Genomic DNA, 56607 nt, shown 5'->3' with positions numbered 1-56607 from the left:
TGACGGCTGGTGGGACTGGGATCTGTTGCGGGACGAGGTCGAATATTCGCCGCGCTGGTGGGAGATGCTGGGCGAGCCGGCCGAAACGCGGCGCGGCTCGTCGCTGCTGTGGCGCGACCGGGTCCATCCCGACGACCGCGCCCGGGTCGAGGCCGAACTGGCCGCCGCCTGGGCCGGGGACGCGGCGACGCTGCGGAGCGAATTCCGCCTGCGCCACCTGTCCGGCCGCTCCCTGCCGGTGCTGGCCCGCTCGCTGCTCCAGCGCGACGCGGCCGGGCGGGTGGTGCGGATGTCGGGCACCATCACCGATCTCAGCTCAATCCGCGCGGTCGAGGCCCGGCTGCGGGCGATGTTCGACCTGTCGCCGCTCGGCTGCTGCCTGTGCGACGGCGACGGGCGGATCCGCGACGCCAATCCCGCTTTGCTGGCCCTGCTCGGCGGCGACCGGGCCGGGACGGTCGGGCGGAGGCTGCCCGAACTGGTGCCGCAGCCCGGCGCCGGGGGCGAGGAGGGCGCCCAGGCCGCCCGGCTGGCCGCCGAGGGCCGCTTCGGCCCCTATGAGAGCCTGTTGCCGCTGGCCGACGGGCGGACGGTGCCGGTCCGGCTGCGCGGGGTCCGTCTCGCCGCGACGGACGAGGCGGACGGGGCGGGGGAGGGCGAGACCATCTACACCCTGGTCGAGGATGTCGGCGCCCAGCGGGCGATGCTGCGGGCGCTGGAGGAACGCACCCGCGAACTGGCCCGCTCCAACGCCGATCTCGAACAATTCGCCTATGTCGCCAGCCACGATCTGCGCGAGCCGCTCCGGATGGTGTCGAGCTTCCTCGGCCTGCTCGAACGCCGCCATGGCGAGGGATTCGACGACGAGGCCCGTCAGTTCATTGCCTTCGCCAAGGACGGGGCGCAGCGGATGGACCGGCTGATCCTCGACCTGCTCGATTTTTCCCGCATCGGCCGCGAGGATCTCGCCCTTGCCCCGGTGCGGCTGCGCGCCGCGATTGCGCAGGCGGCGGCCAACCTCGCGGTCGGGCTGGAGGAGAGCGGCGCCCGGCTGGAGATCGAGCCCGGGCTCGACGCGGTGACGGTGCGGGGCGATGCCGGCCAGCTCGCCAGCCTGTTCCAGAACCTGATCGGCAACGCGATCAAATATCGCAGCCCGGAGCGCCCGCCGCTGGTGACGCTGTCGGCGCGGCGGGTCGAGGGCGGCTGGCAGGTGAGCGTGGCCGACAACGGCATCGGCATCGAGCCCGATTATTACGAACGGATCTTCCGCCTGTTCCAGCGTCTGCACAGCCGCGAACGCTATGACGGCACCGGCATCGGCCTCGCCTTGTGCAAGAAGATCGTCGAGCGTCACGGCGGGCGGATCTGGGTCGAATCCCGGCCGGGCGAGGGCAGCCGCTTCCTGTTCATCCTGCCCGCCCCGGGCGGGGGCTGACCCCGCCGCCGGGCGCGGGCGCGGGCGGGGTTGCAAATGAGGCGAAGGCGCCACAACGCCGCTTGCTCCGGGGCGCGGCTGCTTGTATGACATCACCCCATGCATATTCTCGAATTCGAAAAGCCCGTCGCCGAGCTCGAGGGCAAGATCGAGGAGTTGCGCCACCTTTCCGACAGCGGTGAAGTCAACATCGCCGAGGAAGTGGGCAAGCTCCAGGCCAAGGTCGACAAGCTGCTGCGCACGACCTACGCCAAGCTCACGCCCTGGCAGAAGACGCAGGTGGCGCGCCACCCGCAGCGTCCGCACGCGCTCGCCTACATCCAGGGGCTGATCGAGGATTTCACCCCGCTGGCCGGCGACCGCCTGTTCGCCGAGGATCAGGCCATCGTCGGCGGCCTCGGCCGCTTCCGGGGCCGCTCGGTGGTGGTGATGGGCCACGAGAAGGGCCACGACACCGAAGGCCGCATCCGCCACAATTTCGGCATGGCCAAGCCCGAGGGCTACCGCAAGGCCCGCCGCCTGATGGAACTGGCCGACCATTTCCAGCTGCCGGTGATCACCCTGGTCGATACCGCCGGGGCCTATCCCGGGGTCGATGCCGAGGCGCGCGGTCAGGCCGAGGCGATCGCCCGCTCGATCGATGCCGGCCTTAATCTGCGGGTGCCGTTCGTCTCGACCATCATCGGCGAGGGCGGCTCGGGCGGCGCGATCGCGCTGGCCACCGCCAACCGGGTGCTGATGCTCGAACACGCGATCTATTCGGTGATCAGCCCCGAAGGCTGCGCCTCGATCCTGTGGCGCTCGGGCGAGAACGCCAAGGACGCGGCCGAACAGCTCCGTCTGACCGCCCAGGATCTGCTGAAGCTCGGGGTGATCGATGCCGAGGTGCCGGAACCGCTCGGCGGCGCCCACCGCGACGTGCCGCAGATGATCCAGACGCTGGGCAATTACATCGAGAACGCCCTCAACGACCTCTCGACCTTCGAGGGCGGGGTGCTGCGCGCCCGCCGGCGCGAGAAGTTCCTGGAAATGGGGAAAGTGGGGCTGTCGTGAGCGAGACCGAGGCGCCAGAACTGTCGGTTGTGGTGCCGGTCCGCAACGAGGCCGACAACATTCTCCCCCTGCTGCGCGAGATCCACGTCGTCCTCAAGAACCGGATGGCGTTCGAGGTCATCTATGTCGATGACGGCTCGACCGACGCCACCCCGGAACGGCTGAAGGAGGCCCGCCGCCTCTATTCGCGGCTGGTGGTGCTGCGGCACCGCACCGGCTGCGGTCAGAGCCGCGCCGTCGCCACCGGCATCCGCGCCGCCCGCGCCCCGCTGGTCGCCACCCTTGACGGCGACGGCCAGAACGATCCCGCCGACCTGCCGGCCTTGGTCGAGGCCTGGCGCGCCGCCGACGAGGCGGTTCGCCCCGGCCTGATGATCACCGGCTGGCGCGCCGCCCGCCGCGACGATCCGCTGCGCCGGCTGTCCTCGCTGGTGGCCAACCGGGTCCGCTCGGCCCTGCTCGGCGACGGCATCCCGGATTCCGGCAGCGGGGTCAAGCTGCTGCCCCGCGCCTTGTTCCTCGATCTGCCTTACTTCGACCACATGCACCGCTTCATGGCCGCGCTGGTGATCCGCGCCGGTGGCCGGGTCGAGACGGTGCGGGTCAATCACCGCCCGCGCGAGCGCGGCCAGTCCAAATACGGCATGTGGGACCGGCTGTGGGTCGGTCTGGTCGATCTGCTCGGGGTGATGTGGCTGATCCGCCGCTCCAGCCGGCCGGTGATCGAGACCGTCGAGTGACATCCGCCCGCGTGCCGGGGCTGCGTCCCCGGATTCTGCTGCGCGGCCTGACCCTGATCGCCACCCTGGCCGCCGCCGGCTTCCTGATCGAGATGCTCGGCCTGCGTCAGGCGCTCGATGCCGGCTGGATCGACCAGCAGATCCGTGGCCACGGCCTGCGCGGCGATTCCCTGTTCGTGCTGGCCGGCGCCCTGGCGATCGGCATCGGCCTGCCGCGTCAGGCGGTGTGCTTCCTCGCCGGCTATGCCTTCGGTTTCGTCGAGGGGGTGCTGTGGGCGACCCTCGCCTCGCTGCTCGGCTGCCTCGGCGCGTTCTGCTACGCCCGCTGGCTCGGCCGCGCGGTGGTGGTGGCCCATTTCCCCGACCGGATCGCCCGGCTCGATGCGTTCCTGGCCGGCAACACCCTGTCGATGACCCTGCTGCTGCGGCTGCTGCCGGTCGGCAGCAACCTGCTGACCAACCTTGCCGCCGGGGTGTCGGGGGTGGCGCTGCTGCCGTTCCTCGGCGGCTCGCTGCTCGGCTATCTGCCGCAGACGGTGGTGTTCGTGCTGCTCGGCAGCGGCATCCAGGTCGATCCGCCGCTGCGGATCGGCGTCAGCGTGGTGCTGTTCATCGCCTCGGGGGTGCTGGGGATCTGGCTGGTGCGGCGCTATCGCCATGGCCGCCGGCTCGACCCGGCGATCGAGGCGGTGCTCGATGAGGAAGAGGATGCGCGCGGGGATGGTGCGGCGCGGGCTGGCTGAGGCGGTGCTGGTGGCGGTCCTGCTCGGGGCCGCCGGCTGCGCGCCGACCCGTCCGGTCGGGCTGGCGGGATCCGCCGGCACCGCCCGGGTGGCCCCGGACGACCGCGCCCTGGCCAACGCGGTGCTCGACCGCCTGCTCGCCGCCGATCGGACCGGGTTCCAAAGCGTGTCGGTGCTGGCCTGGCGCGGCACCGTGCTGCTGACCGGCGCGGTGGTCCGTCCCGGCCAGCGCCAGCGCGCCGAACGCACCGCCGCCGGGGTGGACGGAGTCCATGGGGTGCTGGTCGATCTCCATCTGATCGAGGCGCCGCTGCTGCCCGAATTCCTGCCGGATTCCACCGGCGAGCAGACCCTGCTCGCCCGCCTCGACGGCCAGCCCGGCCGCTATGCGGTGCGGCTGGTCCACGGCGTCGCCTATCTGCTCGGCACCGCCCCCACCCGCGCCGCCGCCGATCGCGCCGCCGACACCCTGCGCGAGGCCGACGGGGTTAAGTGGGTGGTCGATCATACTCAGGCCGAGGACGGGCGGTAGGGGGATTGCGCGGGCTCTGCCCGCACCCGCCAAGGGCCGCAAGGCCCTTGGAACCCTTTGATGGTCGGGAGAGGGCGGGGATCCGTTGAAGCTCACGCGTGGCGGGATGTACACTGTATATATCCGCGCGGCTGGAGCCTCCCATGACCCGCACGACCTTGTTTCAGAGCAACCGTTCCCAAGCCGTTCGCCTGCCGGAGGAGGTCGCGTTCCCCGATGGCGTGACGGAAGTGACCATCCTGCGCGACGGGGCGCGTCGGGTGATCGTTCCCGCCAATGCGATCTGGGATGATTTCTTCTCCAGGCCCGGGCTCGATTGGCCCGAACGTGAACAGCCGCCGATCCAGGAGCGGGAGAGCCTGTAATACCGGCTGCCCTTTGAACTGACCCGTTGGGTCAGTTCATTGGCCGGGACGGCATAACTCTGGCGAGTTGGGCTCGATCAGTCGATGGTTTTTCGCGGCGGAAACCGGGATCTCGCCTAGCGTCGCGACTTGAACTATCATTGTCTGAATTGGAGTTCATCGCGGCGGAACGATGTAGCATGCAGCTCAGAAAGACGTCCGCCTTCGCCCTCTATCTGGGCTCTTATCTTCCATTGAGCCTCATCCTGTTCGTACAGGATTTGAATTTGGACGCCCTGAAGGTGGGCGTGGAAAATCCATTGGAGTTATTAAAAAGTGGTTTTCAATCGCTTCTGTTGCATCCTGTTTGGTCGCTCACGGCGGTTGGTGTCGGCGCTGCCTGTTTGTTGGCAACCAATTGGTTGTTGAATGCGGTTAAAACACCTCATCGGATACGCATCATAGAGGCAAAACATGTTCCAGCGGACCTGATTAATTACACGATACCGTATATAGTGTCATTTATGGGTCTTGATTTTGGCTTTAACTCGAAAATAATCGGGTTTTTTGTTTTTCTTTTTTGGATGTTCTGGATATCGTACCGATCTGGCCAGATATTCATGAATCCTATCCTTGTTGTTTTTGGCTGGAGGCTTTATGAGATCAAATATAGTCATATGCAGAGTGAAGATCAGTTGATTGGGCGGGTTCTCTCTAAAGTTGAGATAGAGCCGAGATCTATATACTTTCAATGTAGAATACAAGATGTGATGATTATACGCAGCTAATGGTATGGAGGCGCGAGTGGCAGATTTGGCGGGCATTAAGGCATTCGATCTAGATGGATCGGATCTGACCGTGTGGGTTTACAAAAAATCGATGAGGGATGGGCTTCCTATATTTACCGGAAGGTGGGTCGGCATAACGGAGGATCTTGGGGTGGCCTTGCGGCACTCGGTGGCAACGGCGCTAGAAGCCATTACCGAGATCATCGATTACGATATCCTTGCTCAGAATAACGAATCTAGCGCGCTCACACTCGGTGCCGACGAAACGCACATCGGGCTTGTCGAAGGGCAATCGGCGAATCCGACCGAAGGGCGGAAGGTAACGAATCTCAAGCATATCGCTAACGCTGATTTCTATATGTTGCGCTTCGCCAACGAAGATGGCGTCTTGCTGACTTTGAGGAAGACCAACGCAACTTGGAGCACAAAACGTTCGTTAGGCATGATGCGCATAGTGTTAAATGATGAAGAGCTAGACATTGATGAGCGCCCCTCCTTTAGTATTGAGCCATTCTTCGATTTTTTTGTATTTGGTGGCGATGTGTTTGTATCTAATAAACAGCATTTCGAGTCGGTGTTGGCGTATCGCGCGGGACATCTCGAAGCATTTCATGAGCTGACTGCTGACACGGCATTCAGCAATGTTTTCTCCGACGTAAGTGTAATATCTGATTTCGTTGGGGAGAACAAAATACAATTGCGCAGAGCGATCGCGATTAGGGAAAAAGGGCACTATAGGGATCGAGTTTTTATGAAAAATCTTCGTGAAGAATGCGCATCCATGGGCTTTAATATTGTTTTTGATGAGTATGGGAGGATTGTTCCTACGCCAGATAGTTGCCGCGATATATTCCAGGCGCTACTTGATCATAGGCTGTATTCTCGTCTTTCAAGCCGGATTTATGATGTGCAAAGTACAGAGCCAGTAGGTTGATGAATGAGGCGCGGGCATTAAATCAAGGCCGTGCATTCACTGCCGTGAAAATGCACGACCCGTGGATCGCCGGGAGTGGCCGTAATGTGGTCGGCGGCAATTAAAGATCGCCATTTACCCGCCTCCATCCCTCAAACAAGAAGGGGGCTCCGGGGCATCGCCCCGGGCGGGTGTGGGCGGCAGCCCACCGACAGCGTTGCCGCCCGTTTTGCCGTCAGACGTAGGGCGCCGGATCGCTCAGCCCGGCCTCGGCGAAGCCCTTCAGCCGCAGGCGGCAGGAATCGCACTGGCCGCAGGCCCGACCATCCGGGGCCGGATCGTAGCAGGTCGAGGTGATGGCATAATCGACCCCGAGCGCGAGGCCCCGGCGGATGATGTCGGCCTTGGTCAAATCGATCAGCGGGGTATGCAGCCGCATCCGGCGTCCTTCGACCGCCGCCTTGGTGGCGAGGTTGGCCATCGCCTCGAAGGCGTGGATGTAATCGGGGCGGCAATCGGGATAGCCGGAATAATCGACCGCGTTGACGCCGAGGAAGATGTCGGCGGCGCCGACCACTTCGGCGAAGGCCAGGGCGAAGGACAGCATGATGGTGTTGCGGGCCGGGACGTAGGTCACCGGGATGCCGTCATGGTCCATTTCGGCCTGATCGCGGCCCTTGGGCACGGCGATGTCGGCGGTGAGGGCCGAGCCGCCGAACAGGCGGAGGTCGATATCGGCGATGCGGTGGTCGGCGACGCCCTGGGCGGCGGCGACGCGGCGGGCGGCGTCGATCTCGACCGAGTGGCGCTGACCATAACGAAAGGTCAGGGCCGAGGGGGTGAAGCCCTCGGCGCGGGCGATCGCCAGCACGGTGGAGGAATCAAGGCCGCCCGACAGCAGGACGATCGCGGGGCGCGGAGCGGGGGGGATCATCGCGCCGGCTCCGTCACAGCGAAAAGTGGCGGGACAGGAAGGCGTCGATTTCCGTCTCGCTCCAGCCCTTGTCGCTCAGCGACTTGCGCACGCCGGCGATATCGACGTTGGGCCAGGTGTGGCAGCTTTCGATGGTCTGGCGGCCGGCATCGACGATGCGGAAATCGTAGGGGCGGCGGTCGCTCTGGAACACATCGTAATAGAGCACCTGATCGATCTGATTGTCGGGCAGGAAGGTCAGGATGCGCGGCTTGATCTCGTAGAGGCGCTCGGGCTGGTCGATCAGCTCGGCCCCGGCGATGATCAGCTCGTCGCCCTTCTGACAGGTGCGGGCGGCGGCGCCGTTGAGGATGCAGCACCGCGAGCCGGGCTCGCCGAAAATGACGTAGGTCGAGATCCGGGCGGCGGAATTCTTGTTCCAGATCTCGACGAATTCCATCGGATAGAGGCCGGCCAGCTCGCACTGCTCGGGATCAAGGGTGATCGAGCCGTGATAGTTGAGATCGGCATTGGTGACGCGAATGCCATGCAGCTTCGCGCGAATGACCTTCATCATGGGGCACCGGAACGACGGGAAACGACGGGGCCAGACCTAAGCCCTCGGGCCATCTTTTCGCAACACCTTAATGCAGCCCGGGGCCGGATTGATTCGCCGCTTGACGCCCGCGCCGCCCGTGTCGTTTGCTAGCCCCGTTCATCTCTAACGGGAGCCTGCCTTATGTCCGCCCCAGCGGTGCCAAGCGCCGAGCCGGTTACCGGGACGCGCCAACTGGTCGAGGCCCTCGAAGCCGGCTGTAAACCCGCCGAAGACTGGCGGATCGGCACCGAGCACGAAAAGTTCGCCTTCACCACCGACGATCTGCGGCCGCTGCCCTATGACGGCCCGCGCGGCATTCGGGCGCTGCTGGAGGGGCTCTGTCGCCTCGGCTGGCAGCCGGTCGAGGAAAACGGGCAGGTGATCGCCCTGATCGACGGGGCCGGGGCCTCGGTGACGCTGGAGCCGGGCGGCCAGTTCGAGCTGTCGGGCGGCCTGATGGCCGATCTGCACCAGACCGCCGCCGAGGTCACCACCCATCTCGATCAGGTCAAGACGGTGGCCGAGCCGCTCGGCATCGCCTTCCTCGGCACCGGCTTCCAGCCGAAATGGCACCGCGACGAGATCCCGTGGATGCCCAAGGGCCGCTACGACATCATGCGCCGCCACATGCCGACGGTGGGCGGCAAGGGCCTCGACATGATGCTGCGCACCTGTACGGTGCAGGTGAACCTCGATTTCGCCTCCGAGGCCGACATGGTGCGCAAGCTGCGGGTGTCGCTGGCATTGCAGCCGGTCGCCACCGCGCTGTTCGCCAGTTCGCCCTTCATCGACGGCCAGCCCTCGGGCCTGCTGTCGGCCCGCGCCGACGTGTGGACCGACACCGACCCGGCCCGCACCGGCGGCCTGCCCTTCGCCTTCGAGGAGGGGATGGGGTTCGAGCGTTACGTCGAGTGGATGCTCGACGTGCCGATGTATTTCGTCTATCGCGACGGGCGCTACATCGACGCCGCCGGCCAGAGCTTCCGCGACTTCATGGCCGGGCGGCTGCCGGCGCTGCCGGGCGAGCGGCCGACCCTGGGCGACTGGAGCGACCATCTCACCACCGCCTTCCCCGACGTGCGGCTCAAGAAGTTCCTCGAGATGCGCGGCGCCGATGGCGGGCCGTGGCGGCGGCTGGTGGCGCTGCCGGCGCTGTGGACCGGGCTGCTGTATGACGCGGTCGCGCTCGACGGGGCGTGGGAGCTGGCCAAGGACTGGAGCGCCGAACAGCGCGAGGCGCTGCGCCAGGACGTCGCCCGGCTCGGGCTCGACGCCACCATCGCCGGCCGCACCGTGCGCGACGTGGCGATCGACATGATCGAACTGGCGGCCGAGGGGCTGCGGCGGCGCGGCCGTTATAATGAATCCGGGCGGGACGAGAGCATTTTCCTCAGCCCGCTCGACAGCATCGCCCGCAACGGCGTCACCGCCGCCGAGGAGATGCTGGAGGCCTTTGCCGACCGTTGGGGCGGCAAGGTCGATCCGCTGTTTTCCGAATACGCCTACTGACAGGATCCTTTCCATGATTGTTCCCTGCGGCTCGCTCGCCGAGGTGCGCGCCAACATCGACCGCCTTGACCGCATCATCGTTCCGCTGCTGGCCGAGCGGGCCGGCTATGTCCGTCAGGCCGGCCAGCTCAAGCCGAGCCGCGACGCCGTGGTCGATCACCCCCGCATCGAGGACATCATCGTCAAGGTCCGCGCCCTGGCCGGCGAGCAGGAGATCGATCCCGATCTGATCGAGCGGATCTACCGCGCGATGATCGACGCCTACATCGCGTTCGAGGATGGAGTCTGGACCCGCGCCCACGCGGCGCCCTGACCGGGAGGGGGAGGCGGCGGCGATGCAACTGGACGAGATCGTTCCCTGGGGGCGGACCCTCGAGGAATACCGCGAGATGTTCGCCTTGTCCGACGCCGACCTCGATCTGCGTCTGCTCGGCTGCGGCGATGGCCCGGCCAGCGCCAACGCCGAGCTGACCGCCCGGGGCGGGCGGATGGTGTCGGTCGATCCGCTCTACCAGGTCCCGGCCGGGGCGATCCGCGACCGCATCCGCGCCACCGCCGACACCGTGCTGAGCCAGACCGAGGCCAACCGCGACCAGTATGTCTGGACCACCATCCCCGACATCGCCGGGCTGGCCCTGCTGCGGCTGGGGGCGATGGGGCTGTTCCTCAATGATTATGGGGTCGGGCGGGCGGCGGGGCGTTACATCGTCGGCCGTCTGCCGGATCTGCCGTTCGGTGACGACAGTTTCGATCTGGCCCTCTGTTCGCACCTGCTGTTTCTGTACAGCGCCTATCTGGGGTTCGAGGCTCATCTCGCCGCCGTCCGCGCCATGCTGCGTGTCGCCCCCGAGGCGCGGATCTTTCCGCTGCTCGATCTCGACAATAACGTCTCAGGCCATCTTGAGCCATTGCGGCGGGCGCTGGAGGGCGAGGGGCACTACAGCGAGGTCGTTCCGGTGGAGTACGAGTTTCAGAAGGGGGCCAACCAGATGCTGCGCCTGCGGCGGAAGGAAGGCTAAAAACGCGGGCTCTGCCCGCACCCGCCAGGAGCCAGCGGCTCCTGGACCAGCATCAATGGTCGGGAGCCCGATCAGCCTTCAGCTTGGGCGCAAGCGTCTGCCGCGTACTCCCATCGAAGCAGGTCCAGGAGCCGCTGGCTCCTGGCGGGTCCGGGCGGAGCCCGCGATCATCACGCCGTCAGGCGCGCAGTTCCATCTGGATCGGGCCTTCCTCGCGGCCGTGGATGAACTGATCGACGTAGGGGTTGCCGGAGGATTCGATCTCGCTGGCCGGGCCGACCCAGATCAGCCGGCCTTTGTAGAGCATGGCGATGCGGTCGGCGATCTTGCGGGCGCTGGCCATGTCGTGGGTGATCGACAGGGCGGTGGCGCCGACCTCCTTGACGCATTTGACGATCAGGCCGTTGATCACGTCGGCCATGATCGGGTCGAGGCCGGTGGTCGGCTCGTCGAAGAAGATGATTTCCGGGTTGGTGGCGATGGCGCGGGCCAGGGCCACGCGCTTCTGCATGCCGCCCGACAGTTCGGACGGGTAGAGCGCCCCGGCCGAGGCGGCGAGGCCGACCTGGGCCAGTTTCTCGATCGCGATGTCGCGCGCCTTGGCCCGCTTCATCCGCTGGCCCTGGATCAGGCCGAAGGCGACGTTCTCCCACACCCGCAGCGAATCGAACAGCGCGCCGCCCTGGAACAGCATGCCGAACTTGCGCATCACCCGGTCGCGCTCGCGGGCGGAGATGCCGACCACCTCCTCGCCGTCGATGCGGATCGAGCCCTGCTCGGGCCGCAGCAGGCCGAGGATGCATTTCAGCATCACCGACTTGCCGGTGCCGGAGCCGCCGATCACCACCAGCGATTCGCCGCGGCCGATCGACAGGTCGATCCCTTCCAGCACCCGCTTGGGGCCGAACGACTTGTGCAGATCGGTCAGGACGATCTTGGGGGCGGCGTCGGTCACCGGGCGGGCCTCACTTACCGAAGAACAAAGCGGTGATCAGGTAGTTGAACACCAGGATCATGATCGCCGAGGACACCACCGCGTTGGTGGTGGCGGCACCCACCCCCTGCGCTCCGCCCTTGGAATAATAGCCGTTGTAGCAGCCGAGCAGGGTGATCAGGAACCCGAACACCGCCGCCTTGGCCAGGCCGGAGATCACGTCGAGCGCCTCGAGGTAATCCCAGGTGCGGGTGATGTAGGTGGCCGAATTGAAGTTCAGCTTGTAGACCCCGACCAGATAGCCGCCGAACACGCCGATGATGTCGGCGATCAGCACCAGCAGCGGCACCATCAAGAGGCCGGCGATCAGCCGGGGGGCGATCAGGTACTTGAACGGGTTGGTCGACAGGGTGGTCAGGGCGTCGAGCTGCTCGGTGACGCGCATGGTGCCGATCTCGGCCGCCATCGCCGCGCCGACCCGGCCCGCCACCATCAGCCCGGCCAGCACCGGGGCCAGTTCGCGGGTCATCGACAGCACCACCACCGTCGCCACCGCGCCCTCGGCCGAGAAACGGGCGAAGCCGGTATAGCTTTGCAGCGCCAGCACCATGCCGGTGAAGATCGCGGTCAACCCCACCACCGGCAGCGAGAAATAGCCGATCTCGATCATCTGGCGCAGGATCAGGCGGGGATAGAACGGCGGCCGCACCGTGTGCGACAGCGCCACCGCGGTGAAGGCGGAAACGCGGCCGATCTGGGCGAGGAAGCCGAGGAACACCCGGCCCAACTGGGCCAGCACCCCGAGCCCGCCCCGGCCCAGCGCGGTCAGCAGCGCCGTCACGCCGCGTCCTCCCCGCTGATCCAGCGGCGGTGGTGGCGGGCGCCCAGCGCGGTGAGAATTTCGTAGCCGATGGTGCCGGCGTCGGCGGCGACGTCATCGACGGTCTGGCCCGCGCCGATCAGATCGACCAGTGCCCCGGGATGGGCGATCTCGGGCGGGAGCGCGCTGACGTCGAAACAGGCCAGATCCATCGACACCCGTCCGACCAGCGGCACCTTGACCCCCCCGAGCATGGCATGGCCCCGATTGCCGAGCGACCGGAACCAGCCATCGGCGTATCCCACCGCCACGGTGGCGATCCGCCCCGGGCCGGTAACGCGATGGGTGGCACCATACCCAACGGTCCGGGGGCTGTCAACGTCACGGACCTGAAGGATTTTTCCTTGCAGACGAACGACTTGCGCCATCGGATTGGGGCGGTCCGGGGTGGGGTTGAGCCCGTACAGCGCCGCCCCCGGCCGCACCATGTCGAAATGGAAGGCGCGGCCGAGAAAGCAGCCGCCCGAGGCGGCGAGGCTCATCGGCATCGCCGGCAACTGCCCGGCCAGCCGGGTGAAGCGGGCGAGCTGCTCGGCGTTCATCGGATGGCTGCGCTCGTCGGCGCAGGCGAGATGCGACAGGGCCAGCACCGGCCGCACCCGGGCCAGCACGTCGGGCCGGCCGGCGAGGCGTTCCAGTTCCAGTTCGTCGATGCCGAGCCGGTTCATCCCGGTGTCGATGTGCAGCGCCGCCGCCGGGGCGCCGCTGCCGGCGCGGGCGAAATTGGCCCAGCCGGTCAACTGGGCCAGGCTGTTGAGCACCGGGATCAGGGCGTGGGCGAGGAACTCGCCCTCGGTGCCGGGCAGCGGGCCGTTGAGGACGAAGATCACCGGCTCGGGCAGCACGGTGCGCAGGGCGATGCCCTCGTCGAGGGTGGCGACGACGAAGGTGTCGCAGCCGGCGGCGGCCAGGGCCGGGGCGACCCGGGCCGCGCCCAACCCGTAGGCGTCGGCCTTGACCACCGCGGCGACCTTGGCCGGAGCGACGCCCTGGGCGATCAGCCGCCAGTTGGCGACGATCGCGGCGAGATCGACGGTCAGCAGACTGCCGGCATGGGACGGATTGGTCATGACACCCCTCTTTAGAAACCCGGCTCTTCGAAATGGCCGGGGTCGGCCAGATTGCCGAACTTGGTGTATTCGCCGCGGAACGACAGCCGCACCGTGCCGACCGGCCCGTGACGCTGCTTGGCGACGATCACCTCGGCGGTGTTCCATACCTCCTCGCAGCGTTGCTGCCAGCGGGCATGGCGGTCGTTGAATTTGTCCTCGGCCTCGTCGGGGCGGCGTCCCGGCTCGGCCCGCTCCAGATAATATTGTTCGCGGAACACGAACATCACCACGTCGGCGTCCTGTTCGATCGAACCGGATTCGCGCAGATCCGACAATTGCGGCCGCTTGTCCTCGCGCGCCTCGACCGCGCGCGACAGCTGGGACAGGGCGATCACCGGCACCGACAGTTCCTTGGCCAGCGCCTTGAGGCCACGGGTGATCTCCGACACTTCCTGCACCCGGTTCTCGTTGCCGCCACCGGCGCCGCTGCCGCGCAGCAATTGCAGGTAGTCGATCACGATCAGCCCCAGCCCGTGCTGGCGCTTCAGCCGCCGCGCCCGGGTCCGCACCGCCGAGATGGTCAGCGCCGGGGTGTCGTCGATGAACAAAGGCAGCCGGGTCAGCGCCTGCGACGCCAGCACCAGCCGCTCGAATTCCTCGTTCGACAGCTCGCCCTGGCGGATCTTGTGGCTGGCGATCTCGGCCTGCTCGGCCAGGATGCGGGTGGCGAGCTGCTCGGCCGACATTTCGAGCGAGAAGAAGGCGGTGATCGCCCCGTCCACCGCCTTCTTGCGGCCGAGGGCATCGACCTCCTCGCGATAGGCGCTGGCGGCGTTGAAGGCGATGTTGGTGGCGAGCGAGGTCTTGCCCATCGACGGGCGGCCGGCCAGGATCAGCAGGTCGGAATCATGCAGGCCGCCCAGCTTGCCGTCGAGATCGACCAGCCCGGTCGGCACCCCGGACAGCTTGCCCTGGCGCTTGTGCGCCGCCTCGGCGTCGGCGATCGCCTGGGTCAGCACCGCGCCGAACGCCTGGAAGCCGCCCTCGGCCTGCCCGGTGGTGGCCAGTTCGTACAGCCGGGCCTCGGCGCTGCGGACCTGATCGAGCGCGGTCTGCTCGATCGCCGGGGCATAGGCGGCGTTGACCACGTCCTCGCCCAGCCCGATCAGCTCGCGCCGCATGTGGGTGTCGAAGATCAGCCGGCCATATTCCTCGGCATTGATCACCGACACCACCGAGTTCGACAAGGCAGCGAGATACTCGATCCCGCCCAGCTCGGCCAGGGCGTTGTCGCTGTCGAAATAGGTCTTGAGCGTGACCGGATTGGCCATCTGGCCGCGCTCGATCAGCTTGCCGCAGGCCTCGAACACCCGGCGGTGGACCGGGTCGGAGAAATGCTCGGGGCGGAGGAACTCGGCGACCTTCTCGAACGCCCGGTTGGACAGCATGATCGCGCCGAGCAATTGCTGCTCGGCCTCGTGATTGTGGGGCGCGACCCGCGTCAGCGTCGGTTCGGCCGCAACGGTCAGGTGTCGGGACGGTTCGGGGGGCATGGCGAGCGGACTCTAGCCCGGTTTGCCCGCGCTGTCACGACACCCGATCATCGCCGCCCCGCCGGGCTGGACGCGACCGGCCGCTTCCGCCTATAGTCCGGCCGAAGCGTTGATCGATCCGAGGATTCGAGGATGGCCACTTTCGGCACCCTGCTGTTCACCTGGACCCGGGGCAGGCTGGTCGGCACCGATCCCGACGGCAACCGTTATTATACCGAGCGCGCGCCCGATCCGGCGCGGCGCCGGGCGCGGCGCTGGGTGATCTATCGCGGCAAGGCGGAAGCGTCGCGGGTGCCGCCGGAATGGCACGCCTGGCTGCACCACACCGCCGAGGCCCCGCTCAACGCGGTGGCGCGCTGGCCGTGGCAGAAGCCGCACCGGGCCAACCCGACCGGCACCGCCCGGGCCGAGCTGCCGCCCGGGGCCGACGCCGCCGGCGGGCAGCGTGAGCCCGCCACCGGCGATTACCAGCCGTGGCGCCCGGCCTGAGCCGGACGCGCGCGGGGGATTTGAACGCAGGCCGGGGATCCGGGGCTTAGGGAATCGAGGGGGAGATGGTCAGCCGCAACGACCGCGACACCGTCATCGGCGGGGTCGTGCTGCTCGCCGGGATGCTGGCGATGATGCTGGTGTTCTTCGTCGGCAATCAGGTGCGCGGCGAGCAGTCGGATTACGATCTGATCGCCCGCTTCAACCGCGCCGACGGCGTCACCGTCGGCACCGCGGTGCGGCTGTCCGGCGCCCAGGTCGGTACCGTGGCGGCCCAGGCGCTCGACGGGCGTTACCGTGCCCTGCTGACCCTGCGGTTGCAGGGCGACGTCCACCTGCCGGCCGACACCGCCGCGCTGATCCAGACCGACGGGCTGCTCGGGGCCAAGTTCCTCGAACTGCGCCCGGGCGGCGAGGAGGACGAACTGAAGCCCGGCCAGGAAATCCAATATACCCAGGACGCGGTGGTGATCGAGGATCTGCTGGAGCTGATCATCCAGCAGGCCCGGGCCAAGCGCGGTTACCTTGACCGGCCGCTGCCGGCCACCATCAATTGAACGGATAAGCCGACCATGGGACGGACTGCGATCGAAACCATCATGGGGGCGGTGGTGCTGGGGGTGGCGGCGACCTTCCTCGCCTTCGCCTGGTCCCACGCCCGCTTCGGCAAGGTCGAGGGCTACGAGATCCGTGGCACCTTCGCCAGTGTCGGCGGGCTGGAGGCCGGCGCCGACGTCAAGATCAACGGCATCAAGGTCGGCACCGTGCTGAGCCAGAGCCTCGACCCGCGCAGCTTCGACGCGGTGGTGCGGATGTCGATCACCCCGTCGGTCCGCCTGCCCACCGACACGGTGGCCAGCATTTCGAGCGAGGGCCTGCTGGGCGGCAAGTTCGTCAAGCTGACCCCCGGCACCGCCACCGCCTTCCTGCCGGCCGGCGGCAGCCTCGGCCCGACCCGCAGCTTCAAGTCGCTGGAGCAGATGGTGGGCGAGCTGATCTTCCTCGCCACCTCCGACAACGCCAAGCCGGCCACCCCGGCGCCGGCCCCGGCGCCCGAACCGGCGACGCCGACCCCCTGACGGGGGAGGGGGGCTCCGCCCACCCCGCCCAGGATCCCCCCTTGATGGGATCCAAGGGCCTTGCGGCCCTTGGCGGGTGCGGGCAGAGCCCGCGTTTCAGACGCTTCTTTCCATCACCGCGGTGAGACGGCGGGCGAAGGCGGCCGGATCGGCCGGGGGTTCGCCTTCGAGGATGCGGGCCTGATCGAACAGCAGCGCCGCGAAATCCTCGACCGCGTCGTCGGTGCCGCCTTCCTTGACCCGATGGGCCAGCCCCTTGATCAGTCCGTGGCGCGGGTTGATTTCGAGGATGCGGGGCCGTTCGGCCTCGACCTGACGGTGGGCGCGCAGCAGCTTTTCGAGGTGCAGGCTCATTTCCCCCTCGTCGGCGACGAGGCAGACGGCGGATTCGGTCAGACGTTCCGAGGCGCGGACATCCTTGACCTTGTCGCCGAGGGCCAGCTTGACGGCGGCGATCAGGGCGGTGACCTCGTCGGCCGGGGCCTCCTCGGCCTTGGGCCGCTCGTCGCCCTCGGCGGCCTGGACCTTGGCCAGATCGGCCCCGGCGGCGGCAACCGAGCGGAACGGCTTGTCCTTATAGGCGCTGACGGCGGAGACCCAGAACTCGTCGATCGGGTCGGTCAGCAGCAGCACCTCGACCCCCTTGGCGGCGAAGCCCTCAAGCTGCGGGCTCTTGCGCAGGGCGGCGATGTCGTCGCCGGTGATGGTGTAGATCGCGTCCTGGCCGTCCTTCATCCGGCCGAGATAGTCAGCCAGCGACACCCAGCCGTCCTGGGTGGTCGAGCGGAACCGGCACAGCTCGAGGATGTCCTCGCGCCGCTCGAAATCCTCGTAGAGGCCTTCCTTCAGCACCGCGCCGAAGGAGTCCCAGAAGGTGGCGTAATCGCCGTCCTCGGCCTCGGCCCGCTTCTTCAGCTCGCCGAGGACGCGCTTGACCAGCCCGGAGCGGATCTTGGCCAGCACCGGATTGTGCTGGAGCATCTCGCGGCTGACGTTGAGCGGCAGGTCCTGGCTGTCGACGATGCCGCGCACGAAGCGCAGATAGGGCGGCAGCAGCTCCTCGCAATCGTCGGTGATGAACACGCGGCGGACGTACAGTTTGACGTGCTGCTTGCGGTCGGGGTTGAACAGGTCGAACGGCTTGCTCTTCGGCACGAACAGCAGGTTGGTGTACTCGATCGCGCCTTCGGCCTTGTTGTGCAGCACCGCCCAGGGCTCGTCGAAGGCGTGGGCGACGTGGTGATAGAATTCCTGGTACTGCTCGGGGGTGATCTCGGACTTGGCGCGGGTCCACAGCGCGCTGGCCGAGGTGATGCTGTCCTCGGTCTCGCCTTCCTTCAGCAGCACCGGGATGGCGATGTGGTCGGAGTAACGCTTGACCACCGACTTGAGGCGGATGGGCTCCAGGAACTCCTTGGCATCCTCGCGCAGATGCAGGGTGATGGCGGCGCCGCGATCGGCGGCCTCGACCGGGGTGACGGTGAACTCGCCCTTGCCGTCGGACTCCCAGCGCCACGCCTTGTCGTCGCCGGCCTTGCGGGTGGTGACGCTGACCCGGTCGGCGACCATGAAGGCGGAATAGAAGCCGACGCCGAACTGGCCGATCAGGCTGACATCCTTGCGGGCGTCGCCGGTCAGGCGGCTGAGGAACTCGGCGGTGCCGGACTTGGCGATGGTGCCGAGATTGTTGATCAGGTCGTCATGATCGAGGCCGAAGCCGTTGTCGGCGATGGTCAGGGTGCCGGCGGCACTGTCGGGGATCAGGCGGATGCGGAACTCGGCCCCGTCCGCAACCAGTTCGGGCTGGGTCAGCGCGGCATAACGCAGTCGGTCGCAGGAATCCGAGGCGTTGGAGATCAACTCGCGCAGGAAGATCTCCTTATTGGAGTAGAGCGAGTGGACGACGATGTCGAGCAGCTTGCCGACCTCGGCCTGGAATTGCCGCTTCTCTTCGGCCATGGGGAAAGGTCTCCGTCGAAAGGGATGAAAAAACAAGGCGCCCTGATATGCGATGCCGGAGCGGGTGTTGCAAGTGTGTCGATTCTCCGAAACAATGGTTCGTCCCGGGGAAGCGTTCCGCCGCTAGCCGTCGGGAGCCGTTCTCCCGGGACCACGCCGCGACAGTATCGCGGCGGAACGGGCGTGTGACCGTTATAAGGGAGACGTTGATGCAGATTCCCCTCCAGATCACCTTTCACGGCATCGATCACTCCGAGGCCGTCGAGACCCGCATCCGCGAACGCGTGGACAAGATCCATGCCCTGTTCGACCGGATCACGTCCTGCCGGGTTGTGATCGAGGCGCACCATCGCAACAAGTCAAACTGCCATCACAAGGGGGAGCCGTTTCACATCCGCGTCAGCATCGCCGTGCCCGGGTCCGAACTGGTCGTCAAGCGCGACCCCAAGGACGCGCACGTCAACGAGGACATCTATCTCGCCCTGCGCGAGGCGTTCGATTCGATCGAGCGGCAATTGAAGGATTACGCCTCGCGCACGCGGGGTGAGGTCAAGGCGCGCGCCAGCGCCTGAATCGCGACCGGGCCGGGGGGCTGGTCCCCCCGCCCGGGACGGGATCCCGGCGCGGGGCGCTATCGATCAAAATTATTGATGTGCCATCTCGGCGCGGTTGAAGCTTGACCGCGCATGGGGTAAGAGTGCGGCGTTTTGCAACGCGGCATCCGCCGGTTGACCTGGACTCCCCCGATGAACATCGATCTCGCCCGCACCTTTCTTGAAATCGTCGATACCGGCAACTTCAACAAGGCGGCCGAGCGGCTGTCGGTGACCCAATCCACCGTCAGCATGCGGATCAAGGCGCTGGAGGACGAGCTGGGGCGGCCGCTGTTCGTCCGCTCGAAATCCGGCACCCAGCTGACCGCCGCCGGGATGCAGTTCCGCCGCTACGCCACCACCATGGTGCGGATCTGGGAACAGGCCCGCCAGGAACTGGCGCTGCCGCCGGGCTTCCGCACCGTGCTGACGGTGGGGGGCGAGGTGTCGCTGTGGGACCGGTTGCTGGTGCAGTGGATCCCGTGGATGCGCACCGCGATGCCCGAGGTGGCGCTGCGGGTCGAGGTCGGGCTGTCGGACGGATTGATGCGCAAGCTGATCGAGGGGCTGCTCGACGTCTGCGTGATGTACTCGCCGACCAGCCGCCCCGGGCTGCATATCGAGAAGCTGGTCGACGAGCGGCTGGTGCTGGTCTCGACCCGACGCCGCAGCGCCGAGGAATGGGATGACGATTACGTCCTGGTCGATTGGGGGCCGGATTTCCGCGCCGCCCACAGCCAGGCCTTCCCCGACCTCAAGACCCCGGCGGTGTCGGTCGGGCTGGGGGCGATGGGGTTGCAGCACATCCTGGCCCATGGCGGCACCGGCTATTTCCCGATGCGGGTGGCCCGGCCGCACATCGCCGCCGGCCGGCTGTTCGTGGTGACCGGCGCGCCGGAATTCCGCCGCCCGGCCTATCTGGTCTGCGCCGAGGACGAAACCCGCGAGGATTGGTTCACCACCGCCCTCGACGGATTGCGCTACGTCACCTCACTCGAACAGGAAGACTAGCGTTTCAAAAGACTGAAGACCATTCGTGGGCTCCGCCCACGCCCGCCAAGGGCCGCAAGGCCCTTGAAACCCGTTCCTTGCCCTTCGCGCGGCCAACATCCGCGCCCAAGCTGACAGGCCGGTCCGCGCCCCGACCATCAAGGGGATCCAAGGGCCTTGCGGCCCTTGGCGGGGGCGGGGCGGAGCCCCGCGTTGGCCCAAAACAAAACGGGCGCCGTCGCCGGCGCCCGCTCATCATTCGACCGTGCGGTCGAAAGCCAACTACTTGATCTTGGCTTCCTTGAACTGCACGTGCTTGCGCACGACCGGGTCGTACTTGCGGAACTCGAGCTTTTCGGTGGTCTTGCGCGGGTTCTTTTTGGCCACGTAGAAGAAGCCCGTCCCGGCGGTGCTCAGCAGCTTGATGAGGATGGTGGCAGGCTTGGCCATCTTGAATATCCCGAACGAAGTTTCCGAAGGAAGATCAGGGGCGGCACCATACCGATCCTGACGGCGAAGTCAAGGAAATTCCCCTCTCCGCCGGGCCGCGGCGGGGAGGGGCGAGGGGGAGGGGAGGGCGGCGGGCGTCAGTAGCCGCCCTTCTTGCCGACGCTGCCGACGAAGGTGAAGTCCCATTCCTGGTCGAAGCCGCTCCACCACGGCCCGACCCCGGTTTCCTTGTCGATGTGGCGGGTGAAGCCGTGCTCGTTGGGGGGCGTGACGTGGAAGGCGACGTGATACTTGCCCGGCCCGGGCAGCACCACGTTCTGGCCGTAATGCGGGCCGTCATTGGCCACCATCGGGATCAGCTCGCCCTTCAACTGGACCGAGGGATCGCCCGGCTTGGTCACCAGATAGGACACGCCGAGATTGGGGATCCATTCCCCGGCGGCGAAGCCGTTCTTGTTGCCCTTGAGGGCGTGGATGTCGGCCTCGAGATGGACCGCGCCGGGATCGTGGGCGTCATGCTCCATCCCTTCCATCATCACCCCCTGGAGGTAGACGGCGCCGATCCGCATCCCGTCGCGCTCGATCGCCCGTCCGATCGGATGTTCGGCCGCCGCCGCCACGCCTGCCCCCAGCACCAGTCCCAGCGCCGTCGCGGCCACAAGTCTGTTCATCGGTTCCACTCCTCATTGATGCGGTTAAGACTAATATCACAAAGCGACGGCAGCCCGGGCGCGAAAGCGCTCCGCCCCGGCTCAGCCGCCGAAAATCGCCGGACTCCAGGCGGCGCCGATCGCGACGCTGCCGAGCAGCCCGGGCAGCAGCGGTCCGATCCGCCCGGCCGGGGACAGGCCCTGGCCGGCGAGGATCCGCTGCCCCAGCCACAGGCTCCACACCAGCCCGGCCAGGAACAACGCGGCCTTGGCCAGCGCCGCGCCGCCGGGGCCGAGCGGGGTGAGGGCGAGCAGCTCGAACAATTTTGCCCCGAGGCCGAGCAGCAGCGACATCATCGCCACCGGGGCGAACTGATAGCCCAGCTCGATGGCGCGGCGGCGGAACCCGCCCGTCGCCCCGGCGCGGCCGGCCAGCAGCGCCGCCAGCGCGGTCAGCGCCGCCAGCAGCCCGAACGAGGCCAGCGCGCCCCCCAGCATGAAGCCGAGGATCAGGGCGAAATCGAGCCAGAGGAACACCTCGTTGCGGTCGGGATGGACGCTCATCAGCCAGGACGGCCCGGCGCGCAGCAGCCCGTCCCAGCCGTGATCGACCGCCAGTTCGCCCAGGGCCTGGCGCCAGTCCTGGAACTGCGGCAGCACCAGCCAGAGGAAGCCGCTCAGCGCGATGCCGATGGCGAGGAACAGGAAGCCGACCTCCCAGCCGTTGGGGTTGGCGGTACGGATCGCGGCGATCTCGGCCCCGGGCGGGCGCAGGCGCAGATGAATGCCGCCCGCCGCGCCGGGATTGACGCAGCGCAGGCATTCGATGCAGTGGCGGGATTCATGCTTGCGGGCGAGGTCGATCATGGTCGGGCACAGGCCGCGCTCGGTGTAGCCCTCGTCGCCGTCCAGGCGGACGCGCGGGGCGAACTCGACCGCGCCGAGGCGGGAGAACACCCCGAGCAGCAGGCCGATCGGGCAGGCATGGCGGCACCACGCCCGCTTGCGCCGGCCATAGAGGAAGCCGCACAGGATCGCCGCCGCCATCGTGCCGCCGAAGATCTCGGCCACCGCCTCGGGATGGTCGCGCACGCCGACGGTCTGGCCCAGCACGGTGATCACCACGAAGCTGACGATCGGGGTGCCGGGCCAGCGCAGCCAGCCGGGAATCGCCCGGCGCGGGCCGAGCCGGTTGCCCCATTCCGCCGCCGCCCCCATCGGGCAGAGCAGCCCGCACCAGGCGCGGCCGGCGCCGATCACCGACAGGAACATCAGCGGGAACCACAGTCCCCACAGCAGGAAATTGGCCGCCGCCGCCGCGTCGCGCCACAGCGGGGTCTGCGGCGCCGCCGGTGGCAGCAGCAGCGGCCCGGCCACCACCAGCAGGAACAGCAGGAACATCCCGGCATGGATCCAGGGCAGGAAGCGCAGCCGGGGCGCCAGCGCCCGTTCCAGCGCCGCCGCCCAGCGGGCGGCCCGCCGCGCCGCGCCGCAGGCCGGCAGCGTGGTCACGACGCCACCCGGGGGCGGCCGGCGCGGTCACGCCGCCACAGCCACCAGACCCCCACCGCCACGGTCGGCAGCACCAGCAGCCCCTGCGCCGCCATCCCCTCCAGGGTGGGATGGATCCCGAGCCAGGACAGGGTCGGCCAGCCGGGCAGCACCGTCGCCGGCAGGACGCGGGCGGTCTGCATCTCGACCACGCCGTTGCCGGCGAAGCTCACGGCGAGGTAGTAGAGCAGGGCGGCGGTGGCGCTGAAGAACAGTTTGAGCGGCAGCCGCACGGTGAGGAAGCGCATCGCCAGATAGATCGCCGCCAGGGCGATCACCGCCACGGCGATGCCGAGGCTGAGCGCCGCCTCCTGGCCGGGGGCCGAGGCGAGCAGCGCCTGATAGAACAGCACGGTTTCCGCCCCTTCGCGGAACACGGCGAGGAAGGCGGCGAAGCCCAGGGCGAACAGCCGCCGCCCCGCCGCCGCCGCGCCGATCTGGGCCTGGACATAGGCCTGCCAGCGCGCCGCCTCGCGTTTGGCCAGCAGCCACCAGGTGCAGTAGAACAGCACCGCCGCCGCCACCAGCATGGTGCCGCCCTCGATCGCCTCGCGCGCCGCGCCGGACAGCGCCACCGCCTCGCTGATCACCCAGGCCAGCCCCAGGCTGGCGACCACCGCCCAGGCCACCCCCTGATAGATCACCCTGGCATGCTGGCCGGCCCCGGTGCGGGTCAGCACCGCCAGCAGCGCCGACACCACCAGCAGCGCCTCGACCCCCTCGCGGACCAGGATCAGCATCGATTGCAGCAGGGTGGACCAGAAGCCGCCCCGGTCGAGCCGCGCCGGCACCAGATCGAGCTGGCCGCGCACGCCGTTCCAGGCCGCCGCCAGGGTCTCGGGCGGCACCCCCTGGCGGGCCAGCCCGATCAGTTGGGCGAACCCGCCCTCCAGCTCGGTTTTCAGTCCGGGATCGGCCGCGCCGATGGCGTTTTCGAGCGGGCCGTCGAATCGTTGGAAATACAGGGCGGAAAAACCGCGCATCGTCACCAGCCGCTGCTGGGGCTGGTAGGCGGCGACCAGGGCGTCGCCCTCGGCCTGCACCGCCGCCACCGCCTGGGGCAGGTCGAGCCCCTCGGCCCGGGCCATCCCGGCCGGACCGCACAGGAGCGCCAGCAGGGCCAGCAGCAGCAGGAGCGGCCGCCTCATTGTCCGCCTCCCTCGACCACCACCTTCTCGGCATCCAGCCGGCGGGCGTCGGCGCGCAGGGCGGTCCGCAGGGCGGCGGCGGTCTCGCCCAGGCCGCGTTTCTCCGCCGCCCGTTTCTGCAACTCGGCGAACAGGGCCTCGACCTCGCCGACCCGGGCGATCCCCAGCGTCCGTCGCGCGGCGATTTCCATCCCGCCGGCCTCGTACTGCTCGAAATAGCTGGCGATGGCGGCCTCTTCCGCCGCCTCGGCCTGACCGGCCCGGGCGGCGCTCTCGGCCCGGTCGATCTCGGCGATCACCCGCTCGGCCGCCGCCGCCCAGCGCGGCGGTTCCGCCGCGACGGCCGTTCCGCTCCACAGCACCGCCGCCATCACCGCGCCGGCGAGTCTCGTTCCGCTGCCCATCGTCCGTTCCATCCTTTCGCGTCCGGACCGGCCGGACGCGCCTCTGCGACTGCGTCTGATAGGTAATCTTACGCAGGGAGAACGTGCGGAGCAACAGATTCTAAGAATCGCTCGCAGAGCGGCGGCGACGGCGCCTTCGCTCGCCCCGGCGGCGGCCGCGGCCGTCGCCGGGGCAGAGGGGAGGGCTCAGCCCGCCTTGACCTCGGCGACGAAGCCGCCGACCTCGCCCTTGAGGCGGTCGCTCTCGCCGTGCAGCCGGTCGGCCAGGGCGGACAGCTCGGTGGCGGCGGTGGCGGTGGCGCGCTCGGCCTCCAGCACCCGGCCGATCGAGCGCGACACCTCGGCGGTGCCGGCGGCGGCCTGCTGGACGTTGCGGGCGATTTCCTGGGTGGCGGCGCCCTGCTGCTCGACCGCGCTGGCGATGCCGATGGTGTACTGGTTGACGGTGGCGATGGTGGCGCTGATGGCGCCGATCGCCTCGACCGCGCGCTGGGTCTCGGCCTGGATCGCCGCCACCTGGGTCTGGATGTCGTCGGTGGCGCGCGCGGTCTGGTTGGCCAGGGTCTTGACCTCGCCCGCCACCACCGCGAAGCCCTTGCCGGCGTCGCCGGCCCGCGCCGCCTCGATGGTCGCGTTGAGCGCCAAAAGGTTGGTCTGGCTGGCGATGTCGGTGATCAGGCTGACCACGTCGCCGATGCGGCGGGCGGCTTCGGCCAGCCCGCGCACGGTGGCGTTGGTGGCCTCGGCCTGATGCACCGCCCCATCCATCGCCTGGGCGGTCTCGCTGACCCGGCGGGAAATCTCCTGGATGCTGTTGGACAGTTCCTCGGCGGCGGCGGCGACGGTCTGGACGTTGCTGCTGGCATGGTCGGCGGCGTTGGCGACCACCCCGGACTGTTCGGTGGTGGTGGCCGAGGTGGCGGACAGGGTGGTGGTGGCCCGGCGCAGCCCGTCGATCGCCGCGCTGACCCCCTCGACCACGTTGTCGATCGTATCGACGAAGCGGACGGTGACCGCCTCGACCTGGGTGCGGCGGCGGTCGCGCGCGGCGGCGTCGGCGGCCTCGGCGCGGGCATGCTCGTCGGCCTCGCAGGCATTGGCGCGCAGCACCTCGATCGCCTGGGCCATCCGGCCGATCTCGTCGGCGCGGCCGGCATGGGGCACGGTGAAGCTCCGCTCGCCGGCGGCGAAGGCGGCGATGGTGCCGGTCAGGTCGGACAGCGGCGTCACCACCCGGCGGCGGAGGCCGAGCGCCGCCCCGGCCAGCACCGCCGCCGCCACCGTCAGCAGCAGGCCGAGCAGCAGCAGGGAATGCAGCGCCTGTTCGCGGTTGGTGGTGGCGACCCGGGTCGCCTCCTCCAGCGCGGCGTCGCGGATCGCCAGGGTCGCTTGCAGCATCGGCCCGGCCTGACGCCGCCATTCGACCGCGTCGAGGTCATAGGCGCCATCGGCGAGGCCGGCGGTGATCACCCGGACATGCTGGGCCTGCATCGGCGTGATGTAGCCGGCCTCGGTCTTGCCCGCCGCCTCGCGCAGGCCGGCCGGGCTGTCGGGGCCGCCGGCCTTTTCCTTCAGCCGCTCCCAGGTCTGCTGGATCCGTCCCTCCGACACCCGCATGTCCTGCAACAGGCGCGAGGTCAGCGTCTGGCGGGAATTGAGCGCGGTGATGTAGAGCGTCGAATCCCGCCCGGCCAGATCGCGCAGCTTCCAGGATTCGCCCGCCAGCATCGCCGGGTTGGCGACCTCGGCGTCGAGCCGGACCAGATGGCGTTCCAGCATCGCGTTGGTCTTGAGGGCGAGGTTCATCGTCTCGTAGACCCCGGCGGCGTACTGCTTGAGCAGGGCGGCGTCCTGTTCGGGCGCGGTCGGGGTGAAGGCGTCGGCCTTGCCGCGCCAGTCGCGGATGGTGGCGCGGATCCCCTCGATCGTTTGCAGGGTTTCCCGCGCCTGGGGCAGCGAGGATCCGGCCGCCTCCCGCAGCGCCGCCTCGAACCCGGCGTCGAGGCGGGCGCGGGCCTGATCCATCGTCTGGCGGTTGGGGGCATTGCCCTCCAGCACCGCGCTGGTGGCGCCGCGTTCCAGCGCCAGTCCCTCGGTCACCCGGGTCGAGGCGCCGAGCAGGCGGACCAGCACGCTGGCGTCGTTGGCGGCCTGGAAGTCCCGCCAGTTCTGGCTGAACAGCAGCAGCGCCATCAGCACCATGACGGCGCCGATCGCGACGAGGCAGGCCGAGATGAACTTGCTGATAGACATATGTCATCCCCTCACGACGGTATTATCTGGTGCGGGCCGGTCGGATTTCTTCCGATGGAAAATGGCGCCGTGTGAAGAATGACCTATAAGTAAAAAAGTTTGTCGTCCGGTAAATGCATTGGCTGAACAATGCGGCAAAACACCACCACCCTTCGTAGGTAATAGCGCGCGGACGCCCGGCAGGCCATTTGGCCTGCCGTTTTGCTTGATCAAAATCAACTGGGGATAGAGGCGATGCTGTCGCCCGCAAGGGGGCGGCGGCGCGGCGGTGCCGCCGCGCCGGGGGCTCAGCCCGCCTTGACCTCGGCGACGAAGCCGCCGACCTCGCCCTTGAGGCGGTCGCTCTCGCCGTGCAGGCGGTCGGCCAGGGCGGATAGCTCGGTGGCGGCGGTGGCGGTGGCGCGCTCGGCCTCCAGCACCCGCTCGATCGAATGCGACACCTCGGCGGTGCCGGCGGCGGCCTGCTGGACGTTGCGGGCGATTTCCTGGGTGGCGGCGCCCTGCTGCTCGACCGCGCTGGCGATGCCGATGGTGTACTGGTTGACGGTGGCGATGGTGGCGCTGATGCCGCCGATCGCCTCGACCGCGCGCTGGGTCTCGGCCTGGATCGCCGCCACCTGGGTCTGGATGTCGTCGGTGGCGCGCGCGGTCTGGTTGGCGAGGCTCTTGACCTCGCCCGCCACCACCGCGAAGCCCTTGCCGGCCTCGCCGGCGCGGGCCGCCTCGATGGTGGCGTTGAGCGCCAGCAGGTTGGTCTGGCTGGCGATGTCGGTGATCAGGCTGACCACGTCGCCGATGCGGCGGGCGGCCTCGGCCAGCCCGCGCACGGTGGCGTCGGTGGCCTCGGCCTGACGCACCGCCCCGTCCATCGCGTGGGCGGTCTCGGCGACCCGGCGGGAAATCTCCTGGATGCTGTTGGACAGTTCCTCGGCGGCGGCGGCGACGGTCTGGACGTTGCTGCTGGCATGGTCGGCGGCGTTGGCGACCACCCCGGACTGTTCGGTGGTGGTGGCCGAGGTGGCGGACAGGGTGGCGGTGGCCCGGCGCAGCCCCTCGATCGCGACGCTGACCCCGTCGACCACTTTGTCGATCGAGGTGACGAAGCGGGCGGTGACCGCCTCGACCTGGCTGCGGCGCTGGTCGCGCGCGGCGGCGGCGGCGGCCTCCTGGCGGGCATGGTCGTCGGCGTCGCAGGCATTGGCGCGCAGCACCTCGATCGCCTGGGCCATCTGGCCGATCTCGTCGGCGCGGCCGGCATGGGGGACGCTGAAGCTCCGCTGGCCGGCGGCGAAGGCGGCGATGGTGCCGGTCAGGTCGGACAGCGGCGTCACCACCCGGCGCTGGATCGCGATCACCGACCCGGCCAGGGTGGCGGTGGCGGCGGCCAGCAGCAGGCCGAGCAGCCGCAGGGTGTTAAGGGCCTCGCCGCGGTTGGTGTCGGCGACCCGGGCCGCTTCCTCCAGCGCGGCGTCGCGGATCGCCAGGGTCGATTGCATCATCGGCCCGGTGAGGCGCCGCCATTCGGCCGCGTCGAGGTCGTAGCCGGCGCCGGTGGTGCCGGCGCTGATCACCCGCTGGCGCAGCGCCTTCATCGGGGTGATGTAGCTGGCCTCGACCTTGGCGACCGCCTCGCGCAGGGCGGCCGGGCTGTCGGCGGCCCCGGCGCGCTCGGCCAGCCGTTCCCAGGTCTGGCGGATCCGCCCGTCGGACAGGGTCATCTCGCGCAGCAGCGCGGCGTCGATCGGCTTCGACGCGGTGAGGGCGACGATGTAGGAGGTCGAATCCCGGCTGGACAGGTCGCGCAGGTTCCAGCTCTCGCCCGCCAGCATCGCCGGATTGGCCACCTCGGCGTCGAGCTTGACCAGATGGCGTTCGAGCATGGCGTTGCTCTTGAGGGCGAGGTTCATCGCCTCATAGACCGCCTTGCCGAATTCCTGGCGCATCGCCACCCCCTGTTCCGGGGTGGCCGGGGTGAAGGCGTCCGCCTTGTCGCGCCAGGTGCGGAGGGTGGCGCGGATCGTCTCCAGCGTCTTCAGGACCTCGGCGCCCTCGGCGACCCCGGCGCCTTTGGCCTGGGCGGTCGCCGCCTCGAAACTGGCGTCGAGCCGGCCGCGCACCTGATCGAGCGCGGCGCGGCCGGCGGCGTTGCCCTCCAGCACCACGTTGGTGGCGCCGCGTTCGATCGCCAGCCCCTCGGTCACCCGGGTCGAGGCGCCGAGCAGGCCGACCAGGGTCCCGGCGTCGCGGGCGGACTGATAATCCTTCCAGTTCTGGCTGAACAGGAACAGCGCGATCAGCCCCATGAAGGCGGCGATCGCCCCCAGACAGGCGGAAATGAAGGTCTTGATCGACATCGGTCGGGTCCCTCGCATCTACAGCGCCGGGCGCTGGCGATAAAGCCCCTCGCGGGGCGGCGCATCAATTGGCCTTGACCTCGGCGACGAAGCCGCCGACCTCGCTCTTGAGGCGGTCGCTCTCGCCGTGCAGCCGGTCGGCCAGGGCCGACAGCTCGGTGGCGGCGGTGGCGGTGGCGCGCTCGGCCTCCAGCACCCGGCCGATCGAGTGCGACACCTCGGCGGTGCCGGCGGCGGCCTGCTGGACGTTGCGGGCGATCTCCTGGGTGGCGGCGCCCTGCTGTTCGACCGCGCTGGCGATGCCGATGGTGTACTGGTTGACGGTGGCGATGGTGGCGCTGATGCCGCCGATCGCCTCGACCGCGCGTTCGGTCTCGGCCTGGATCGCCGCCACCTGGGCCTGGATGTCGTCGGTGGCCTTGGCGGTCTGGTTGGCGAGGCTCTTGACCTCGCCCGCCACCACCGCGAAGCCCTTGCCGGCCTCGCCGGCCCGCGCCGCCTCGATGGTCGCGTTGAGCGCCAAGAGGTTGGTCTGGCTGGCGATGTCGGTGATCAGGCTGACCACGTCGCCGATGCGGCGGGCGGCCTCGGCCAGCCCGCGCACGGTGGCGTCGGTGGCCTGGGCCTGATGCACCGCCCCGTCCATCGCGTGGGCGGTCTCGGCGACCCGGCGGGAAATCTCCTGGATGCTGTTGGACAGTTCCTCGGCGGCGGCGGCGACGGTCTGGACGTTGCTGCTGGCATGGTCGGCGGCGTTGGCGACCACCCCGGACTGTTCGGTGGTGGTGGCCGAGGTGGCGGACAGGGTGGTGGTGGCCCGGCGCAGCCCCTCGATCGCCACGCTGACCCCCTCGACCACCGTGTTGATCGAGGTGACGAAGCGGGCGGTGACCGCCTCGACCTGCGACCGGCGCTGATCGCGCGCGGTGGCGTCGGCGGCCTCCTGGCGGGCATGGTCGTCGGCGTCGCAGGCATTGGCGCGCAGCACCTCGATCGCCTTGGCCATCTGGCCGATCTCGTCGTCGCGGTCGGCGTGCGGCACGGTGAAGGCGCGCTGGCCGGCGGCGAAGGCGCCGATGGTGCCGGTCAGGCCGGACAGCGGCGTCACCACCCGGCGCTGGATGCCGATCACCGCCCCGGCCAGCACCACCACCGCCACCGCCAGCAGCAGGCCGAGCAGCAGCAGGGCGCGCAGGGCCTGGTCGCGGTGGGTGGCGGCGACCTGGCCGGCCTCGGCGATGGCGGCGTCGCGCATCAGCATCAGCGATTTCAGCATCGGCGCGGTCTGGCGCCGCCATTCGGCCGGGGTGAGGTCGTAGACGCCGTCACCCAGGCCGGCCTTGAACACCCGGTCGCTCAGCGGCTGGAACGGGGTGAAGAAGCCGGCTTCGAGCTTGCCGAGCGCCTCGCGCAGCCCGGCCGGGCTGTCGGGCCCGCCGGCCTTGTCGCGCAGCTGCTCCCACAATTGCGCCACCCGGCCCCGGCCGAGATAGAGGTCGCGCAGCAGCTCGGGCGAGAACGGCTTGCCCGAGGTGATCGCGGCGATGTGCTGGGTCGAGAAGCGCCCGGCCTGATCGCGCAGGGCCCAGGCGGTGCCGGCCAGCGCCGCCGGGCTGGCGACGTCGGCGTCGAGTCCGACCAGCCGCCGCTCCAGCGTCGCGGTCAGGGCACTGGTGCGGTTGAGCACCTCGAACATCGCGTTGAAAAAGCGGGGGCGGAACGCGGCGATCTGGTCGCTCGGACCGCCGGCCAGGGCATCGGCCTCGGCGCGCAGGCGGACGTTGTCGGCGCGGATCTGCTCCAGCGCGCGGGTCATCGCCAGGATGTCGGGCTGGGTGGTGCCGCGCGCCTGGGCCAGCGCCGCGTCGAAGGCACGGTCGACTCCGGCGCGGGCCTCGTCGAGGGTCTTGCGGTTGGCGGGGTCGCCGTCGAGCGCGACGCTGGTCGCCCCCCGTTCCGGCGACAGCGCCTCCGACACCTGGGTCAGCGCCCCCAGCACCTGGACCAGCTCGCCCGCATCACGCGCATAGCTGAAGCTTTTCCAATTATCGCTGAACAATGCGATCGCCAGCGCCACCACAACGGCGGAGATCGCCGTGAGGCAGACCGAAATGAACCGTTTGATCGACATGACAAAACCCCTTACGGCGCCTCGTCTGGAAGGCGCGTATTGCTGCCATACAGTGTTTCCCGTACTAAAAGCGTGACGTAACGGGATTTATGTTATCTGTTTATATCGTAAACCACCCCTCCAGACCCGTCATCTTTTAATGCTGGTCTATGCGCGCGCCCGGTCAATTCCTCATCTAAAAGGGGATTTTCTTTGCGGCTGCCATAACCGGGGCGCACGGCCTGATCCGGTTGATGTGGGGAGTTATATGCCAAAAGTCCATATCAAAATATGAACAAAGCATCATTCAGGGGCGGTCCCCCCGCCATGCCGCCCGAATTTGGGTATCGTCCCCGTCCGGCGTCGAACCGCGGCGGCAACGGAGGGGGCGGACTTCATGGGTGGCAACGGGGGACTCAGCATCGGCGCGGCGCTCGAACGGCGCGGCCACAACAATTTCGACCTGATCCGGCTGTTTGCCGCGCTGATGGTGCTGTGGAGCCACGATTACCTGATCCTCGGGACCGGCGACCGGCTGGCGCCGATGTTGCTCGACTACGATACGGGTGGCGGATTCGGCGTCACCCTGTTCTTCGTGATCAGCGGCTTCCTGGTGACCCGCTCGGCGGCGCGACGCGACTCATGGGCCTATCTGCGGGCCCGGGCGCTGCGCCTGCTGCCGGCGCTGGCGGTGGTGGTGCTGGCCTCGGTGCTGCTGCTCGGGCCGCTGGCGACCACCCTGCCGCTCGACGCGTATTTCTCCGCGCCGGCCACCTGGGCCTATCTCGGCAACATCCTGCTGCCGGGCGGGCCGGTGTTCGTCCTGCCCGGGGTGTTCGGCGGCGCCGCCGTCAACGGCTCGCTGTGGACCCTGCCGCTGGAGGTGGGCTTCTACCTGCTGCTGGTGCCGCTCAAGGTGCTGGGCGGTCTCGCCCGGGGGCTGATCCTGGCGGTGCTGGCGGCGTTCGCGCTCGCCTTCGCGGTGGCGGCCGGCTGGGGCGGCCTGGGCTGGGGCGCGCCGGGGCCGGTGGTGTGGAGCGGGCTTTGCGCCTATCCCGTGTTGCGCTACGGCCTCGCCTTCTTCAGCGGGGCGGCGCTGTGGGCGTGGCGCGACCGGGTGCCGCTGTCGGGGCCGCTGGCCCTGGTCGGCCTGCTGGCGCTGTGGGGGGCCGCCGGCAGCGCCGCCGCGCCGGTCGCCTATGCCCTGTGCCTGCCTTATCTGGTGATCTACGCCGCGCTGGCCCATCCGCCGCGTTTCGACCTGACCGGCCGGATCGGCGATCTGTCCTACGGCACCTACCTGCTCGCCTTTCCGATCCAGCAGAGCCTGATCCACGCGATCGGGCCGGAGGCGATCACCCCGATGATCCTGCATCTGACCGTCACCCCGCTGGCGCTGGCGGGGGCGGCGCTGCTGTGGCGCCGGGTCGAGCGGCCCTGCCTCGCCCGCAAGGACCGCCGGCCGGTGCCTCCCGCCGTGGCGGCCTGAGCGGCGGCCCCGGAGGGTCAGGCCGGCTTGGCGGCGGGACGGCCGACGCCGTCGAGGAACACCGTCACCGCGGCGCGGACATGGGCCTCGATCCGGGCCTCGGTCGGCGGCTGGGATTCGAGGCCGAGGGCGAGGCGGACATAAAGGTCGCCCATCACCGCGCCGAGATAGATCCGGGCATAGGCCTCGGCCCGCTCGGCCTCGTCGGAGGAGGGGGGCAGGGCGGCGCGGAACCGTTCGGCGAGGCGGGTCTTGAGCGCGCGCGGCCCGTCATTGAAGAAGAATTCGGCGATGTCGGGGACGCGGTGGCCCTCGGCGACCAGGATGCGGAACACCGCGATCGCGTTGGGGGTCAGCGCGGCCTGGACGAAGGCGGTGCCGAGCGCGACCAGCCCATCCTCGCAGAAGCTGCAAGGCCCCGGTTCGTCGGTGAACAGGTCCCAGATCCGGGTGGTTTCCTCGGCGACGATCGCCCGCAGCAAGCCTTCCTTGTTGCCGAACTGTTCGTACAGCGTGCTGCGCGATCCCTTCGACCGGTCGAGGATGTCGCTGAGGCTGGTGCCGCCGAAGCCTTTTTCGAGAAACAGCTCCTTGGCCGCGTCGATCATTGCCTGGCGGCGGGCCAGGCCCCGATTCTGCGGCTTTGCCGGTATCATGACGAACTATCTACTCCCTGCCGTTCGGCGCGTGCCGCCGAACCGGCTTGATTTGGACTAAACTGTACGGTACGGTACACTCTCTACGCCGCGTCGTCCACCCCCCCCGCTCCGCTGACGTCGCCGCAGCCTTTGAGGATCCCACCCCATGCCTTTCGCCCCCAGAGTTGTTTCCCTGGCCGTCCTTGCTGTGTTCGCGCTGGCCGCCGGCGGCTGTGACGATGGCAAGAAAGCGTCCGGCGCCCCGGCGATGCCGCCGCCCGAGGTGTCGACCGTCACCGTCACTCCGAAAAGCGTCGCGGTGACCGTCGATCTGCCCGGCCGGACCGTGGCCTATCGCGTCGCCGAGGTGCGGCCCCAGGTCGGTGGGATCATTCTGAAGCGCCTGTTCAAGGAAGGCAGCGAGGTCAAGGAGGGCCAGCAGCTCTACCAGATCGACCCCGCCCCCTATCAGGCGACGCTGGCCAGCGCCCAGGCCGATCTCGCCAAGGCGCGCGCCACGCTGAAATCGGTCGAGGCCAAGGCCTCGCGCTATGCCGAGCTGGTGCAGATCAACGCGGTGTCGCGCCAGGATTACGACGACGCGGTCGCCAGCCTCGATCAGGCCCGCGCCCAGATCCTCGCCTCCGAGGCCTCGGTGCGCACCGCCCAGATCAACCTCGCCTACACCAAGGTCTATGCCCCGATCTCGGGGCGGATCGGCCGGTCGGCCTCGACCGAGGGCGCGCTGGTCACCGCCGGCCAGTCGACCAACCTCGCCACCATCACCCAGCTCGACCCGATCTATGTCGATGTCAGCCAGTCGAGCTCGGATCTGCTGCGGATGCGGCGCGAGGCCTCGCGCGGTCAGCAGCGCCCGGTCGAGGACGCCCCGGTCCAGCTGCTGCTCGACGGCACCACCCAGGTCTACGACCAGGCCGGCCGGCTGCAATTCTCCGAGGTGACGGTCGATCAGACCACCGGGGCGGTCCAGGTCCGCGCCGTGTTCCCCAATTCCCGCCACGAACTCTATCCCGGCCTGTTCGTCCGCGCCCGGGTCGAGCAGGGGGTGCGTGACAACGCCCTGCTGGTGCCGCAGCGCGCCCTGGTCCGCAACGCCGACGGCAGCACCGTCGTCTGGGTGGTCGGGGCCGAATCGAAGGTGGCGCCGCGCCCGGTCAAGGTCGGCCCGGCGGTCGGCGATTCGTGGCTGATCGAGGACGGGCTGGCCGATGGCGACGTGGTGGTGACCGAAGGGTTGCAGAAGATCCGTCCCGGCATGCCGGTGCGGCTCGCCGCCGCCCCGGGCGCCGCTCCCGCCGCTCCCGCCGCCGCGCACTGACCGGAGACGTCCCCCCATGTCGCGTTTCTTCATCGATCGCCCGGTCTTCGCCTGGGTCATCGCGATCGTCATCATGCTGGCCGGCGGGCTGTCGATCCTGGCCCTGCCGATCGAGCAATATCCGCGCATCGCCCCGCCGGCGGTGGCGATCACCGCCTATTATCCCGGCGCCTCGGCCCAGACGGTGGAGAACACCGTCACCCAGGTGATCGAGCAGAAGATGAACGGCATCGACCATATCCGGTACATGTCGTCCACCTCGGATTCCGCCGGCAACGTCACCATCACCATCACCTTCGACCCCGAGGCCAATCCCGACATCGCCCAGGTCCAGGTGCAGAACAAGCTGCAACTGGCGATGCCGCTGCTGCCGCAGGAGGTGCAGAACCAGGGCGTCAAGGTCGCCAAGGCGGCCAAGAACTTCCTGATGGTGGCGGCGATCTACGCCCCCGACGACCGCTATCCCCAGCATGACCTGACCGACCTGCTGACCTCGCGGGTGCAGGACCCGGTCAGCCGGGTCAACGGCGTCGGCGAGGTCACCGTGTTCGGCGCCCAGCACGCGATGCGGGTCTGGCTCAACCCGGACAAGATGATCAGCTACGCGCTGACCACCACCGACATCGTCAACGCCATCACCGCCGAGAACGCCGAGGTCTCGGTCGGCCAGCTCGGCGGCAATCCGGCGGTCGAGGGCCAGCAGATCAACGCCACCATCCTGGCCCAGAGCCGGCTGGAAACCCCCGACCAGTTCGCCCGCATCCTGCTCAAGGTCAACACCGACGGCTCGCAGGTCCGGCTCAAGGACGTCGCCCGGATCGAGGTCGGCTCGGAAAATTACGAGGTCCAGGCCAAGTTCAACGGCCACCCCGCCGCGGCGATGGGCATCAAGCTCGCCGCCGGGGCCAACGCGCTCGACACCGTCGCGGCGGTCAAGAAGCAGATGGCCACCCTCCAGACGTTCTTCCCGCAGGGCGTCGAGGTGGTCTATCCCTACGACACCACCCCGTTCGTGCGGCTGTCGATCGAGGAGGTGGTCAAGACCCTGATCGAGGCCATCGTCCTGGTGGTGCTGGTGATGCTGCTGTTTTTGCAGAACTGGCGCGCCACCCTGATCCCGGCGATCGCGGTGCCGGTGGTGCTGCTCGGCACCTTCGGCATCCTCGCCGCCTGCGGCTTCACCATCAACACCCTGACGATGTTCGCGATGGTGCTGGCGATCGGCCTGCTGGTCGATGACGCCATCGTCGTGGTCGAGAACGTCGAACGCGTGATGAGCGAGGAGGGCCTGCCGCCCAAGGAAGCCACCCGCAAATCGATGGACCAGATCACCGGCGCCCTGGTCGGCATCGCCCTGGTGCTGTCGGCGGTGTTCGTGCCGATGGCGTTCTTCACCGGCTCGACCGGGGCGATCTACCGTCAGTTCTCGCTGACCCTGGTGTCGGCGATGGCGCTGTCGGTGGTGGTGGCCCTGATCCTGACCCCGGCCTTGTGCGCCACCCTGCTGAAGCCGGTCGAGCGCGGCCATGGCTGGGCCACCACCGGCTTCTTCGGCCGGTTCAACCAGCTGTTCAACCTGTCGCGGCGGTTCTACGGCAACGGCGTCCGCCATGTGCTGGCCCGCAAGATCCGCTATGTGCTGGTCTATCTGGTGATCGTCGGCGGCCTGGGGGCGATGTTCGCCTTCCTGCCCTCGGCCTTCCTGCCGGAAGAGGACCAGGGCACGATGTTCGTGATGGTCCAGGCCCCGCCCGGCGCCCCGCGCGCCCGCACCGCCGCCACCCTCGACACCGTGCGCGACTATTTCCTCAAGCAGGAAAGCGATTCGGTCGAGGGCGTGTTCACCCTGGCCGGCTTCAATTTCGCCGGTCGCGGCCAGAATGCCGGCATGGCCTTCGTGCGGATGAAGGATTGGAGCCTGCGCAAGGAGGCCCGCCAGCGGGTGCCGGCGGTGTCGCGCCGGGCGATGGGCGCGCTGTCGCGGATCAAGGACGCGATGGTGTTCGTGTTCGCCCCGCCGGCGGTGATCGAACTCGGCAACGCCACCGGCTTCGACCTGCAATTGCAGGATCTGGCCGGCGTCGGCCATGCCACCCTGATGCAGGCCCGCAACCAGCTGCTGGGGATGGCGGCGCAGAATCCGGCGCTGATCGGCGTCCGCCCCAACGGCCTCGAGGACGTGCCGCAATACAAGATCGACATCGACCGCGAGAAGGCCAGCGCCCTCGGCCTGTCGCTGGCGACCGTCAACACCACCCTGTCGGCGGCGTGGGGCTCGGTCTACGTCAACGACTTCATCGAGCGCGGCCGGGTCAAGAAGGTCTATGTCCAGGCCGACGCCCCGTTCCGGATGAATCCCGACGACGTCAACCGGTGGGAAGTGCGCAATGCCGCCGGGGCGATGGTGCCGTTCTCGACCTTCGCCACCGCGCATTGGGATTTCGGCTCGCCCCAGCTTGAACGCTATAACGGCGTGCCGTCGCGCGAGATCATGGGCTCGCCCGCGCCCGGCCGCTCGTCGGGCGAGGCGATGGCGATCATGGAGGATCTGGCCAAGAAGTTGCCGCCCGGGATCGGCTATTCCTGGACCGGCCTCTCCTACGAGGAGCGGATGGCCGGGTCGCAGGCGCCGGCGCTGTACGCCCTGTCGGTGGTGGTGGTGTTCCTCTGCCTCGCCGCCCTTTACGAAAGCTGGGCGATCCCGTTCTCGGTGATGCTGGTGGTGCCGCTCGGCGTGTTCGGCGCGGTGGGGGCGGTGACGTTGGCGCGGCTGCCCGACGACATCTATTTCCAGGTCGGCCTGCTGACCACCATCGGCCTCACCGCCAAGAACGCGATCCTGATCGTCGAGTTCGCCAAGGCCCTGCACGAGGAGGGACGATCCCTGCTCGACGCGGCGATCGAGGCCTCGCAGCAGCGCCTGCGTCCGATCCTGATGACCTCGTTCGCCTTCATCCTCGGCGTGCTGCCGCTGGCGATCGCCAACGGGGCCGGCTCGGGGGCGCAGAACGCGATCGGCATCGGGGTGATGGGCGGCATGATCAGTGCCACCCTTCTGGCTATTTTCTTCGTTCCGTTGTTTTTCGTGCTGGTTTTGCGCTATTTCCTGAAGGATCGCGATCAGGCTGTCGCGCCGAGGGAGGTGCACGATGCCTGACCGGTTCCCCCTTGTTGGCCGAGATCCCGCCATGATCAAGAAGCTGTCCTCGTTGCTTGCCGCCACCACCCTGCTGGCGGGGTGCTCGCTGATCCCCGATTACCTGCGTCCGGACGCCCCGGTGGCGCCGTCCTGGCCGCAGGCCGACAGCGCCGCCCGGGCCGGGGCGCCGCTGATGGGCGATCTGGCCTGGAAGGCGTTCTTCAAGGATCCGGGCCTCCAGGCCCTGATCGAGCAGGCGCTGGCCAACAACCGCGACCTGCGCGTCGCCGCCCTCAACATCGAGGTGGCGCGGTCAACCTACCGGGTGTCGGAATCGGCGCTGTTCCCGCAGATCAACGCCAATGGCGGCTTCACCAGCCAGCGGATTCCCAAGGGGGTCGGCGGCAGCACCGCCGACGTCACCAACCGGACCTATCAGGCCAATCTGGGGGTGACCTCGTGGGAGCTCGACTTCTTCGGCAAGCTGTCGAGCCAGCAGGAACAGGCCTATGAGAACTTCCTCGCCACCGAGGAAGCCCGGCAGGCGACCCGGATCTCGCTGATCGCCGAGGTCGCCAACGCCGCGCTGTCGCTTTACGGCGACCGCGCCTTGCTGGCCCTGACCGAGGAAACCCTGGCCAGCCGCGAGGATTCGCTGGGCCTGATCCAGCGCAGCTTCGACAACGGGGTGTCGTCGCAGGTCGATGTCGCCCAGGCCCGCACCGCGGTCGAGACCGCCCGGGTCAACAAGGTCAAGTACCAGCGCCAGGTCGAACTCGACAAGAACGCCCTGACCCTGCTGCTGGGCGGCCCGTTCGACGAATCCCGCCTGCCGTCGCCGGCCTCGCTCGACGCGGTCGGGCTGGTCGAGGACATGCCGGCCGGGCTGCCGTCGGAGGTGCTGCTGCGCCGGCCCGACGTCGCCCAGGCCGAACACAGCCTGAAGGCGGCCAACGCCAATATCGGCGCCGCCCGCGCCGCCTTCTTCCCCAGCATCTCGCTGACCGCCTCGGGCGGCGGCACCAGCGGCACGCTCGACACCCTGACCGCCTCGCCGGCCTGGATCTTCAACCCGCAGATCACCGTGCCGATCTTCACCGCCGGCAAGAACCAGGCCAATCTCGACAGCGCCAAGGCCAGCCGCGACATCGCCGTCGCCACCTACGAGAAGACGATCCAGACCGCCTTCCGCGAGGTGTCCGACGCCCTGGCCGCCCGCGCCACCCTGACCCAGCAGATCAAGTCGCAGGGCGATCTGGTCACCGCCACCGGCGACAGCTACCGCCTGTCGCGCGCCCGCTATGACCGCGGCGTCGATTCCTATCTCAACGTGCTGGATTCCCAGCGTTCGCTCTACAGCGCCCAGCAGGATCTGATCTCGACCCAGGTCACCCGGCTGTCCAACCTTGTCACCCTCTACAAGGTGCTGGGGGGCGGGGTCGAACGCGACGCGGTCGCCAAGGCGGAGTAGTTTTTAACCGTTACAAAAAGATCATCCCGCCGCCATCTCGGCGTAAGCCGGGGGGCGGTAGGATCTCACCATCAGCTTTCGGGATCAGCCACTCGAAAGTCGTCCTCCGGGTCCCCCCCGACCCGTCGCCCCGCCTCCGGTCCCCCTTCGGAGGCGGGGTTTTTGTTGTTGGGCTGCCGCCCAAACCCGCCCGGGGCGATGCCCCGGACCCCCCTTTGTTTTCGAAAAAAAGGGGGGGTGGGGCATCGCCCCAAGCGGGGCGCGGGGTGGCAACCCCGCTTCTTCCCCGCTGGGCAAGCCGGCGCGGACCGGCTATATCCCCGCCGATGTGGCAGGAAATTCCCTATGTCGATCCGTTGCGCGCCTACGCCCCCTGGGCCGGCGAGGCCTGGGCGATGCTGCTCGACAGCGGCGGCGACGACACCGCGCGCGGCCGGCACGCCTTTCTCGCGGTGCGGCCGGTCCACACCCTGACCGCCGACGGCGCCGGGCTGCGCCGTGACGGCGTGGCGATCGGCGGCGATCCCTTCGCCGCCTTGGCCGAGGCGCTGGCGGCGTTTCCGCCGCCGCCGCCGGGGCCGCTGCCGTTCGCCGGCGGCGCGGTCGGGTTGTTCGGCTATGAACTGGGCCGCCATCTCGAACGTGCCCCCGCCCGCCATGGCAGCGGGCCGGCCGAACTGGCGGTCGGGCTGTACGACGCGGTGGCCGGGTTCGACCGGGTCGCCCGCCGCGCCTGGGTGGTGGCGGCGCGGCCGCAGGCCCGGGCCAAGGCGGCGGCGCTGGCCGAGGCGATCGCCGCCGCGCCGCCGTTGCCGCCGCTGCCGCCGCCGCCCGGGCTGGCGCTGCGGCCGGAGCTGACGCGGGAGGCCTATCTCGACCGGGTGCGGCGGATCCTCGCCCTGATCGCGGCGGGGGAGGTCTATCAGGTCAATTATACCCAGCGCTTCCGCGCCGCGCGCCCGGCCGGGCTCGACCCGTTCGCGCTGTACCGCCGGCTGCGGGCGCTCAATCCGGCGCCGTTCGCCGCCTGCCTGCGCTTCGGCGGCGGTCTGGCGCTGGTCAGCGCCTCGCCCGAGCGGTTCCTGTCGCTCGACCGCGCCGGGCGGATCGAGGCGCGGCCGATCAAGGGCACCCGGCCGCGCGCCGCCGATCCGGCCGCCGACCGCGCCGCCGCCGCCGCCCTGGCCGCCAGCGGCAAGGATCAGGCCGAGAACCTGATGATCACCGACCTGCTGCGCAACGATATCGGCCGGGTGGCCCGGCTGGGCAGCGTGCGGGTGCCGGTGCTGCGCGGGATCGAAAGCCACGCCACCGTCCATCACCTCGTCTCGGTGGTCGAGGGGCGGCTGCGGCCGGGGCTGGGGCCGGTCGATCTGCTGCGCGCCGCCTTTCCCGGCGGCTCGATCACCGGGGCGCCGAAGCTGCGGGCGATGGAGATCATCGACGACCTGGAACCGGGACCGCGCGGGCCGTATTGTGGCGCGGTCGGCTGGATCGGCGGCGACGGGGCGATGGATACCAGCATCGTCATCCGCGCCATCACCCTGACCGCCGACGAGGTGATCGCCCAGGCCGGCGGCGGCATCGTCGCCGAGTCCGATCCCGCCGCCGAGCATGCCGAAATGATGACCAAACTGGCGCCGGCCCTGGCGGCGCTGGAGGGAGAAGGCCGATGCTGAGCTGGCTGAACGGGGCCCTGGTGGCCGATCCCCGCCTCGATCCCGCCGATCGCGGCTTCACCCTGGGCGACGGTTTGTTCGAAACCATCCGTCTCGCCGGGGGGCGGCCCTGCCATCTCGCCCGCCATCTCGCCCGCCTCGCCGCCGGCTGCCATGTCCTCGATCTGCCGCTGCCCTATGACGGCGCGACGCTGGCGGCGGCGATGGCCGGGCTGGCGCGGGCGCAGGATCTCGATGCCGGGGTGCTGCGGCTGACCCTCAGCCGGGGGCCGGGGCCGCGCGGGCTGCTGCCGCCGGCCACGCCGCATCCGACCCTGCTGCTGACCCTGGCGCCGCCCGCGCCGCCGCCGGGGCCGGCCCGGCTGGTGATCGCCACCGTCACCCGCCGCAACGAGCATTCGCCGCTGGCCCGGATCAAGAGCCTCAATTACCTCGACAATCTGCTGGCGCGGCAGGAGGCGGCCCGGCGCGGGGCCGACGATGCCCTGCTGCTCAACGGCCAGGGCCGCGCCGCCGACAGCGCGATCGCCACCCTGCTGGTCCGGCTCGACGGCCGGATCGTCACCCCGCCGGTGGCCGATGGCGCCCTGCCGGGCATCGCCCGCGCCCTGGCGCTGGAGGCCGGGCTGGTCGAGGAGGCGCCGCTGACCCCGGCCGACCTCGCCCGGGCCGACGCGGCGGTGCTGGCCAACAGCCTGGGGGTGCGGGCGGTGGTCAGCCTCGATGACCGGCCGCTCGCCCCCTGTGACGCCCTGGTCCGCGCCCTGGCCACCCGGCTGCTGACCGAGCCGGCCTGACCCCTGTCGGCGTGTCTATGCGGCAAGATATAGACTGGGAACGGACAGGACGAAGGTCTATAATCCTTCGACCCCGCTGACGCCGCGCGCGTGGCGGGCGGGGACCGCGTCCCGCGCCGCCCGGCGCCGAGGGGGAGAAGGCCATGACTCTGAAATCGGTCAAGACCCGGATTCTTCTGTTCGCCGGCCTGTGTCTGGTCGGCGCGGTGGCGGTTCAGGTGGTGTCGGGCCTGCTTGCGGCCCAGTCGGCCAACGATCTGGTGGTGACCCGCACCAGCACCATTCTCGACGACAAGACGCGCGAGGCGATCGGCAATCTCGCCTCGACCCAGGCCGGGCTGCTGCGCTCCGAGTTCGAAACCGCGCTGATCGCCGCCCGCACCATGGCCCAGGCCTTCGCCCACAGCGCCCAGGCCAGCGACGGCGGCCGCCAGCCCGACAAGCGGCAGCATCTCAACGACATCCTGCTCAACGTGCTGACCCTCAATCCGCGCTTCAACGGCACCTATTCCGCCTGGGAGCCCAATGCCCTCGACGGTGCCGACGAATCCTTCCGTGGCCGGCGGGAGACCGGCACCGACGCCACCGGCCGCTTCCTGCCCTACTGGAACCGCGACCGCGCCGGCCGGATCGCGATGCAGCCGCTGGTCGAGTATGACAGCGCCGAGCGTCATCCCAACGGGGTGATGAAGGGCGGCTGGTATCTCGGGCCGAAGCAGACCGGCAAGGAAAGCGTGCTGGGGCCGCTGCCCTATATCGTGCAGGGGCGGGAGGTCTATCTCGCCACCCTGTCGGTGCCGATCGTCGCCAAGGGCAAATTCGTCGGGGTGGCCGGCGCCGATTTCGACCTCGATTTCGTCCAGAAACTGGCCGGCGAGGTCAGCCGCGCGGTGTTCGACGGCCATAATCAGGTGGTGATCCTCAGCGATCTCGGTCTGGTGGTGGCGCACAGCGCCCATCCCGAGCTGATCGGCAAGAGCTTCGCCGGGGAGAGTCACAGCTGGGACGCCGACCTCGCGGTGATCCGGGCGGGCGAGGCCAGCTCGCGCTGGCAGGGCGACACCCTGCGCACCTTCGCCCCGATCCGGCTGGGCGAGACCGGCAAGCCCTGGTCGGTGCTGATCGAGGTGCCGCGCCCGGTGGTGATGGCCCAGGCCGACCAGTTGCGCGAAAGCCTGCTCGACCGCACCCGCCAGAACATGATCTGGTCGCTGGTGACCAGCGTGGTGGTGCTGCTGGCGGCGCTCGGGGTGATGGCGCTGGCGGCGCGCGGCGTGGCCGGGCCGATCATCGCGATGACCCGGGCGATGCAGCGGCTGGCCGACGGCGACACCGCGATCGAGATCCCCGCCCGCGACCAGCAGGACGAGATCGGCCAGATGGCCCACACCGTCCAGGTGTTCAAGGAAAACGCCCTGCGCGTCGCGGCGTTGCAGGAAGAGCAGACCCGGGCCGAGGCCCGCGCCACCGAGGAGCGGCGTCAGGCCCGCCACCAGCTCGCCGACAGTTTCGAGGCCAGCGTGATGGGGCTGGTGCAGGCGGTGGCCGGCTCGGCCGACCAGATGCAGAGCACCGCCGTCGGCATGGCCGACAGCGCCCGCGAGGCCGGCAGCCGGGCCGAGACGGTGGCCAGCGCCGCCCAGTCGGCCACCGCCAATGTCGAGACGGTGGCCACCGCCGCCCAGGCGCTGTCCGACTCGATCGGCGAGATCAGCCGGCAGGTGGCCCAGGCGGCCCAGGTGGCGCAGACCGCCTCGACCGAGGCCGCCCGCACCAGCCAGATGGTCGAGATCCTGGCCGGGGCCGCCGACCGCATCGGCGAGGTGGTCAATCTGATCAACGACATCGCGGCGCAGACCAACCTGCTGGCGCTCAACGCGACCATCGAGGCGGCGCGGGCCGGCGATGCCGGCAAGGGCTTCGCGGTGGTGGCGGGCGAGGTCAAGCATCTCGCCAACCAGACCGCCAAGGCGACCGAGGAGATCGGCGGTCAGGTCAGCGCGGTGCAGGAGGAAACCCGCCGCGCCGTCGCCGCGATCCGCACCATCGCCGGGGTGATCGACGACGTGCGGCAGATTTCGGCCTCGATCGCCGCCGCGGTGGAGGAGCAGGGCGCCGCCACCCGCGAGATCTCGCGCAACGTCCAGCAGGCCGCCGCCGGCACCCGCGACGTTTCGACCAACATCGCCGGGGTCAATCAGGCGGTCGGCAGCACCGGGGCCGCCGCCAACACCGTGCTCGACTCGGCCCGGGCGCTGTCGGACAATGCCGGGCGGCTGCGGGCCGAGGTCGGCAGCTTCCTGGTCACCGTCCGCCAGTGACGGGCGGTGGCCGTTCCGCGATGCTGTCTGAAAAAAGCCGTTTTTGTCGCTGATGATGGCGACACTCCCGGATTGGACTTCGCCGGGTGCGATCACGCAGGAAAGGCGCCGATCATGTTCGCGAGTTTGGGCTCCCGTCTGGCGATAGCCGCCCTGGCCGGCACGATGCTGGTGACCCCGCTGAGCGCGGCGCGGGCCGGGGGGCATCATGGCGGGGACGTCGCCCTCGGTCTGCTCGGGGCGGCGATCGTCGGCGGCACCGTCGCCGCGATCGTCAGCAGCCAGGACCCGGCGCCGCCGCCGGTCTATGTCGCGCCGGCCCCGGTCTATCCGCCGCCGCCGGTCTATTACGCCCCGCCGCCGGTGGCCTATGTCCCGCCGCCGCCGGTCTATTACGCCCCGCCGCCGCCGCCTTATTACCGGCACGGCTATTATTACCGCTCGGGCTATTACTACCGCTAGGGGTGCTCCGGTGGCGGCGGGCCGGGCGCCCGCCGCCGGGGGCCGTCAGGCGACGGTGACGTAGCGGTCGCCGCGCGCCTTGCAGACCGGACAGCTGTCCGGGTGGTCGCCGATCACGGTGTGGCCGCAATGCGGGCAGATCCACACCGTCTCGGCGGCGAGATCCTTGCCGGCGGCGACCGCCGCCAGGGCGGCCTGGAACAGGCCGTGATGGATCTTCTCGACCTCCATCGCATGCTTGAGCGACAGCAGGGCGGCGCGGGCGCCCTCGGCCTCGGCGGTGGCGACGAAGGCGGGATACATCTCCTCGAACTCGTGGCGTTCGCCCTCGATCGCCTCGCGCAGATTGTCGGCGGTGGCCTTGACCCCGCCCATCGCCCGCAGATGGGCGTGGGCATGGACCGTCTCGGCCTCGGCGACGGCGCGGAACAGCTTGGCCACGCCGGGGAAGCCCTCCTTGGCGGCGGCGTCGGCGAAGGCGAGATATTTGCGGTTGGCCTGGCTTTCCCCGGCGAAAGCGGCGGCGAGATCATCCTGGGTGGTCATGAAATCCGGTCTCCTTGGGGGTGAGAAAACGGGGCGGTGGCCCCGGGGGGAAGGGTCATTCGACGCAATCGTAGGTGACCTTGGCCAGATCGGGATTGAGGCTGCTGACCCGGGCCTTGCGTCCGGCCCAGCCGCAGATCTCGTCGGCCTTCTTGAGGGCGCGGACCTCGCTCGACCCGTCGTAGCTGATCACGCCGCCACGGTCGTTGGCCCATTCCACCTTGGGGTCGCTGCTGCATCCGGCCAGCAGCGTTGCCGCCACGGCCAGTCCGAGGGCGAAGGAAGTACGCATCCGATCGTTCTCCGCATTGCCAGTCCGGGACGGCAGCCTACCCCGGCGGCGCCTTGCTGTCACCGGGATGACGGCGCCGTCCGCCGCCGCTATCATCCCTGCTTTCCCCCCTTTGCAGGAGTTCCGAGGATGGCCGAAGCCAACCAGGATCTGATCAGCGCCGGCAACATCGCCAAGGCGCTGGGCGTGTCGGACGCCCGGGTCAAGAAGGCGATCAAGACGCTGGCGCTGGAGCCGGCGGCGAAGCGCGGCGTCTGCGCCTTTTACGACCAGGGCGCGGTGGAGCGGATCAAGGCCGCGCTGGCCGAAGGCTGACCGTTTTCGCCCACCCCCCAAACCCCCCGAAAAAAAGGGGGGTTTGGGGCTCCGCCCCAAGCGGGCGCGGGCGGCAGCCCGCTTAGCGGTCCTCGGGACGCGGCAGGCGCTGGATCGCCATCAGCAGGGCGGGATCGCCGATGAAGCTGTGGCTGCCGCAATGGGTCAGCCGGCTGCGCAGGGAGGCCCAGATCTCGCCGCCGATGTCGCGCCAGCGTTTGCACAGGGCGTAATCCTCGCTGAGATAGGTGCCGCTGTCGGGATCGATGATCGGATCGAACAGGGCATAGCCCGCACTGTCGCCGGTATCGCCCCGGCTGGCGCGAACGTCGCTGAGGGCGAAGCGCAGGTCGGGATGGGCGGCGATCAGCCGGGTCACCGCCGCCCGGGTCAGCATCATGAAGCCGCCGCCGAGGGCGCGGACCCGCATCATCTCCCCCTCGACCGGGGCGGGGCGCTGGTCGAGGAACTCGACCACGTAATTGAGGGCGTTGCTCTCGATGTCGGGGATGCCGTCGCGGGCCATCTCGCCGATCAGGTCCCAGTTGAGCTTCTTCAGCGGGTAGAGCGCGCCGCAGAAATCCTTGCCGGCGGCGAGCAGGCCGAACACCTGCTCGGGCTCGAAGCCGATGTCGGCATCGACGAACAGCAGGTGGGTGGCGTCGGGGATCTCAAGGAAGCGCTGGACCAGATTGGCGCGGGCGCGGGGGATCAGGGCGTCGCCGCCGAGCAGGCTGAACGACAGGGTCAGGCCCTGGTCGATGCAGGCGCGCTGGAGCTTGATCAGCGACACGGCGAAATGGGTGGTGACCAGCCCGCCATAACAGGGGGCGGCGACGAACAGGTGGATCGGTTGGTCAGGCATGCCGGGCCTTTCGCGGCGGAGGATCAGGCGGCGGCGAAGCGGTCGAGCGCCTGGGACAGCGCCGCCAGCGGCGCGCTCCAGTCGCCGCGCCGCCGTTGGCGGAACAGACGCAGACTGGGGTACCACGGGCTGTCGTCGCGCTCCAGCATCCAGCGCCAGTCGGGGGCGAACGGCAGCAGCAGCCACACCGGCTTGCCCAGCGCCCCGGCGAGGTGGGCGACGGCGGTATCGACCGCGATCACCAGATCGAGCCCGCTGATCGCGGCGGCGGTGGCGGCGAAATCGGTCAGGGTGGGGCCGAGATCGTCGAGGGTGCCCGCCGCCCCGTCGAGCAGGGCGCGGTCGCCGTCGCGCAACTGGCGTTGCAGCGAGAACAGCCGCAGGCCGGGACGGCTGGCGGCCGCCAGCAGCGTCGCCGCCGGCAGCGAACGCTGGGCGTCGGCGGGGTGGTCGGGGCTGCCGGCCCACACCAGTCCGACCGCCTTGCCCGGCCCGGCCAGCCGCGCCGCCCAGGCGGCGGCCTCGGCGGGATCGGGCGACAGGTAGGGCACCTGGGCCGGGATCGCCGCCGCGCGATCGACGTAGAGGCCGGGCAGGCTCATCAGCGGCAACTGGCAGTCGAAGGCGGGCAGGGGGCTGCCGAACGGGATCACCTCGGCCGGTTCGGGCCGGCGCCGGGCCAGCCGGGTCAGCGGCGCCGGCAGTTCGAGCAGGATCCGCCCGCCGGCGGCGGCGACCCGGGGCAGGAAGCGCAGCGCCAGGATCAGGTCGCCCAGCCCCTGTTCGGTGTGCAGCAGCAGGGTGCGGCCGTGGAGCGGGCCGCCGTCCCAGCGCGGCCGGCTGAACGGGGCGCGGTGCCGCACCGGGGCGGGGGCGTGCAGCCGGGCCTCGTATTCGCGCCAGCCGGTGACGAAATCGCCCTTCAGCAGGGCGATCTGCGACAGGTTGAAATGGGCCTCGGGGCTGTCCGGCACCAGCGCCAGCGCCGCCGTCAGGCATTCCTCGGCGCGGTCGAGCCGGCCGAGGTCGCGCCACGACACCGCGAGATTGATCAGCGCGTTCCAGTAATCGGGCTGAAGTTCGAGGCAGCGTTGATAGGCGGCGACCGAGTCCTCGATCGCGTCGCGCCGGCGCAGCGAATTGCCCAGGTTGAACTGGGCCATCACCAGATCGGGACGATGTTTCAGCGCGGCGCGGAAGCATTCCTCGGCCTCGGCATCGGCGCCGTCGCGGCTCAATTGGGTGCCGAGGTCGTTCCAGGCCAGGGCGTGGGCGGGATTGAGCGCCAGTTCGCGCCGCAGCGCCGCCTCGGCCTCGCCGTGCCGGCCGAGCGCGTCGTAGCAGAGGGCGAGGTTGAACTGGATTTCCGGCTGGCCGGGGGCGAGCAGGGCGGCGGTTTCGAGCAGGGCGACCGCCTCGTCGTGATGGCCCCGGCGGTGGGCGACGAAGCCGAGGGTCATCAGCCCGGTCGGGTTCTTTTCGTCCAGCGCCAGCAGCCTGCGGGCGGCGTCGGCCGCCGGGTCGAGCCGGTCGGTCTCGAGGCTGAGCACGGCGGACAGGGTCAGGGCGTCGCGGTCGTCGGGATGGCGGTCGAGCACCAGGGCGCACAGGCGCTGCGCCTCGTCGCGGCGGTTCTGGCCGCGCAGGGTCAGGGCGGCGGCCAGCACTTTCTGGGGGAGCGGCGGTTCCGGGGGAGATTGGTCCATTGGGCATCCACGCGACAGACGGGGCCGGTCCGGCGCCCGGACAGCCATCGGGCCAGCCTAGTCCGGATTCATTTATTTTTAGTGTCCCGCGCTCTTGACAGCGGGCTGGCCGGCGGGCCAGGATCCCGTTGCCTGAACGCGTTCAATGAACGTGTTCTGCATCCCCCCACGTCAGGCCGGCGGAGCGACCGATGCCGAGGCTGCCTCTCAGCGAGCAGGAACGCGACCAGATCCGCGGTCGGATCCTCGCCGCCGCGCGCGAGCTGGTCGAGCGGCTGGGGGCGGAGCGGCTGTCGATGCGGGCGATCGGGGCGCGGGTCGGGCTGACCGCTTCGGCGCTCTACGCCTATTTCCCGGCCAAGCAGGATCTGCTGCGGGCGCTGTGGCAGGGGGCGATCGACGATCTCGACGCCCGCTTCCGCGCCCTGTCGGCGGCCGAGTCCGATCCGCTGGCGGCGCTGGCGGCGCTGGGGCGGGCCTATGCCGGCTTCGCCCTCGAGGATCCGGTGCGGTTCCGCCTGCTGTTCTTCACCCCGGCCCCGCCCGGGGCGATCGACGACGAGACCGGCCAGCCGCCGCAGAGCCGGATCGGCTACGCCATCGCCCGCGAGCGGGTGGTCGAGGCGATCGATCGCGGCCTGCTCCGCCTCGGCGACGCCGATCTGGTGTGCCAGACCCTGTGGTCCTCGCTGCATGGGGTGGTGGCGCTGGCCAACGCCCCGACCGATTTCCCGTTCCAGTCGCCGCAGCGGCTGGTCGAAACGATGCTCGCCACCGTGCTGCGCGGCTTGAGCCGCGCCCCCCTGCCAGGAGATTCACGATGACCGCTCCCGTTCGCATCCCGGGCCGGTGGCGGGCCCCGGCCGCCGCCGGTCTGGCCGCCGGGCTCGCCCTGGCGCTGCTCGCCGGCTGCGACAAGCCCGCGCCGCCGGCCGAGCCGGCGCTGCGGCCGGTGCGGGCCGAGCCGGCGCGGGCGGTGACGCTGCGGGATTTCCCCGCCCTGGTCGGCGAGGTCCGGCCCCATTTCGAAAGCGATCTCGGCTTCAAGGTGTCGGGCCGGGTGGCGTGGCGGCTCAACCGGCTGGGCGCCAGCGTCCGGCGCGACGAGGTGGTGGCCCGGCTCGACGAGCAGGACCAGCGCAACCAGCTCGCCACCGCCCAGGCCGATCTCGCCGCCGCCCGCGCCGGGCTGGCCCAGGCGGCGGCCGAGGAAAAGCGCCAGAACACCCTGCGCAACGACGGCTGGGTGTCCCAGGCCCGCTACGAATCCGCGCTCCAGGCCCGCGACAGCGCCGCCGCCCAGGTGCGCGCCGCCGGGGCCCGGCTGAAGCTGGCCCAGGACCAGCTCGGCTACACCCAGCTGCGCGCCCCGGCCGACGGGGTGATCACCGCGCTGGGGGCCGAGGCCGGGCAGGTGGTCGGCGCCGGGCAGATGGTGTTGCGGCTGGCCCGGCCCGAGCACCGGGACGCGGTGTTCGCCCTGGCCGAAAACCGGCTGGCCGACCTGCCGCCCGACGCCCCGGTCGAGATCGCCCTGCTCGACGATCCGGCGGTGCGCACCGCCGGCACCGTCACCGAAATCGCCCCCAGCGCCGATCCGGCCACCCGCACCTATGCGATCAAGGTCGCCCTGCCCGACGATGCCGAGGCGCTGCGCTTCGGCATGTCGGTGGTCGGGCGGATCCAGACCGGGGCGCGGCGGGTGATCGCCCTGCCGGCGGCGGCGCTGTTCCAGCAGAACGGCCAGCCGGCGGTGTGGGTGGTCGATCCGGCCAGCCACGCCGTCGCCCTGGTCCCGGTCGGCGAGGTGCGGATCGACTCCGACCGGCTGCTGATCGGCAGCGGGCTGGAGGAAGGGGCGCTGGTGGTCACCGCCGGGGTGCAGACCCTGGTGCCGGGGCAGAAGGTCCGCCTGCTCGACCCGCCGGCCGCCGCCGCCGCTGAGGGGGCGCGGTGATGGGCCTCAACCTGTCCGACTGGGCGCTGCGCCACCGCTCGCTGACGATCTATCTGATGCTGGTCTGCGCGGTGGCCGGCACCCTGGCCTTCCTCGAACTCGGCCGCGACGAGGATCCGCCCTTCACCATCAAGGTGATGGTGGTCAAGACCCTGTGGCCGGGCGCGACCATCGACGAGACGGTCAATCAGGTCACCGACCGGATCGAGAAGAAGCTCGAGGAAACCCCCTCGCTCGATTATCTGCGCAGCTACACCACCGCCGGCGAATCGGTGGTGTTCGTCACCCTCAAGGACACCACCCCGCCCGGGCAGGTGGCCGATCTGTGGTATCAGGTGCGCAAGAAGACCGGCGACATCGCCCATACCCTGCCGCAGGGGGTGCAGGGGCCGTTCTTCGACGACGAGTTCGGCGACACCTTCGGGGTGATCTACGCCTTCACCGCCGACGGCTTCAGCTATCGCGAGCTGCGCGATTACGTCGAGGGGGTGCGGGCCGAACTGCTGCGCCTGCCCGACGTCGGCAAGATCACCCTGATCGGGGTGCAGGACGAGCGGGTCACCCTGTCGTTTTCGACCCGCCGGCTGGCCAATCTCGGCGTCTCCCGCGATCAGATCCTCGCCGCGCTGCAAAGTCAGAACGCGGTGGTCCCGGCCGGGGTGATCGATACCGGCGGCGAGAAGGTGCTGGTGCGGGTCAGCGGTGGCTTCGCCTCGCAGGGCGACGTCGCCGATCTCAATCTGCGGGTCGGCGACCGCTTCCTCCGCCTCGCCGACGTCGCCGAGATCGAACGCGGCACGGTCGATCCGCCCAGCCCCTCCTACCGGGTCAACGGCAAGCCGGCGATCGGGCTGGCGCTGTCGATGGCCAAGGGCGGCAACAATCTGGCCCTCGGCGAGGCGATCCGCCAGCGGATGGCCGCGCTCGAACGCGACCGCCCGGTCGGGATCGAGGTGATCCAGGTCGCCAACCAGCCCGAGGTGGTGCGCGCCTCGGTCGATGGCTTCGTCAAGTCGCTGATCGAGGCGGTGGCGATCGTGCTGGTGGTCAGCTTCCTCAGCCTCGGCCTGCGCGCCGGCACGGTGGTGGCGCTGTCGATCCCGCTGGTGCTGCTGGCCTCGTTCGTGCTGATGAAGATGACCGGGATCGACCTCCAGCGCGTCTCGCTCGGCGCCCTGATCATCGCCCTCGGTCTGCTGGTCGATGACGCGATGATCACGGTCGAGATGATGGTCCGGAAGCGCGAGGAGGGGCTGTCGGCCCACGAATCCGCCACCTTCGCCTATACCTCGACCGCCTTTCCGATGCTGACCGGCACCCTGGTGACGGTGATCGGCTTCCTGCCGGTCGGTTTCGCCCAGAGTTCCTCGGGCGAATATTGCTTTTCTCTGTTCGCGGTGGTGGCGATCGCCCTGCTGATCTCCTGGCTGGTGGCGGTGCTGTTCTCGCCGCTGATCGGGGTGGCGCTGCTGCCGAAGCGGATGGCGCCGCCGCCCGAAAGCGGGCTGACCTTCCGCCTCGGCCGCGCCTTCCGCGCCGTGCTGGAACTCTGCCTGCGCCACCGCTGGCTGGTGATCGCGGCGACCGCCGGGCTGTTCGTGCTGGCCCTGGTCGGGGCGAAGCATCTCCAGCAGCAATTCTTCCCCCCCTCGGAGCGGCCGGAGATCCTGCTCGATCTGTCGCTGCCGCACAGCGCCTCGATCAAGGCCACCGGCCGGGCGGTCGAGCGGATCGAACGCCGCCTCGCCGCCGATCCCGACGTCGCCCGCTATGCGATCAATGTCGGCAGCGGCGCGGTGCGCTTCTATCTGCCGCTCGACATCCAGCTCGACCATGATTACTTCGCCGAGGCGGTGGTGGTGGCGAAGGACGTCGCGGGGCGCGATGCCCTGGCGACGCGGTTGCAGCGCGAGCTGTCGGAGGAAATGCCCGAGGCGGTGATCCGCGCCACCCCGCTGGAGCTGGGGCCGCCGGTCGGCTGGCCGCTGAAATACCGCGTCAGCGGCCCCGACCCGCAGCAGGTGCGGCGGATCGCCTATGACCTCGCCGCCCTGATCGGTCAGGACGAGTCGACCCGGCTGATCAATTTCGACTGGAACGAACCGATCAAGACGGTGCGGGTGGCGATCGACCAGGACAAGGCCCGCCTGCTCGGCCTGACCTCGCAGGATCTGGCCCAGGCGCTCGACGCCGCCTTTTCCGGCACCACCCTGACCGTGTTGCGCGACTCGATCTATCTGATCCCGGTGCAGGCCCGGGCTCCGGCCGGCGAGCGCGCCGATCTCGACACCCTGCGCGGGTTGCAGATCTCGCTCGGGCCCAACCGCTCGGTGCCGCTCGGCGAACTGGCGCGGATCGAGACCGGGTTCGAACAGCCGATCCTGTGGCGGCGCCAACGTCTGCCCACCCTGACGGTTCAGGCCGACCTCACCGGCGGGATCCAGGCCGCCACCGTGGTCAAGCGGCTGGCGCCGAAAATCGAGGCCTTCGCCGCCGGGCTGCCGGCCGGCTACCACGTCGCCACCGGCGGCACCGTCGAGGAAAGCGCCAAGGGCCAGCGTTCGATCGGGGTGGTGATGCCGGTGATGCTGCTGCTGATGCTGACCGTGCTGATGGTTCAGTTGCAGAGCTTTCAGCGGCTGGCCCTGGTGCTCAGCGTCGCCCCGCTCGGCCTGATCGGGGTGGTGGCGGCGCTGCTGCCGACCGGGACGCCGATGGGCTTCGTTGCCATGCTCGGCTGCGTCGCCCTGATCGGGATGATCGTCCGCAATTCGGTGATCCTGGTCGATCAGATCGAACGCAACGTCGCCGACGGGATGGAACGCTGGGAGGCGGTGATCGAGGCCACCTGCCACCGTCTGCGCCCGATCCTGCTGACCGCGGCGGCGGCGATCCTCGGCATGATCCCGATCGCCTCGGAATCCTTCTGGGGGCCGATGGCCTACGCCATCATCGGCGGGCTGATGGTGGCGACGGTGCTGACCCTGCTGTTCCTGCCGGCGGCCTATGTGGCATGGTTCCGCGTGCCGGCGCCGAAGGGGTAAAACAAGGCGGGCTCTGCCCGCGCCCGCCAAGGGCCGCAAGGCCCTTGGATCCCGTCGAGGGAGGGGCACCGGAGCTGGAGGGAAAAAGGATGCGGGTGATCGCGTTCAACGGCAGTCCGCGCAAGGGCTGGAACACCGCCACCCTGCTGGAAGAGGTGTTGGCGGGGGCGGCCAGTCAGGGGGCGGAGGTCGAGATGGTTCATCTCTACGACCTTCACTATCAGGGCTGCGCCAGTTGCTTTGCCTGCAAGACCCGCGCCCATCCGCCCGAGCGGGGCTGCACCCGCCGGGACGGGTTGACCGAGTGGCTGGGGCGGGCCGCCGCCGCCGACGCGCTGGTGCTCGGCTCGCCGATCTATCTCGGCACCGTCACCGGCGAGATGAAGAGCTTCTTCGAGCGGCTGGTGTTTCCCTATCTCGCCTATGACGGCAGCTATTCCTCGCTGTTCCCGCGCCGGATCCGCACCGCCTTCGTCTACACCATGAATCTGGGCGAGGCGGCGATGGTCGAACGGGGCTATCCGGTTCATCTCGACAGCAACGCCCGTTATCTCGGCCGGATGTTCGGCGGGTGCGAGACGCTGTGCAGCACCGACACCTGCCAGTTCGAGGATTACGGCCGGATGGCCGCCGACGGCTTCGACGCCGCCCACAAGCAGCGGCGGCGGGAAGAACAGTTCCCCCAGGATCGCGCCGCCGCCTTTGCCCTCGGCACCCGGCTGGCCGCCCCGGCCGAGGCGGGCTGAGGCGGCGGCGCTTCTCCCCGGCGGGGGGCTGCGTTATGGTACCTGCCCCGGGCCGGGGCGAATCGGTCGCCCGCCGCGCGCCGGAGTGAAGAAGGCCTTGTCATGAACATCGAGCCCGGTCAGACGGTGACCGCCCCCCCCGCCACCGACGATCCCGCCAGCCCGGCCGATCTGCCGCCGGCCGGGTGGCGGCTGTGGTGGCTGGCGATCCGGCCGCGCACCCTGACCATGGCGGTGGCGCCGGTGCTGGCCGGCACCGCGCTGGGCTGGGCCGAGGGCGGCCATTTCGACCCCCGCCCGTTCCTCGCCGCGCTGGGCGGGGCGCTGATGATCCAGGCCGGGGCCAATCTCTACAACGATGTCGGCGACGCCCTGCGCGGCGGCGACCAGCCGTTGCGCCAGGGGCCGCCGCGCGTCACCGCGCTCGGCTGGGCGACGCCGGCCCGGGTGCGCGCCGCCGCGATCGCCTGTTTCGGCCTCGCCTGTCTGTTCGGGCTTTATCTGATCGCACTGGGCGGCGTGCCGATCCTGCTGCTCGGCCTCGCCTCGCTGGCCGGCGGCTGGTGCTATTCCGGCGGCGCGCGCCCGATTTCCTACGGTCCCTATGGCGAACTGTGCGTGATCGCCTTCTTCGGTATCGGCGCGGTGGCCGGCAGCGCCTATCTCCAGACCGGCACCCTGCTCGGCTCGGCGGTGCTGGTCGGCCTCGCCCTCGGCGCGGTGGCGGCGGCGGTGCTGATGGCCAACAATTACCGCGACATGGAGCCCGACCGGCTGGTCGGCCGCCGCACCCTGGCGATCCAGCTCGGTCCGCGCCACAGCCGTTTCCTCTACGCGGCGATGGTGCTGGCCCCGTTCGCCCTGCTGGCCGGCCCGACCGGCCCGGCCGGCGGCTGGGTGACGCTGGCGGCGCTGCCGCTGGCGATCGGCCTGATCCATCGCTTCTTCACCGAGCCGCGCGGCCCGGCCTTCAACCGGATTCTCGGCCTGACCGCCCGGCTGCAATTGGTGATGGCGGCGCTGCTGAGCCTGGGGGTGGTGTTCTGACCCTCCCACGGGGTGGGGAGATTTCTTGTCGCAGTGCGGCAAACGGCCTAAACTCGCCCGTCGTCGCATGAGGCCGCCCGCGTGAAATTCTCCCCCCTGACCTATCCGTTCGAACTGCCGCCCGAGCCGGGCCGGCTGATCGAAGTCGCTCCCGGCATCTCCTGGTTCCAGATGCCGCTGCCCTTCGCGCTCGACCACATCAATCTGTGGGCGCTCGACGACGATGACGGCGGGCTGACCCTGATCGATTGCGGCGTCGCCGACGCGGTGACGCGGCAATTATGGACCGCCCTGCTGGCCGGGCCGTTGGCCGGGCGGCCGGTGCGGCGGCTGATCGCCACCCATTTCCATCCCGACCATATCGGGCTGGCCGGCTGGCTGGCGGAACGGCTGTCGGTCGAACTGACCGCCACCCTGGGCGAATGGCTGTTCGCCCGCATGCTGTGGCTGGAGGACAGCCCGGCCTATTACACCAACCAGACCGAGTTCTACCGCCGCCTCGGCCTCGATCCCGCCACCTGCGCCACCATCTCGCGCCGGGGCAACAGCTACCGCCCGCGCATCGATCCGATCCCGGTCCGTTTCCTCGGGGTCGAGGATGGCGCCGTGCTGCGGATCGGCGGGCGCGACTGGCGGGCGATCGTCACCGCCGGCCATTCCCCCGCCCATCTCAGCCTGCATTGCCCCGAGGCCGGGGTGCTGATCTCGGGCGATCAGGTGCTGCCCCGCATCAGCCCGATCGTCGGGGTCTGGCCGCAGCAGCCCGACGAGAACCCGCTGGCGCCGTTCCTCGCCGCGCTGACCCGGCTCGAAGCCCTGCCGGAGGAGACCCTGGTGCTGCCGTCCCACGGCCTGCCGTTCCACGGCCTGCACCCGCGCCTCGCCGATCTCGCCGCCCATCATGGCGAACGGCTCGACCGTACCCGCGCTGCGCTGGATCGGCCCGCCACCACCGCCGAGGTGATGCGGACCCTGTTCCCCCGGGCGATGGATCCCAGCCAGATCGTCTTCGCCGTCGGCGAAACCCTGGCCCATCTCGCCTATCTGGTCGAACGGGGCGAAGTTCACCGCGAAAGTGCGGCGGGTGGGGTCTGGCGCTTCTCGCGCGGCGGGGCATAGAGAGGCGCGGGCCCTCGGCGGGGCTGCCGCCCCGCACCCCGCCTGGAGGCTGGCGCCTCCAGACCTCCCCCTTTTTTGAAAACAAAGGGGAGGTGGGGCGAGTGCCCAACAAAAGCCCGGCCTTCTGATTCGGTGATATTGCGCGCGAAGCGCGCGGCGGCCGCAGCCTGGATCAGCGACAGCGCGACAGCCGGCTCATCTGTTCGATGGTGGCGGTGGCGGCGGCACGGCTGGAACAGCCCGGTGTCGGCGGGGCAGCCGGGGGCTGCGGCGGCGCGACCGGCTCGACCACGGCGACGCGGGCCTCGGGGGCCGGCGGCGGATTGGGGGCGGGCGCGGCGGCGACCGGAGCGGGGGCCACCGCAGCGGGGGCCGGTGTCGGCGCCGCCGTCGGGGCCGGAGCGGGCAGGGCGACCACCGGAGCCGGAGCAACCGGAGTCGGGGCCGCAGCCGGCGGAGCCGGCTCGGCGGAAGGCGTCGGAGCCTGGGTCGCGGCCGCCGGGCGGGGCGGCGGGGCGGCGGGACGGGCGACCGGGGTGACCTGGGCCGGGCGGGCCACCGGCAGCACCGGCGGCGGGGCCGGCGGCACGGGCGCG

The 56607-nt window shown here is 69.7% G+C and carries 52 protein-coding genes (1 of these 52 only partly in view); 31 read left to right on the top strand and 21 right to left on the bottom strand.

All coding sequences use genetic code 11. The features are described 5' to 3' along the window. The 8 genes from ACFSNB_RS10100 to ACFSNB_RS10065 all read left to right on the top strand — a co-directional run. Positions 1-1438: the 3' portion of an ATP-binding protein gene (locus tag ACFSNB_RS10100; RefSeq protein ID WP_377316100.1), read on the top strand. It extends 1037 nt beyond the left edge of the window; only the last 1438 of its 2475 coding nucleotides appear in the window; its start codon lies beyond the left edge, outside the window; its stop codon occupies positions 1436-1438. Positions 1439-1537: 99 nt separating this feature from the next. Next, a complete protein-coding gene (locus ACFSNB_RS10095; RefSeq protein WP_377316098.1) occupies positions 1538-2491 on the top strand; it encodes an acetyl-CoA carboxylase carboxyltransferase subunit alpha in 954 nt (317 codons plus the stop codon). Beyond that, complete coding sequence (locus tag ACFSNB_RS10090) at positions 2488-3231, top strand: glycosyltransferase family 2 protein (RefSeq protein WP_377316096.1); 744 nt, start codon at positions 2488-2490, stop codon at positions 3229-3231. Before ACFSNB_RS10095 ends, ACFSNB_RS10090 begins: the two co-directional genes overlap by 4 nt. After that, entirely contained in the window at positions 3228-3974 is a 747-nt protein-coding gene (locus ACFSNB_RS10085) for a TVP38/TMEM64 family protein (protein ID WP_377316094.1), read from the top strand. The genes ACFSNB_RS10090 and ACFSNB_RS10085 overlap by 4 nt, the downstream gene beginning before the upstream one ends. After that, positions 3940-4506: a BON domain-containing protein gene (locus ACFSNB_RS10080; RefSeq protein WP_377316092.1), complete on the top strand. Its 567-nt coding sequence runs from the start codon at positions 3940-3942 to the stop codon at positions 4504-4506. The genes ACFSNB_RS10085 and ACFSNB_RS10080 overlap by 35 nt, the downstream gene beginning before the upstream one ends. 143 nt (positions 4507-4649) lie before the next feature. Further along, positions 4650-4871: a type II toxin-antitoxin system VapB family antitoxin gene (gene vapB / locus ACFSNB_RS10075; protein WP_377316090.1), complete on the top strand. Its 222-nt coding sequence runs from the start codon at positions 4650-4652 to the stop codon at positions 4869-4871. Between the two features lie 179 nt (positions 4872-5050). Further along, a complete protein-coding gene (locus ACFSNB_RS10070) occupies positions 5051-5638 on the top strand; it encodes a hypothetical protein (RefSeq protein WP_377316088.1) in 588 nt (195 codons plus the stop codon). 16 nt (positions 5639-5654) lie between these two features. Beyond that, positions 5655-6572 (top strand): Kiwa anti-phage protein KwaB-like domain-containing protein, encoded by a 918-nt coding sequence (locus ACFSNB_RS10065; RefSeq protein WP_377316086.1) that lies wholly within the window; start codon positions 5655-5657, stop codon positions 6570-6572. Between the two features lie 214 nt (positions 6573-6786). On the opposite strand, the gene queC is transcribed toward ACFSNB_RS10065, so the two are convergent. Next, entirely contained in the window at positions 6787-7485 is a 699-nt protein-coding gene (gene queC, locus ACFSNB_RS10060) for a 7-cyano-7-deazaguanine synthase QueC (RefSeq protein ID WP_377316084.1), read from the bottom strand. 13 nt (positions 7486-7498) lie between these two features. Then, the gene (locus ACFSNB_RS10055; RefSeq protein ID WP_377316082.1) at positions 7499-8041 is read right to left on the bottom strand and encodes an aspartate 1-decarboxylase; all 543 of its coding nucleotides are present in this window, start codon (positions 8039-8041) and stop codon (positions 7499-7501) included. 162 nt (positions 8042-8203) lie between these two features. On the opposite strand from ACFSNB_RS10055, the gene ACFSNB_RS10050 reads away from it, so the two are divergent. From ACFSNB_RS10050 to ACFSNB_RS10040, 3 genes are read left to right on the top strand one after another with little or no spacing between them, the layout of a single operon-like run. Then, the gene (locus ACFSNB_RS10050) at positions 8204-9571 is read left to right on the top strand and encodes a glutamate--cysteine ligase (protein ID WP_377316080.1); all 1368 of its coding nucleotides are present in this window, start codon (positions 8204-8206) and stop codon (positions 9569-9571) included. A gap of 13 nt (positions 9572-9584) precedes the next feature. Next, complete coding sequence (locus ACFSNB_RS10045) at positions 9585-9884, top strand: chorismate mutase (RefSeq protein ID WP_377316078.1); 300 nt, start codon at positions 9585-9587, stop codon at positions 9882-9884. Between the two features lie 22 nt (positions 9885-9906). Next, entirely contained in the window at positions 9907-10590 is a 684-nt protein-coding gene (locus ACFSNB_RS10040; RefSeq protein ID WP_377316076.1) for a class I SAM-dependent methyltransferase, read from the top strand. Positions 10591-10768: 178 nt separating this feature from the next. Here the strand turns inward: ACFSNB_RS10040 and ACFSNB_RS10035 are convergent, their stop codons facing one another. The 4 genes from ACFSNB_RS10035 to ACFSNB_RS10020 are packed head-to-tail and all read right to left on the bottom strand — an operon-like array spanning position 10769 to position 15009. Beyond that, on the bottom strand, positions 10769-11545 hold the full coding sequence (locus ACFSNB_RS10035; protein ID WP_377316074.1) for an ABC transporter ATP-binding protein: 777 nt from the start codon (positions 11543-11545) through the stop codon (positions 10769-10771). A gap of 10 nt (positions 11546-11555) precedes the next feature. Further along, the gene (locus ACFSNB_RS10030; protein ID WP_377316072.1) at positions 11556-12365 is read right to left on the bottom strand and encodes an MlaE family ABC transporter permease; all 810 of its coding nucleotides are present in this window, start codon (positions 12363-12365) and stop codon (positions 11556-11558) included. After that, entirely contained in the window at positions 12362-13474 is a 1113-nt protein-coding gene (gene alr, locus ACFSNB_RS10025) for an alanine racemase (RefSeq protein ID WP_377316070.1), read from the bottom strand. Before alr ends, ACFSNB_RS10030 begins: the two co-directional genes overlap by 4 nt. An 11-nt stretch (positions 13475-13485) precedes the next feature. Then, a complete protein-coding gene (locus tag ACFSNB_RS10020) occupies positions 13486-15009 on the bottom strand; it encodes a replicative DNA helicase (RefSeq protein ID WP_377316068.1) in 1524 nt (507 codons plus the stop codon). Positions 15010-15141: 132 nt separating this feature from the next. Between ACFSNB_RS10020 and ACFSNB_RS10015 the strand changes: the two genes are divergently transcribed. The 3 genes from ACFSNB_RS10015 (at position 15142) to ACFSNB_RS10005 (ending at position 16577) form a co-directional block, all read left to right on the top strand. Then, positions 15142-15498 (top strand): NADH:ubiquinone oxidoreductase subunit NDUFA12, encoded by a 357-nt coding sequence (locus tag ACFSNB_RS10015; RefSeq protein WP_377316066.1) that lies wholly within the window; start codon positions 15142-15144, stop codon positions 15496-15498. 65 nt (positions 15499-15563) lie between these two features. Beyond that, entirely contained in the window at positions 15564-16055 is a 492-nt protein-coding gene (locus ACFSNB_RS10010; protein WP_377316064.1) for an MlaD family protein, read from the top strand. Positions 16056-16070: 15 nt separating this feature from the next. Next, complete coding sequence (locus ACFSNB_RS10005) at positions 16071-16577, top strand: MlaD family protein (RefSeq protein ID WP_377316062.1); 507 nt, start codon at positions 16071-16073, stop codon at positions 16575-16577. Positions 16578-16673: 96 nt separating this feature from the next. Here the strand turns inward: ACFSNB_RS10005 and htpG are convergent, their stop codons facing one another. Beyond that, positions 16674-18536: a molecular chaperone HtpG gene (gene htpG, locus ACFSNB_RS10000; protein WP_377316060.1), complete on the bottom strand. Its 1863-nt coding sequence runs from the start codon at positions 18534-18536 to the stop codon at positions 16674-16676. Positions 18537-18745: 209 nt separating this feature from the next. Between htpG and ACFSNB_RS09995 the strand changes: the two genes are divergently transcribed. Both ACFSNB_RS09995 and ACFSNB_RS09990 read left to right on the top strand, forming a co-directional pair. Then, the gene (locus tag ACFSNB_RS09995; protein WP_377316058.1) at positions 18746-19108 is read left to right on the top strand and encodes an HPF/RaiA family ribosome-associated protein; all 363 of its coding nucleotides are present in this window, start codon (positions 18746-18748) and stop codon (positions 19106-19108) included. 174 nt (positions 19109-19282) lie between these two features. Continuing rightward, positions 19283-20140 carry a LysR family transcriptional regulator gene (locus tag ACFSNB_RS09990; protein ID WP_377316056.1) on the top strand — a complete coding sequence of 286 codons (858 nt, stop codon included), beginning with the start codon at positions 19283-19285 and terminating at the stop codon, positions 20138-20140. 261 nt (positions 20141-20401) lie between these two features. Here ACFSNB_RS09990 and rpmG read toward each other — a convergent pair whose 3' ends face one another. From rpmG to ACFSNB_RS09950, 8 genes are all read right to left on the bottom strand, one after another. Then, positions 20402-20569: a 50S ribosomal protein L33 gene (gene rpmG / locus ACFSNB_RS09985; RefSeq protein WP_002725389.1), complete on the bottom strand. Its 168-nt coding sequence runs from the start codon at positions 20567-20569 to the stop codon at positions 20402-20404. Positions 20570-20706: 137 nt separating this feature from the next. Next, entirely contained in the window at positions 20707-21240 is a 534-nt protein-coding gene (locus ACFSNB_RS09980; RefSeq protein WP_377316054.1) for an iron transporter, read from the bottom strand. 81 nt (positions 21241-21321) lie between these two features. Continuing rightward, positions 21322-22731: a 4Fe-4S binding protein gene (locus ACFSNB_RS09975; RefSeq protein ID WP_377316052.1), complete on the bottom strand. Its 1410-nt coding sequence runs from the start codon at positions 22729-22731 to the stop codon at positions 21322-21324. Beyond that, positions 22728-23918, bottom strand: a complete 1191-nt coding sequence (locus ACFSNB_RS09970) for an FTR1 family iron permease (RefSeq protein WP_377316050.1) — start codon at positions 23916-23918, stop codon at positions 22728-22730. The genes ACFSNB_RS09975 and ACFSNB_RS09970 overlap by 4 nt, the downstream gene beginning before the upstream one ends. Next, positions 23915-24334 carry a hypothetical protein gene (locus ACFSNB_RS09965; protein WP_377316048.1) on the bottom strand — a complete coding sequence of 140 codons (420 nt, stop codon included), beginning with the start codon at positions 24332-24334 and terminating at the stop codon, positions 23915-23917. The genes ACFSNB_RS09970 and ACFSNB_RS09965 overlap by 4 nt, the downstream gene beginning before the upstream one ends. A 174-nt stretch (positions 24335-24508) precedes the next feature. Beyond that, positions 24509-26575, bottom strand: a complete 2067-nt coding sequence (locus ACFSNB_RS09960) for a methyl-accepting chemotaxis protein (protein ID WP_377316046.1) — start codon at positions 26573-26575, stop codon at positions 24509-24511. Positions 26576-26862: 287 nt separating this feature from the next. Further along, positions 26863-28929: a methyl-accepting chemotaxis protein gene (locus ACFSNB_RS09955; RefSeq protein WP_377316044.1), complete on the bottom strand. Its 2067-nt coding sequence runs from the start codon at positions 28927-28929 to the stop codon at positions 26863-26865. Between the two features lie 64 nt (positions 28930-28993). Then, entirely contained in the window at positions 28994-31060 is a 2067-nt protein-coding gene (locus tag ACFSNB_RS09950; protein ID WP_377316042.1) for a methyl-accepting chemotaxis protein, read from the bottom strand. A 376-nt stretch (positions 31061-31436) separates the two neighbouring features. On the opposite strand from ACFSNB_RS09950, the gene ACFSNB_RS09945 reads away from it, so the two are divergent. After that, positions 31437-32528, top strand: a complete 1092-nt coding sequence (locus ACFSNB_RS09945) for an acyltransferase family protein (RefSeq protein WP_377316040.1) — start codon at positions 31437-31439, stop codon at positions 32526-32528. Between the two features lie 17 nt (positions 32529-32545). Here the strand turns inward: ACFSNB_RS09945 and ACFSNB_RS09940 are convergent, their stop codons facing one another. Further along, a complete protein-coding gene (locus tag ACFSNB_RS09940) occupies positions 32546-33136 on the bottom strand; it encodes a TetR/AcrR family transcriptional regulator (RefSeq protein ID WP_377316038.1) in 591 nt (196 codons plus the stop codon). Between the two features lie 196 nt (positions 33137-33332). Here ACFSNB_RS09940 and ACFSNB_RS09935 point away from each other — a divergent pair, with 196 nt between their 5' ends. The 7 genes from ACFSNB_RS09935 (at position 33333) to ACFSNB_RS09905 (ending at position 44374) form a co-directional block, all read left to right on the top strand. Then, on the top strand, positions 33333-34505 hold the full coding sequence (locus tag ACFSNB_RS09935; protein WP_377316036.1) for an efflux RND transporter periplasmic adaptor subunit: 1173 nt from the start codon (positions 33333-33335) through the stop codon (positions 34503-34505). A 16-nt stretch (positions 34506-34521) separates the two neighbouring features. Further along, positions 34522-37662: an efflux RND transporter permease subunit gene (locus tag ACFSNB_RS09930; RefSeq protein ID WP_377316034.1), complete on the top strand. Its 3141-nt coding sequence runs from the start codon at positions 34522-34524 to the stop codon at positions 37660-37662. Between the two features lie 31 nt (positions 37663-37693). Then, the gene (locus tag ACFSNB_RS09925; RefSeq protein ID WP_377316032.1) at positions 37694-39115 is read left to right on the top strand and encodes an efflux transporter outer membrane subunit; all 1422 of its coding nucleotides are present in this window, start codon (positions 37694-37696) and stop codon (positions 39113-39115) included. A 326-nt stretch (positions 39116-39441) separates the two neighbouring features. Further along, positions 39442-40794, top strand: a complete 1353-nt coding sequence (gene pabB / locus ACFSNB_RS09920) for an aminodeoxychorismate synthase component I (protein ID WP_377316030.1) — start codon at positions 39442-39444, stop codon at positions 40792-40794. Next, positions 40788-41591 carry an aminotransferase class IV gene (locus tag ACFSNB_RS09915; protein ID WP_377316028.1) on the top strand — a complete coding sequence of 268 codons (804 nt, stop codon included), beginning with the start codon at positions 40788-40790 and terminating at the stop codon, positions 41589-41591. Before pabB ends, ACFSNB_RS09915 begins: the two co-directional genes overlap by 7 nt. Positions 41592-41734: 143 nt before the next feature. Beyond that, on the top strand, positions 41735-43912 hold the full coding sequence (locus ACFSNB_RS09910; RefSeq protein WP_377316026.1) for a methyl-accepting chemotaxis protein: 2178 nt from the start codon (positions 41735-41737) through the stop codon (positions 43910-43912). A gap of 114 nt (positions 43913-44026) precedes the next feature. Beyond that, complete coding sequence (locus tag ACFSNB_RS09905; protein ID WP_377316024.1) at positions 44027-44374, top strand: hypothetical protein; 348 nt, start codon at positions 44027-44029, stop codon at positions 44372-44374. Positions 44375-44419: 45 nt separating this feature from the next. On the opposite strand, the gene ACFSNB_RS09900 is transcribed toward ACFSNB_RS09905, so the two are convergent. Together ACFSNB_RS09900 and ACFSNB_RS09895 are read right to left on the bottom strand one after the other, a co-directional pair. Beyond that, positions 44420-44920, bottom strand: a complete 501-nt coding sequence (locus tag ACFSNB_RS09900; protein WP_377316022.1) for a rubrerythrin family protein — start codon at positions 44918-44920, stop codon at positions 44420-44422. A 55-nt stretch (positions 44921-44975) separates the two neighbouring features. Further along, positions 44976-45212 (bottom strand): hypothetical protein, encoded by a 237-nt coding sequence (locus ACFSNB_RS09895; protein ID WP_377316020.1) that lies wholly within the window; start codon positions 45210-45212, stop codon positions 44976-44978. A gap of 129 nt (positions 45213-45341) precedes the next feature. Between ACFSNB_RS09895 and ACFSNB_RS09890 the strand changes: the two genes are divergently transcribed. Beyond that, a complete protein-coding gene (locus ACFSNB_RS09890) occupies positions 45342-45527 on the top strand; it encodes a hypothetical protein (protein ID WP_377316018.1) in 186 nt (61 codons plus the stop codon). Positions 45528-45609: 82 nt separating this feature from the next. On the opposite strand, the gene ACFSNB_RS09885 is transcribed toward ACFSNB_RS09890, so the two are convergent. Both ACFSNB_RS09885 and ACFSNB_RS09880 read right to left on the bottom strand, forming a co-directional pair. Continuing rightward, positions 45610-46392 carry a hypothetical protein gene (locus ACFSNB_RS09885; protein WP_377316016.1) on the bottom strand — a complete coding sequence of 261 codons (783 nt, stop codon included), beginning with the start codon at positions 46390-46392 and terminating at the stop codon, positions 45610-45612. A gap of 23 nt (positions 46393-46415) precedes the next feature. Beyond that, positions 46416-48098, bottom strand: a complete 1683-nt coding sequence (locus ACFSNB_RS09880) for a tetratricopeptide repeat protein (RefSeq protein ID WP_377316014.1) — start codon at positions 48096-48098, stop codon at positions 46416-46418. A gap of 191 nt (positions 48099-48289) precedes the next feature. On the opposite strand from ACFSNB_RS09880, the gene ACFSNB_RS09875 reads away from it, so the two are divergent. From ACFSNB_RS09875 to ACFSNB_RS09850, 6 genes are all read left to right on the top strand, one after another. Beyond that, entirely contained in the window at positions 48290-48922 is a 633-nt protein-coding gene (locus ACFSNB_RS09875; protein ID WP_377316012.1) for a TetR/AcrR family transcriptional regulator, read from the top strand. Then, entirely contained in the window at positions 48919-50055 is a 1137-nt protein-coding gene (locus ACFSNB_RS09870; protein ID WP_377316011.1) for an efflux RND transporter periplasmic adaptor subunit, read from the top strand. Before ACFSNB_RS09875 ends, ACFSNB_RS09870 begins: the two co-directional genes overlap by 4 nt. After that, positions 50055-53099, top strand: a complete 3045-nt coding sequence (locus ACFSNB_RS09865) for an efflux RND transporter permease subunit (RefSeq protein WP_377316010.1) — start codon at positions 50055-50057, stop codon at positions 53097-53099. Before ACFSNB_RS09870 ends, ACFSNB_RS09865 begins: the two co-directional genes overlap by 1 nt. 89 nt (positions 53100-53188) lie before the next feature. Beyond that, positions 53189-53845, top strand: a complete 657-nt coding sequence (locus ACFSNB_RS09860) for a flavodoxin family protein (RefSeq protein ID WP_377316009.1) — start codon at positions 53189-53191, stop codon at positions 53843-53845. Between the two features lie 102 nt (positions 53846-53947). Next, the gene (gene menA / locus ACFSNB_RS09855; protein WP_377316008.1) at positions 53948-54892 is read left to right on the top strand and encodes a 1,4-dihydroxy-2-naphthoate octaprenyltransferase; all 945 of its coding nucleotides are present in this window, start codon (positions 53948-53950) and stop codon (positions 54890-54892) included. A gap of 81 nt (positions 54893-54973) precedes the next feature. After that, the gene (locus ACFSNB_RS09850; protein ID WP_377316007.1) at positions 54974-56011 is read left to right on the top strand and encodes an MBL fold metallo-hydrolase; all 1038 of its coding nucleotides are present in this window, start codon (positions 54974-54976) and stop codon (positions 56009-56011) included. Positions 56012-56183: 172 nt separating this feature from the next. Here the strand turns inward: ACFSNB_RS09850 and ACFSNB_RS09845 are convergent. Continuing rightward, the coding region (locus ACFSNB_RS09845) for a hypothetical protein (RefSeq protein ID WP_377316006.1) at positions 56184-56607 on the bottom strand (424 nt) is incomplete at its 5' end.

This window comes from Phaeospirillum tilakii, assembly GCF_042683125.1.
Lineage (GTDB): Bacteria > Pseudomonadota > Alphaproteobacteria > Rhodospirillales > Magnetospirillaceae > Phaeospirillum > Phaeospirillum tilakii.
This window is presented reverse-complemented; position numbering and strand designations above follow the sequence as displayed.

Coding starts and splice junctions, on each gene's coding strand:
- ACFSNB_RS10015 (WP_377316066.1), top strand. CDS start 15,142: ATGGCCACTTTCGGCACCCTGCTGTTCACCTGGACCCGGGGCAGGCTG.
- queC (WP_377316084.1), bottom strand. CDS start 7,485: ATGATCCCCCCCGCTCCGCGCCCCGCGATCGTCCTGCTGTCGGGCGGC.
- ACFSNB_RS10040 (WP_377316076.1), top strand. CDS start 9,907: ATGCAACTGGACGAGATCGTTCCCTGGGGGCGGACCCTCGAGGAATAC.
- ACFSNB_RS09875 (WP_377316012.1), top strand. CDS start 48,290: ATGCCGAGGCTGCCTCTCAGCGAGCAGGAACGCGACCAGATCCGCGGT.
- ACFSNB_RS09960 (WP_377316046.1), bottom strand. CDS start 26,575: ATGTCTATCAGCAAGTTCATCTCGGCCTGCCTCGTCGCGATCGGCGCC.
- ACFSNB_RS09910 (WP_377316026.1), top strand. CDS start 41,735: ATGACTCTGAAATCGGTCAAGACCCGGATTCTTCTGTTCGCCGGCCTG.
- ACFSNB_RS10095 (WP_377316098.1), top strand. CDS start 1,538: ATGCATATTCTCGAATTCGAAAAGCCCGTCGCCGAGCTCGAGGGCAAG.
- vapB (WP_377316090.1), top strand. CDS start 4,650: ATGACCCGCACGACCTTGTTTCAGAGCAACCGTTCCCAAGCCGTTCGC.
- menA (WP_377316008.1), top strand. CDS start 53,948: ATGAACATCGAGCCCGGTCAGACGGTGACCGCCCCCCCCGCCACCGAC.
- ACFSNB_RS09870 (WP_377316011.1), top strand. CDS start 48,919: ATGACCGCTCCCGTTCGCATCCCGGGCCGGTGGCGGGCCCCGGCCGCC.
- ACFSNB_RS09895 (WP_377316020.1), bottom strand. CDS start 45,212: ATGCGTACTTCCTTCGCCCTCGGACTGGCCGTGGCGGCAACGCTGCTG.
- ACFSNB_RS10010 (WP_377316064.1), top strand. CDS start 15,564: ATGGTCAGCCGCAACGACCGCGACACCGTCATCGGCGGGGTCGTGCTG.
- ACFSNB_RS09995 (WP_377316058.1), top strand. CDS start 18,746: ATGCAGATTCCCCTCCAGATCACCTTTCACGGCATCGATCACTCCGAG.
- ACFSNB_RS09890 (WP_377316018.1), top strand. CDS start 45,342: ATGGCCGAAGCCAACCAGGATCTGATCAGCGCCGGCAACATCGCCAAG.
- ACFSNB_RS09885 (WP_377316016.1), bottom strand. CDS start 46,392: ATGCCTGACCAACCGATCCACCTGTTCGTCGCCGCCCCCTGTTATGGC.
- ACFSNB_RS09990 (WP_377316056.1), top strand. CDS start 19,283: ATGAACATCGATCTCGCCCGCACCTTTCTTGAAATCGTCGATACCGGC.
- ACFSNB_RS09900 (WP_377316022.1), bottom strand. CDS start 44,920: ATGACCACCCAGGATGATCTCGCCGCCGCTTTCGCCGGGGAAAGCCAG.
- ACFSNB_RS09925 (WP_377316032.1), top strand. CDS start 37,694: ATGATCAAGAAGCTGTCCTCGTTGCTTGCCGCCACCACCCTGCTGGCG.
- ACFSNB_RS09980 (WP_377316054.1), bottom strand. CDS start 21,240: ATGAACAGACTTGTGGCCGCGACGGCGCTGGGACTGGTGCTGGGGGCA.
- ACFSNB_RS09930 (WP_377316034.1), top strand. CDS start 34,522: ATGTCGCGTTTCTTCATCGATCGCCCGGTCTTCGCCTGGGTCATCGCG.
- ACFSNB_RS10070 (WP_377316088.1), top strand. CDS start 5,051: ATGCAGCTCAGAAAGACGTCCGCCTTCGCCCTCTATCTGGGCTCTTAT.
- ACFSNB_RS09880 (WP_377316014.1), bottom strand. CDS start 48,098: ATGGACCAATCTCCCCCGGAACCGCCGCTCCCCCAGAAAGTGCTGGCC.
- ACFSNB_RS09945 (WP_377316040.1), top strand. CDS start 31,437: ATGGGTGGCAACGGGGGACTCAGCATCGGCGCGGCGCTCGAACGGCGC.
- ACFSNB_RS10005 (WP_377316062.1), top strand. CDS start 16,071: ATGGGACGGACTGCGATCGAAACCATCATGGGGGCGGTGGTGCTGGGG.
- alr (WP_377316070.1), bottom strand. CDS start 13,474: ATGACCAATCCGTCCCATGCCGGCAGTCTGCTGACCGTCGATCTCGCC.
- ACFSNB_RS10055 (WP_377316082.1), bottom strand. CDS start 8,041: ATGATGAAGGTCATTCGCGCGAAGCTGCATGGCATTCGCGTCACCAAT.
- rpmG (WP_002725389.1), bottom strand. CDS start 20,569: ATGGCCAAGCCTGCCACCATCCTCATCAAGCTGCTGAGCACCGCCGGG.
- ACFSNB_RS09955 (WP_377316044.1), bottom strand. CDS start 28,929: ATGTCGATCAAGACCTTCATTTCCGCCTGTCTGGGGGCGATCGCCGCC.
- ACFSNB_RS10020 (WP_377316068.1), bottom strand. CDS start 15,009: ATGCCCCCCGAACCGTCCCGACACCTGACCGTTGCGGCCGAACCGACG.
- ACFSNB_RS09905 (WP_377316024.1), top strand. CDS start 44,027: ATGTTCGCGAGTTTGGGCTCCCGTCTGGCGATAGCCGCCCTGGCCGGC.
- ACFSNB_RS10045 (WP_377316078.1), top strand. CDS start 9,585: ATGATTGTTCCCTGCGGCTCGCTCGCCGAGGTGCGCGCCAACATCGAC.
- ACFSNB_RS10080 (WP_377316092.1), top strand. CDS start 3,940: ATGCGCGCGGGGATGGTGCGGCGCGGGCTGGCTGAGGCGGTGCTGGTG.
- ACFSNB_RS09965 (WP_377316048.1), bottom strand. CDS start 24,334: ATGGAACGGACGATGGGCAGCGGAACGAGACTCGCCGGCGCGGTGATG.
- htpG (WP_377316060.1), bottom strand. CDS start 18,536: ATGGCCGAAGAGAAGCGGCAATTCCAGGCCGAGGTCGGCAAGCTGCTC.
- ACFSNB_RS09950 (WP_377316042.1), bottom strand. CDS start 31,060: ATGTCGATCAAACGGTTCATTTCGGTCTGCCTCACGGCGATCTCCGCC.
- ACFSNB_RS09865 (WP_377316010.1), top strand. CDS start 50,055: ATGGGCCTCAACCTGTCCGACTGGGCGCTGCGCCACCGCTCGCTGACG.
- ACFSNB_RS09940 (WP_377316038.1), bottom strand. CDS start 33,136: ATGATCGACGCGGCCAAGGAGCTGTTTCTCGAAAAAGGCTTCGGCGGC.
- ACFSNB_RS09970 (WP_377316050.1), bottom strand. CDS start 23,918: ATGAGGCGGCCGCTCCTGCTGCTGCTGGCCCTGCTGGCGCTCCTGTGC.
- pabB (WP_377316030.1), top strand. CDS start 39,442: ATGTGGCAGGAAATTCCCTATGTCGATCCGTTGCGCGCCTACGCCCCC.
- ACFSNB_RS10050 (WP_377316080.1), top strand. CDS start 8,204: ATGTCCGCCCCAGCGGTGCCAAGCGCCGAGCCGGTTACCGGGACGCGC.
- ACFSNB_RS09935 (WP_377316036.1), top strand. CDS start 33,333: ATGCCTTTCGCCCCCAGAGTTGTTTCCCTGGCCGTCCTTGCTGTGTTC.
- ACFSNB_RS09860 (WP_377316009.1), top strand. CDS start 53,189: ATGCGGGTGATCGCGTTCAACGGCAGTCCGCGCAAGGGCTGGAACACC.
- ACFSNB_RS09915 (WP_377316028.1), top strand. CDS start 40,788: ATGCTGAGCTGGCTGAACGGGGCCCTGGTGGCCGATCCCCGCCTCGAT.